Origin of the sequence: Sorangium aterium (assembly GCF_028368935.1) — a bacterium.
Lineage (GTDB): Bacteria > Myxococcota_A > Polyangia > Polyangiales > Polyangiaceae > Sorangium > Sorangium atrum.
In genome coordinates this window covers 288,358-346,028 of sequence record NZ_JAQNDK010000004.1, presented here as the reverse complement: position 1 = coordinate 346,028, position 57,671 = coordinate 288,358, and the positions used below count along the sequence as shown (strand labels likewise).

45 protein-coding genes and 1 pseudogene (1 of these 46 running past the window's edge) are annotated in these 57,671 nt (G+C 70.5%); 22 read left to right on the top strand and 24 right to left on the bottom strand.

The features are described from left to right. Window positions 1-192: 192 nt before the first annotated feature. Complete coding sequence (locus tag POL72_RS32650) at window positions 193-2,166, bottom strand: NHL repeat-containing protein (protein ID WP_272100513.1); 1,974 nt, start codon at window positions 2,164-2,166, stop codon at window positions 193-195. Window positions 2,167-2,194: 28 nt separating this feature from the next. Further along, window positions 2,195-3,121: a hypothetical protein gene (locus POL72_RS32645; protein ID WP_272100511.1), complete on the bottom strand. Its 927-nt coding sequence runs from the start codon at window positions 3,119-3,121 to the stop codon at window positions 2,195-2,197. Between the two features lie 285 nt (window positions 3,122-3,406). On the opposite strand from POL72_RS32645, the gene POL72_RS32640 reads away from it, so the two are divergent. Together POL72_RS32640 and POL72_RS32635 are read left to right on the top strand one after the other, a co-directional pair. Then, window positions 3,407-5,137 carry a DUF1592 domain-containing protein gene (locus tag POL72_RS32640; RefSeq protein WP_272100509.1) on the top strand — a complete coding sequence of 577 codons (1,731 nt, stop codon included), beginning with the start codon at window positions 3,407-3,409 and terminating at the stop codon, window positions 5,135-5,137. Then, window positions 5,137-6,516 carry a DUF1552 domain-containing protein gene (locus POL72_RS32635; RefSeq protein WP_272100508.1) on the top strand — a complete coding sequence of 460 codons (1,380 nt, stop codon included), beginning with the start codon at window positions 5,137-5,139 and terminating at the stop codon, window positions 6,514-6,516. The genes POL72_RS32640 and POL72_RS32635 overlap by 1 nt, the downstream gene beginning before the upstream one ends. Before the next feature lie 131 nt (window positions 6,517-6,647). On the opposite strand, the gene POL72_RS32630 is transcribed toward POL72_RS32635, so the two are convergent. Beyond that, window positions 6,648-7,682: a PEGA domain-containing protein gene (locus tag POL72_RS32630; protein WP_272100506.1), complete on the bottom strand. Its 1,035-nt coding sequence runs from the start codon at window positions 7,680-7,682 to the stop codon at window positions 6,648-6,650. Window positions 7,683-7,747: 65 nt separating this feature from the next. Further along, window positions 7,748-9,199 carry a serine/threonine-protein kinase gene (locus tag POL72_RS32625; protein WP_272100504.1) on the bottom strand — a complete coding sequence of 484 codons (1,452 nt, stop codon included), beginning with the start codon at window positions 9,197-9,199 and terminating at the stop codon, window positions 7,748-7,750. Between the two features lie 176 nt (window positions 9,200-9,375). On the opposite strand from POL72_RS32625, the gene POL72_RS32620 reads away from it, so the two are divergent. Continuing rightward, window positions 9,376-9,963 carry a hypothetical protein gene (locus POL72_RS32620; protein WP_272100502.1) on the top strand — a complete coding sequence of 196 codons (588 nt, stop codon included), beginning with the start codon at window positions 9,376-9,378 and terminating at the stop codon, window positions 9,961-9,963. A 527-nt stretch (window positions 9,964-10,490) separates the two neighbouring features. Here the strand turns inward: POL72_RS32620 and POL72_RS32615 are convergent. Next, a complete protein-coding gene (locus POL72_RS32615; RefSeq protein WP_272100500.1) occupies window positions 10,491-11,024 on the bottom strand; it encodes a hypothetical protein in 534 nt (177 codons plus the stop codon). A gap of 237 nt (window positions 11,025-11,261) precedes the next feature. Between POL72_RS32615 and POL72_RS32610 the strand changes: the two genes are divergently transcribed. Together POL72_RS32610 and POL72_RS32605 are read left to right on the top strand one after the other, a co-directional pair. After that, window positions 11,262-13,010, top strand: coding sequence for a hypothetical protein (locus POL72_RS32610; protein WP_272100498.1), 1,749 nt, complete (start codon window positions 11,262-11,264; stop codon window positions 13,008-13,010). 23 nt (window positions 13,011-13,033) lie between these two features. Next, complete coding sequence (locus tag POL72_RS32605) at window positions 13,034-14,596, top strand: vWA domain-containing protein (RefSeq protein ID WP_272100496.1); 1,563 nt, start codon at window positions 13,034-13,036, stop codon at window positions 14,594-14,596. A gap of 75 nt (window positions 14,597-14,671) precedes the next feature. Here the strand turns inward: POL72_RS32605 and POL72_RS32600 are convergent, their stop codons facing one another. Then, the gene (locus POL72_RS32600; RefSeq protein ID WP_272100494.1) at window positions 14,672-15,430 is read right to left on the bottom strand and encodes a type IV pili methyl-accepting chemotaxis transducer N-terminal domain-containing protein; all 759 of its coding nucleotides are present in this window, start codon (window positions 15,428-15,430) and stop codon (window positions 14,672-14,674) included. A gap of 241 nt (window positions 15,431-15,671) precedes the next feature. Between POL72_RS32600 and POL72_RS32595 the strand changes: the two genes are divergently transcribed. Further along, window positions 15,672-16,751: a serine/threonine protein kinase gene (locus tag POL72_RS32595; RefSeq protein WP_272100492.1), complete on the top strand. Its 1,080-nt coding sequence runs from the start codon at window positions 15,672-15,674 to the stop codon at window positions 16,749-16,751. Beyond that, window positions 16,748-17,470 (top strand): PEGA domain-containing protein, encoded by a 723-nt coding sequence (locus POL72_RS32590; protein WP_272100490.1) that lies wholly within the window; start codon window positions 16,748-16,750, stop codon window positions 17,468-17,470. The genes POL72_RS32595 and POL72_RS32590 overlap by 4 nt, the downstream gene beginning before the upstream one ends. A gap of 25 nt (window positions 17,471-17,495) precedes the next feature. On the opposite strand, the gene POL72_RS32585 is transcribed toward POL72_RS32590, so the two are convergent. Both POL72_RS32585 and POL72_RS32580 read right to left on the bottom strand, forming a co-directional pair. Further along, window positions 17,496-18,290, bottom strand: coding sequence for an alpha/beta fold hydrolase (locus POL72_RS32585; RefSeq protein WP_272100488.1), 795 nt, complete (start codon window positions 18,288-18,290; stop codon window positions 17,496-17,498). A gap of 200 nt (window positions 18,291-18,490) precedes the next feature. After that, on the bottom strand, window positions 18,491-19,177 hold the full coding sequence (locus POL72_RS32580) for a YqiA/YcfP family alpha/beta fold hydrolase (protein WP_272100487.1): 687 nt from the start codon (window positions 19,175-19,177) through the stop codon (window positions 18,491-18,493). 45 nt (window positions 19,178-19,222) lie between these two features. On the opposite strand from POL72_RS32580, the gene POL72_RS32575 reads away from it, so the two are divergent. Together POL72_RS32575 and POL72_RS32570 are read left to right on the top strand one after the other, a co-directional pair. Further along, window positions 19,223-19,714, top strand: a complete 492-nt coding sequence (locus tag POL72_RS32575) for a GNAT family N-acetyltransferase (protein ID WP_272100485.1) — start codon at window positions 19,223-19,225, stop codon at window positions 19,712-19,714. A 261-nt stretch (window positions 19,715-19,975) separates the two neighbouring features. Continuing rightward, a pseudogene (locus POL72_RS32570) lies at window positions 19,976-21,139 on the top strand (MFS transporter); the annotation flags it as partial. A 239-nt stretch (window positions 21,140-21,378) separates the two neighbouring features. On the opposite strand, the gene POL72_RS32565 reads toward POL72_RS32570, so the two are convergent. Then, entirely contained in the window at window positions 21,379-22,998 is a 1,620-nt protein-coding gene (locus tag POL72_RS32565) for an aspartate:alanine exchanger family transporter (RefSeq protein ID WP_272100483.1), read from the bottom strand. A gap of 588 nt (window positions 22,999-23,586) precedes the next feature. On the opposite strand from POL72_RS32565, the gene POL72_RS32560 reads away from it, so the two are divergent. Continuing rightward, on the top strand, window positions 23,587-23,982 hold the full coding sequence (locus POL72_RS32560; protein WP_272100481.1) for a PAS domain-containing protein: 396 nt from the start codon (window positions 23,587-23,589) through the stop codon (window positions 23,980-23,982). A 49-nt stretch (window positions 23,983-24,031) separates the two neighbouring features. Here the strand turns inward: POL72_RS32560 and POL72_RS50630 are convergent, their stop codons facing one another. Beyond that, window positions 24,032-24,256: an ABC transporter permease gene (locus POL72_RS50630; protein WP_276597524.1), complete on the bottom strand. Its 225-nt coding sequence runs from the start codon at window positions 24,254-24,256 to the stop codon at window positions 24,032-24,034. 812 nt (window positions 24,257-25,068) lie between these two features. Here POL72_RS50630 and POL72_RS32550 point away from each other — a divergent pair. Further along, window positions 25,069-26,634: an RICIN domain-containing protein gene (locus POL72_RS32550; RefSeq protein WP_272100479.1), complete on the top strand. Its 1,566-nt coding sequence runs from the start codon at window positions 25,069-25,071 to the stop codon at window positions 26,632-26,634. Between the two features lie 36 nt (window positions 26,635-26,670). Here the strand turns inward: POL72_RS32550 and POL72_RS32545 are convergent, their stop codons facing one another. The 5 genes from POL72_RS32545 to POL72_RS32525 form a co-directional block, all read right to left on the bottom strand. Continuing rightward, window positions 26,671-27,918, bottom strand: coding sequence for an ABC transporter permease (locus POL72_RS32545; RefSeq protein ID WP_272100477.1), 1,248 nt, complete (start codon window positions 27,916-27,918; stop codon window positions 26,671-26,673). Continuing rightward, entirely contained in the window at window positions 27,915-29,141 is a 1,227-nt protein-coding gene (locus tag POL72_RS32540) for an ABC transporter permease (RefSeq protein WP_272100475.1), read from the bottom strand. The genes POL72_RS32545 and POL72_RS32540 overlap by 4 nt, the downstream gene beginning before the upstream one ends. Next, window positions 29,138-30,259: an efflux RND transporter periplasmic adaptor subunit gene (locus POL72_RS32535; RefSeq protein WP_272100474.1), complete on the bottom strand. Its 1,122-nt coding sequence runs from the start codon at window positions 30,257-30,259 to the stop codon at window positions 29,138-29,140. The genes POL72_RS32540 and POL72_RS32535 overlap by 4 nt, the downstream gene beginning before the upstream one ends. Continuing rightward, window positions 30,256-31,050 (bottom strand): ABC transporter ATP-binding protein, encoded by a 795-nt coding sequence (locus POL72_RS32530; RefSeq protein ID WP_272100472.1) that lies wholly within the window; start codon window positions 31,048-31,050, stop codon window positions 30,256-30,258. Before POL72_RS32530 ends, POL72_RS32535 begins: the two co-directional genes overlap by 4 nt. Before the next feature lie 236 nt (window positions 31,051-31,286). Then, window positions 31,287-32,489, bottom strand: a complete 1,203-nt coding sequence (locus tag POL72_RS32525) for a glycoside hydrolase family 88/105 protein (RefSeq protein WP_272100470.1) — start codon at window positions 32,487-32,489, stop codon at window positions 31,287-31,289. A gap of 30 nt (window positions 32,490-32,519) precedes the next feature. On the opposite strand from POL72_RS32525, the gene POL72_RS32520 reads away from it, so the two are divergent. After that, on the top strand, window positions 32,520-32,843 hold the full coding sequence (locus POL72_RS32520) for a hypothetical protein (RefSeq protein WP_272100468.1): 324 nt from the start codon (window positions 32,520-32,522) through the stop codon (window positions 32,841-32,843). On the opposite strand, the gene POL72_RS32515 is transcribed toward POL72_RS32520, so the two are convergent. Then, window positions 32,803-35,058, bottom strand: a complete 2,256-nt coding sequence (locus POL72_RS32515) for a heparinase II/III domain-containing protein (RefSeq protein ID WP_272100467.1) — start codon at window positions 35,056-35,058, stop codon at window positions 32,803-32,805. The genes POL72_RS32520 and POL72_RS32515 overlap by 41 nt on opposite strands. Window positions 35,059-35,590: 532 nt before the next feature. Here POL72_RS32515 and POL72_RS32510 point away from each other — a divergent pair. Next, window positions 35,591-35,908 (top strand): hypothetical protein, encoded by a 318-nt coding sequence (locus tag POL72_RS32510; RefSeq protein WP_272100466.1) that lies wholly within the window; start codon window positions 35,591-35,593, stop codon window positions 35,906-35,908. Window positions 35,909-35,937: 29 nt separating this feature from the next. Here POL72_RS32510 and POL72_RS52345 read toward each other — a convergent pair whose 3' ends face one another. Then, window positions 35,938-37,659 (bottom strand): glucuronyl esterase domain-containing protein, encoded by a 1,722-nt coding sequence (locus tag POL72_RS52345; RefSeq protein WP_506377480.1) that lies wholly within the window; start codon window positions 37,657-37,659, stop codon window positions 35,938-35,940. 515 nt (window positions 37,660-38,174) lie between these two features. After that, window positions 38,175-39,137 (bottom strand): class I SAM-dependent methyltransferase, encoded by a 963-nt coding sequence (locus POL72_RS32495; protein WP_272100465.1) that lies wholly within the window; start codon window positions 39,135-39,137, stop codon window positions 38,175-38,177. A 296-nt stretch (window positions 39,138-39,433) separates the two neighbouring features. Between POL72_RS32495 and POL72_RS32490 the strand changes: the two genes are divergently transcribed. Next, the gene (locus POL72_RS32490; RefSeq protein ID WP_272100464.1) at window positions 39,434-41,881 is read left to right on the top strand and encodes an alpha-glucuronidase family glycosyl hydrolase; all 2,448 of its coding nucleotides are present in this window, start codon (window positions 39,434-39,436) and stop codon (window positions 41,879-41,881) included. Window positions 41,882-45,542: 3,661 nt separating this feature from the next. Here POL72_RS32490 and POL72_RS32485 read toward each other — a convergent pair. Genes POL72_RS32485 through POL72_RS32475 form a run of 3 tightly spaced genes read right to left on the bottom strand, consistent with a single transcriptional unit; the run spans window position 45,543 to window position 47,255 of the window. Continuing rightward, a complete protein-coding gene (locus POL72_RS32485; RefSeq protein ID WP_272101787.1) occupies window positions 45,543-45,677 on the bottom strand; it encodes a hypothetical protein in 135 nt (44 codons plus the stop codon). A 47-nt stretch (window positions 45,678-45,724) separates the two neighbouring features. Next, a complete protein-coding gene (locus POL72_RS32480; RefSeq protein WP_272100463.1) occupies window positions 45,725-46,363 on the bottom strand; it encodes an NADPH-dependent F420 reductase in 639 nt (212 codons plus the stop codon). Between the two features lie 28 nt (window positions 46,364-46,391). Beyond that, window positions 46,392-47,255 (bottom strand): inositol monophosphatase family protein, encoded by an 864-nt coding sequence (locus tag POL72_RS32475; RefSeq protein ID WP_272100462.1) that lies wholly within the window; start codon window positions 47,253-47,255, stop codon window positions 46,392-46,394. A 130-nt stretch (window positions 47,256-47,385) separates the two neighbouring features. Here POL72_RS32475 and POL72_RS32470 point away from each other — a divergent pair, with 130 nt between their 5' ends. Continuing rightward, window positions 47,386-48,294, top strand: a complete 909-nt coding sequence (locus POL72_RS32470; protein WP_272100460.1) for a LysR family transcriptional regulator — start codon at window positions 47,386-47,388, stop codon at window positions 48,292-48,294. A 187-nt stretch (window positions 48,295-48,481) separates the two neighbouring features. Here POL72_RS32470 and POL72_RS32465 read toward each other — a convergent pair whose 3' ends face one another. Continuing rightward, window positions 48,482-49,327 carry a LysR family transcriptional regulator gene (locus tag POL72_RS32465; RefSeq protein ID WP_272100458.1) on the bottom strand — a complete coding sequence of 282 codons (846 nt, stop codon included), beginning with the start codon at window positions 49,325-49,327 and terminating at the stop codon, window positions 48,482-48,484. Window positions 49,328-49,437: 110 nt separating this feature from the next. Between POL72_RS32465 and POL72_RS32460 the strand changes: the two genes are divergently transcribed. Both POL72_RS32460 and POL72_RS32455 read left to right on the top strand, forming a co-directional pair. Continuing rightward, window positions 49,438-50,169, top strand: a complete 732-nt coding sequence (locus POL72_RS32460; RefSeq protein ID WP_272100456.1) for an SDR family NAD(P)-dependent oxidoreductase — start codon at window positions 49,438-49,440, stop codon at window positions 50,167-50,169. After that, entirely contained in the window at window positions 50,159-50,476 is a 318-nt protein-coding gene (locus POL72_RS32455) for a DUF1330 domain-containing protein (protein ID WP_272100454.1), read from the top strand. The genes POL72_RS32460 and POL72_RS32455 overlap by 11 nt, the downstream gene beginning before the upstream one ends. A gap of 20 nt (window positions 50,477-50,496) precedes the next feature. Here the strand turns inward: POL72_RS32455 and POL72_RS32450 are convergent, their stop codons facing one another. Further along, window positions 50,497-50,964 (bottom strand): hypothetical protein, encoded by a 468-nt coding sequence (locus POL72_RS32450; protein ID WP_272100453.1) that lies wholly within the window; start codon window positions 50,962-50,964, stop codon window positions 50,497-50,499. A gap of 283 nt (window positions 50,965-51,247) precedes the next feature. Between POL72_RS32450 and POL72_RS32445 the strand changes: the two genes are divergently transcribed. Continuing rightward, window positions 51,248-51,505: a hypothetical protein gene (locus POL72_RS32445; protein ID WP_272100451.1), complete on the top strand. Its 258-nt coding sequence runs from the start codon at window positions 51,248-51,250 to the stop codon at window positions 51,503-51,505. Between the two features lie 10 nt (window positions 51,506-51,515). Beyond that, window positions 51,516-53,162, top strand: a complete 1,647-nt coding sequence (locus tag POL72_RS32440) for a DUF3556 domain-containing protein (RefSeq protein WP_272100449.1) — start codon at window positions 51,516-51,518, stop codon at window positions 53,160-53,162. Window positions 53,163-53,233: 71 nt separating this feature from the next. Here POL72_RS32440 and POL72_RS32435 read toward each other — a convergent pair whose 3' ends face one another. Next, window positions 53,234-53,869 (bottom strand): TetR/AcrR family transcriptional regulator, encoded by a 636-nt coding sequence (locus tag POL72_RS32435; protein WP_272100447.1) that lies wholly within the window; start codon window positions 53,867-53,869, stop codon window positions 53,234-53,236. A 64-nt stretch (window positions 53,870-53,933) separates the two neighbouring features. Here POL72_RS32435 and POL72_RS32430 point away from each other — a divergent pair, with 64 nt between their 5' ends. The 3 genes from POL72_RS32430 to POL72_RS32420 all read left to right on the top strand — a co-directional run. Beyond that, entirely contained in the window at window positions 53,934-54,890 is a 957-nt protein-coding gene (locus POL72_RS32430) for an NADP-dependent oxidoreductase (protein WP_272100445.1), read from the top strand. Between the two features lie 1,236 nt (window positions 54,891-56,126). Next, window positions 56,127-56,312 carry a hypothetical protein gene (locus tag POL72_RS32425; protein WP_272100443.1) on the top strand — a complete coding sequence of 62 codons (186 nt, stop codon included), beginning with the start codon at window positions 56,127-56,129 and terminating at the stop codon, window positions 56,310-56,312. A 119-nt stretch (window positions 56,313-56,431) separates the two neighbouring features. After that, window positions 56,432-57,671, top strand: partial view of a beta-L-arabinofuranosidase domain-containing protein gene (locus tag POL72_RS32420; protein WP_272100441.1) — the 5' portion only. 1,139 nt of this gene lie beyond the right edge of the window; only the first 1,240 of its 2,379 coding nucleotides appear in the window; it begins with the start codon at window positions 56,432-56,434; its stop codon lies off the right edge, out of view.

Genomic DNA, 57,671 nt, shown 5'->3' with positions numbered 1-57,671 from the left:
AGAGAACATGCCACTCCGAGAAAGCTGGAAACGGGGCAAGGAATGGGAACAACGCGCCCCTATGAGCGATGAGCGAACAGCCTTGCCGCCCCAGCGAGGCAAATTGCCACGCGCCGTGGGTGACCTCGGCAGACGAGGTGGGCAAACAGCGCGCAGCCCCGCCGAGCGCGGCATTTGCAACGAGAACGGTATTTACAAAGAGAGCTTCGCGACGAACGCGTCGCCCTGGCCTGCGCTCGAGAGCGCTCCTTGACCGAAGTTGATGGCGCCGTAGAAACGGCCGGCGATCAGCACGCTCGCGCCTGAGCCTGCCGCCACGTCGAGGCCGACCTGCGTCTGGACGTCACCGAACAGCTTGCTGAACATGTGCCCGCCGGAGGCGCCGAGCTTGACCAGATAGACATCGGTCTTTCCTCGGCTCGTCAGCGTCCCTCCGCCGAAGTCCGCCGAGCCGAACAGCGGCCCCGCGAGCAGGAGATCGCCGGCGGAGTCCACCGCGACGCTCGCGCGCGCCCCGGTCTCGAAATCGGTGAGCAGCTGGTCCTCGGCGTCGCCGAAGCGCCGGCTCATGAGGTGCGCTCCGGCGCCGGAGAACCTGGCGACGAACAGATCCCGCCCGCCGGCGCTCACCAGCGGATCGCCGCCGAGGTCGATGGTCGACGCGAACGTGCCCGTGAACGCCACGTCGCCGGTCGCCTGGTGGACCGCGACGTCGTGCGCCTCGTCCGCCTCGGCGTCGCCGAACCGGGCGCTCCAGACGTGGTCGCCGGAAGGACGGAGCTTGGCGAGGAAGATGTCGGAGAGGCCGGCGCTCTCGAGCGGCGCGCCGCCGAGATCGATGGATCCCTCGAAATAACCCGCGACGAGCAGGTTGCCGTCGGCGTCGGCCGCGATCCCATGGGCGTAGTCGTCGCCTTCGCCGCCGGCGCGCACGGCGAGGAGCGTCCGGCCGTCCTCCGAGGCGAGGCGCAGCACGAAGGCGTCGCGCTGGCCCGCGCTCGTGAGCTCGCCGGCGCCGAAGTCGACGGTGCCGTTGTAGCCGCCCGCCACGAGGACGTTGCCCGCCGCGTCGACGGCGATGCGGTCGCAGCGATCCGCGCCGGATCCGCCGAAGATCTTGCTCCAGATGTGCTCGCCGTCGCCGCCCAGCTTGGCGACGAAGACGTCGTCGACCCCGTGCGACGCGAGCTCCCCGCCGCCGAGATCGACGCGGCCGAAGGCGCGGCCCGCCACGATCACGCTGCCCGCCGCGTCGACCGCGAGCGCCATCGCGAACTGGTTGCCCTCGCCCGGGAACACCTTGCTCCAGAGGTGCGTGCCGAACCTGTCGAACTTCGCCACGAAGGCGTCCGTGCCGATGGCGGTGAGCGGGCCGCCGCCGAAATCGACGGTCCCCTCCAGCTGGCCGGCCACGATCACGTTGCCGTCCGCGTCGAACGCGACGGATCGGGCGTACTGGCCGCTCGCGTCGCCGAAGCCGCGGCTCCACACGTCCTCGCAGGCGGGCGTCGCGCCGTCGCAGTCCTCGTCGTCGGGCGTGTCGCACGCGTCGAACGCGGGCACGACCTCCCCCATGCACGGGCCCCACGACGTGCCCTCGGCGTTGCAGACGCGCGTGCCGGCCGCGCAGCGCCCGACGCCGCTCGTCCCCTCCGGGCCCGTGTAACACGCCTCCTGCGCGCTCGGCGTGCACACGCAGCCGGGACAGCCGCAGTCGAGGCCGCTGCACGAGGCCGGCGTGAGCTCCGCGATCCAGGCGGCGACACACGCGATCTCCTCGGACGAGTACGGGGCCCCGCCGAGCGGCATGCGCGCGCCGCACGAGGGCGCGTCGGTGAGCCGCACGTAGAGCGCGCTCTCCTCCGGCCGGTCCGGGTCGGCGAGCACGCCGGCGCAGCTCGTGGCCTGGCGGCCGGCGACGCGATCGCCGACGCCGAGCGTGACGAGGTCGAGGCCAGCCGCGGGCTCGCCCGGTCCGTGGCAGTTCGCGCCGCCGCACCGCTCGGCGAACACCGCGGGCACGTCGGCGCACGCGGGCTGCGGGCCGCCGTCCCGCCGGCCGAACCGCTCCTGGTCGTCGATCGTCCCCGGACACCCCGCGAGCAGCGACAAGGCCGGCGCGACGAGCGCCGCCGCCGTGAAGCGCCCGCCGCGACGGGCAGACACGGCGCGCGCCGCGCGCACCGAGCGCACCTCACTCCCCATAATAAGCCACCCCCAGGTGAACGCTGAAGAGCTGATCGAGCGCACCGCCCGCGATGTACGCGTCCTCTGGCTCGGAATCGAAGTCGTAGAAGAACCGGGCGTACGACGCGCCGGCGCGCGCCTCGAGCCCCGGCGCGAGCGGGGCGGCGACCGCGATCCGGAAATCGACGCCTCCGGCGCTCGGCGCGCGAAAATGAGACGCGAGGGCCCCCATCGAGAGGGGCGCCTGAACCCCTCCCCCGGCCTCCAGCGCGACCGGGCCGACTGGCAATCGCCCGTCCACGCCGACGCGCAAGGCGAGGTACGACACCGACGCGGCGTCGCGGGACGCGTCGCCCGTCGACTCGATATCGAAGTCGGTCCAGCGGAGTCCGCCGCCCGCGAACAGGACCGGCCCGTCCTGCCCGGCGAGGCGGTAACGGCCCCGGAGGCCGGCGTGGAGCCGGCTCCACGAGGTCGACACGCTCGCTCCCCCGGCGCCCTCCGAGTCGAGGCCGAGCGCGCGAGCGTACGAGAGCTCGACACCGAGGTCGCGGAGCACCGGGACGGCGCTTCGCGCGAACGGGTACAGCTCGCCCCGGAGGGACGGCATGGGCACGCCCAGCACCTCGTAGGTGCGGAGGTTGTCGGAGAGCAGATCGCTATAGGACAGCGTACGACCCGCGATCTCGAGATCGACACCCGCGCTGAAGAGCGCGGTCCCCGCGGCGGGCGGCCGGGCGCCCTCATCGCGCGGAGCGCGATCGGCGCTGGACGTCGCGCCGGGATCGGCGAGCGCGGAGCCTGGCGCAGACAACGCCAGGAGCGCCGACAGCGTCGAGAGCGCCGCGCCGAGCAGCGCGGCCGCAGAAGAGCGGCGCGCGCGGCGCCGCGACCCCCGAGGAGAGACAGGACAGGCGAGCGTTCGCCTTTGCATTGGGCGCGAGCATAGTCGCTCCGCACACCGCAGGTCGAGCCGCCTTCGAAGGCCGGAGTCCGCGGCAACGCCGTAAGACACGCGCGCACGGGATGATCACATCGGCCCCGTGCTCCCACTTGATTCGGCCGCTCCGAGCGCGGCTCCTATCCGGGAGCGACGGTTTGCCATACGCTGCCTCGAGGATGGCGAGTTGGCGCGCCGCGCACACGGCCGCGCCGCGCACGCTGCACGGAGGGGAGCGCACCGTCCCGTGCTCGCGCTCGCGCTCGTCGAAGAGGCACCATGGCTGAACCAAGAGCTCTCCGCTGGCCCATCGGCCTGCTCCTCCTCGCCTCCTGCACAGGGCAGTTCGGCGATCTCCCCGCGAACGACGAGGGCGGCGAGGCGACGGCCCCGCTCTGCGCCTCGATCGAGCCAGGCGAGTCGCCGCTCCGCCGCATGACACGGCTGGAGTACGACAATACGATACTTGATCTCCTCGGCGACGACAGCCGCCCTGCGAGGGCCTTCGTGCCCGAGGAGGAGTCGCTCGGCTTCAACAACCAGGCGGCGGCGCTCGTGGTGAGCCCGCTGCTCGCGGAGCAGTACATGACCGCCGCCGAGGGCATCGCGACGCGCGCGGCGGGCAAGCTGCTCGGCGAGGCGCCCGCGTGCCGCGAGGCCGCGGCGGGCGCCGCGTGCCGCGGCGAGATCGCGGCGCTCATCGCGTCGCTCGGCAAGCGGGCGTTCCGCCGGCCCCTCGCCGAGGACGAGATCGCCGAGCTCGCGGCGCTCTTCGACCGCGGGCTCGGCCTCGGGGACACGCCCGACGACGCGTCGACCGGCCTCTCGCTCGTCGTCCAGGCGATGCTCCAGTCGCCGCACTTCCTCTACCGCGTCGAGCTCGGCATGCCGGATCCGGTGGAGAGCGACGTCGTGCCGCTGACCTCGTACGAGATCGCCTCGCGGCTCTCGTACCTGCTCTGGGGCACGATGCCCGACGACGCGCTCTTCGCGGCCGCCGAGAAGGGGACTCTCGGCACCGCCGCGGAGATCGAGGCGCAGGCGCGGCGCATGCTGGACGATCCGCGGGCGCGCGAGGCCGTGAAGAACTTCCACCGCCAGTGGCTCGGGCTCTCGAAGATCGACGAGATCGCCGCGGGCGGGAGGGACCCGGAGCTCTACCCCGAGTACCGGGACGAGCTCCTGCCGCTGTTCCAGGCCGAGACCGAGGCGTTCCTGGATCACGCGATCTTCGAGGAGGACGCGAGCGTGAGCACGCTGTTCACGGCGTCGTATTCTATGATGAACCGGGAGCTCGCCGAGCTCTACGGCATCAAGGGAGGCCCGAAGGGCGAGGCGTTCGAGCGGGTGGAGCTCGATCCGTCGCAGCGGGCCGGCTTCCTGACGCACGCCGGGCTGCTCTCGCTCTACGCGAAGCCGAACCGGTCCTCGCCGGTCCACCGCGGCCGGTTCGTGCGCCAGAGCCTGCTCTGCCAGATCCCGCCGCCGCCGCCGGACGTGGTCCCGGAGCCGCCGATGGTCGACCGGACGAAGACGACGCGCGAGCAGTTCTCGCAGCACGTGTCCGACCCGGGCTGCAGGAGCTGCCACACGCTGCTCGACCCGATCGGGTTCGGCTTCGAGCACTACGACGCGCTCGGCCGCTGGCGGGACGCCGAGAACGGCATCCCTGTCGACGCCAGCGGCGAGCTCACGCAGACCGACACCGACGGGCCGTTCGACGGCGCGGTCGAGCTCGCGCACCGGCTCGCGGAGAGCGAGCAGGTGCGCGCGTGCGTCGTGAAGCAGTGGTTCCGCTTCGGCTACGGCCGCGCCGAGCAGCGCGAGGACGCGTGCAGCCTCTCGCAGGCGACGGAGGCGTTCGAGGCGTCCCGCTACAACATCAGGGCGCTTCTCGTGGCGCTCACCCAGACCGACGCGTTCCGCTACCGGCGCGAGATCGATGTGGGAGGCGACGTGGGAGACGACGCAAGGGGCGCCTCGGAGAGCGCCCCGGAAGGAGAGCCGTGATGAAGCCGTTCCGACTCAGCCGCCGCGCCGTGCTCAGGGGCCTCGGCGGCGCGGCGCTCACGCTGCCGTTCCTCGAGGCGATGGGCTGCTCGAAGCGGCTCGCGCCGGCGTCGGAGCAGACGGGGCGGGCCGCGTTCGGGGTCGAGTTCCCGAAGCGGTTCATCGTGCTCTACACGCCGAACGGCACCGTCCCGCCGGACTTCTGGCCGTCGTCCTCGACGTTCCAGAACGGCGAGGAGCTGTCGCCCATCCTCGCGCCGCTCAAGGATCACAACAGGGATCTGCTGGTGCTCGGCAACGTGAGCGCGCTGTCGGCGCTGACGGGGCCGGGCGACGCGCACCAGAAGGGCACGGGGCAGTGCCTGACGGCGCGCGCGATGCAGGAGGGCGACTTCCCGGGCGACGCCGGGCTGTCGTGCGGCTGGGCCGACGGCATCTCGGTCGACCAGGAGATCGCGAACCACATCGGCACGAAGACCAAGTTCCTCTCGCTCGAGCTCGGCGTGCTCGTCTACGGGGCGACCGTGGGCGCGCGCCTCGCGTACCGCGGGCCGGCGCAGCCGCTGCCACCGGAGAACAGCCCGTACGCCGCGTTCGACAGGCTCTTCTCCGACCTGTCGGTCGCGCCCGCGGACGCGATGCGGAAGACCGAGCAGCGCAGGGCGGTGCTCGGCAAGGTGGCCTCGGACTACGACCGGCTGCGCAAGCGGCTGGGCGCCGCGGATCGGCTGAAGCTCGACGGGCACCTCGCGTCGGTGGAGGACATCGCGTCGCGCCTCGATCGCGGTTCGGCGCCGGCCTCCCCGGCGTGCGCCGCGCCGACGCTGACGCCGGATCTCGACGTCGACAAGGTCGCCAGCATGCCGGAGCTCTGCCGGCTCCAGCTGGATCTCATCGCGATGTCCCTCGCCTGCGATCTGACGCGGGTCGCGAGCCTGCACTTCACGAACTCCGCGACGACCAAGGTGCTGAGCTTCCTCGGGCCGGACATCACCGAGGGCCACCACCCGATGGCGCACAACGGCTACGCCGATCAGGTGAACCGCGGGCGGCTCACCAGGATCAGCCGCTTCTACGCCGAGCAGCTCGCGTACCTGATCGCCAAGCTGAAGAGCATGCCGGAGGGCGACGGTACGGTCTTCGACAACACGGTGATCTTCTGGACCAACGAGCACGCGGACGGCAATCACCTGCGCAAGAACATCCCTTATGTCGTCGCCGGGAGCGCGGGAGGCCACTTCAAGACGGGCCGATACGTCGTCCAGAAGAAGGAGGTCGCGCACAACGATCTGCTCCTGTCGCTGCTCCATGCGATGGGCGTCGAGGCCGACACGTTCGGCGACCCGGACTACTGCACAGGACCGCTTGTGGGGGTGTGACGAGCCGAGGGGCACGACGGCTATGCCGACCCGGCGAACCGACACCGGCGCACGATGCTCAGCCGCTCCTGCGCCGAACACGAGCTCCGCCCCGCCGCCTCCAGCCCAGCGCCACGGACCACGACAGCCCCCTACCAGCGGCCTCCGAACCCGGTAGGACGGGGCGCTCCCATGGATTGCTCGGCCGTCCCCACCTGCGCGGCATCGGGATCGTGCGCGAGGAGGAGGCCGGCCGACAGGACCGCCGCGACGACCGCCCCGGCGCCGGCGATCCATACCCACGGCGGCGTCCCGCCGTGCTTCTCGGCCGGCACCAGGCCGACGCTGACGCTGCTCAGCGCCTCGTCCCGAATCAGGATCCGGGCCTGGTAGGGCACCTTCCCCGGCGCCGTCACCCTCACCACGTGGCGGCCGCTCGGCACGATGCCCTCCCACTGCCCTTCGCCCAGGAACTCGCCGTCGAGCGCAAGGCGATCGCCCGGAGAGGCAAGGATGGAGAGCCTGCCGCCGTTCATCGGCCGCGCCAGCCGGACGTCGAGCGCCAGCTGGGCGCCAGGGGCCACGCTCTCCACGCGGAGATGCTCCTTGAACCCCGGCTTGAAGACACGGATTCGCCTCGTGCCGGCGTCGACGATCACCTTGCCCGGGAGCGGCGTCTTCCCGATCGGCTGGCCGTCGATCGTCACCTCCGCGTCCCGCTCGCTCACGGCGATGTCCAGGTGACCGACGAGGGCGCGAGCGTTCCGCTCGACCTCGGCGATCGTCGCCCAGTCCTCCGGGAGCAGGACGCCGCGGTCCTCCTGCTTCAACCTCTCCACCAGCGCGAGGAGCTGGCTGTACCGGTGCATCTTCGACGTGCAGGCGATCATGTTCCAGAGGAGGCGCGCGTCCTTCGAGCTCTCGTACGCGCTCTGGAACTCGAGGAAGGCGTTGGCGAAGTCGCCGTTGCGGAAGAGCGCCTTGCCGGACTCGTAATCGGCCCTGGCCTCACCGCTCAGCCGCTCGGCGACGGGGGCAGCAGGGGCCTCGCTCGGCGCGGGGGCGGTCGGCGCAGGAGCCTCCGCCGGCGCGGGTTGGGGTGGCAGCGCGGCCGCGCCGCCGGCCGTGGTCAACACCACGATGGCGACCGCTGGCGCGAGCCCCGTCGCCGGGCGGCGCGAACGCACCGGCGCCTCGCCTGCATCCGGCTGGAATGCGAGAGGCCGCCGGTCGAAGGCCGGAGATTCCTGTCTCATTGGATAGGTAGTTCCAAGGGATTCGTCCCTCCGGGCGCCGACGGCGCCTTCGGCGTTGCCGACGCGCTCGTCGCCGGGGGCGCGCGCCGGCCCTGAAGCGCCGACCCGGAGGGCGCCGCATCGGTGGCCGGCGCGACGACCGGGGAGACAGACGGCTGCTGCGGCGGCAAAGCATCACGGACCGCCGGCGGCTCCGGCGCGATCAGCGGGTCCGCGCCCCGCGCCCCGGTGTCCTGCCGCGCGCGCCCCGACACCGGTTCGTCCCGAGAGGCCGCCGCGGCCTGCAGCGCCGTCGCCTCCGGCGCTCTGCCGGGCAACACCACCGCGCCCCAGAGGGCGAGCGCGAGCACGGCGATCACGACCGCCCCGAGCGCCACCCCGAGGACCCTGCGCGACCCAGGCTGCGCGGGCGTTCGCGTGAGCCCGCGCGTCGTGGGCAGGAGGCTCGCCATCGTGCCGGACGGGGCGCTCGGAGGGCCGCTGGCCGGCACGGCCCGCGGCGCCGGCACGGAACCGGTCGTCGGCGGCAGCGATTGCGTCCCTGCCCCGAGGATCCGCGCGGCGCGCTCCGCGCGCTCGTGCCCGCCCGCCGGCGCGAAGGGGACCAGCGCGCGCGCCAGATCGGCCACGGTCTGCGGCCGCCGGGCCGGATCCTTCTGGAGGCAGTGGAGGATCGCAGCCTCGAGCGCCGGTGGGATGTCGCTCCTGAGCGCGGTGGGCGGGATGGGCTCGGCGCTCGCGACCTGCAGCACGAGCTCGGCGAGCGCCGGGGCATCGAACGGAGGCTGCCCTACCAGGAGGCGGTAGAGGAGCGCGCCGAGCGCCCACACGTCGGAGCGGGCGTCGACCGAGCGCGACGACCGCATCTGCTCCGGGGACATGTAGATGGGCGAGCCGAGCATCTCCCGCGTCTGCGTCAACGACCCGCCGACGCCCTCGGTGCTGCCCGGCACCTCCTTCGAGACCCCGAAGTCGAGGACCTTGATGAGCGTCGCCCCGCCGGGCGTCGTCGTGAGGAAGAGGTTCGCCGGCTTGAGATCGCGGTGCACGATGCCCGCGGCGTGCGCCTCGGCCATCGCCAGGCAGGCCTGGAGGACGTAGTCGGCCGCGTCCACGACGCTGAGCGTGCCGCGGGCGCGGAGCACATCGGAGAGATCTTCGCCCTCCAGATACTCCATCACGATGTACGGGATGCCCGAGCCGAGCTCGCCGACGTCGAACACCCGCACGACGTGCTCGCCCTTGAGGCGAACCACCGCGCGCGCCTCGCGGAGAAACCGCTGCACGAGCGCCGGGCTCTCCGTGCTGAGAAGAAGCTTGATCGCGACACGCTGCGGAAGGAACAGGTGGCTGGCGGCGACCACGATGCCCATGCCGCCTCGGCCCACGACGCGATCGACCCGGTACTTGCCGGCGATCACGTCTCCTTCGACGACAGGTGGCTTCATGAGAGCTCCGCGCTTCACGCCCGGCCACGGGGCGTGCTGCCATCCGAGCCTGCTGTGGTCGATGGTAGCACAGGTGCCCCCCGGCCGGTCCATCGACGGAGGCTTGCCCTCGTCTGCGATCGCCGGCCAGAGGGCGATACGATACGACGATGAAGCGCTCACCTCGATGCATCTCAGTGGCGGTAGGCTCGCTCGCGCTGCTCGTCCAAAGCGCGTGCGGCGGCGCGGTGGTCATGGACGGCGGAGGAGGCGGGGCTGGCGGCGCGGGCAGCACGAGCGGCCAGGGCAGCACCAGCGGCCAGGGCAGCCCGGACGACCCGGAGTCGACGACGAGCTCGGTCGCGCCGTCTCCGACGACCTCGGGCGGCGGCGGGGGCCGGGTGAGCGCGATCGTCTTCGGCGACTCGACCGTGACCCTCCGGATCGCCACCCTGGCCCTGTCCTGCAGCGATCCCGACGCGAACCCCTCGTACGAGCCCTGCGGCGACTGGTGGGACCTCGAGCTCCGCATGCCCGAGTCGATGCTCGCCGTGGGCGAGGTGGACACGGCGAGCGGAGATCTCTCGATCTTCGGGACGTCCTCTCGCGCGGACTGCAGCAGCACAGGGGCTGTCACCGGCGGCGGCAACGCGGGATTCGGCAGGCTCACCATCACGGCGATCGACCCGACCTCGGTCGCCTTCGAGCTCTCCGACGTGGGCACCTTTTTCGTCGACGCGGACCCGAACGGCCGCTACGTCGCGGCGCGGTGCGCCGCGCGGTAGCGCCGCGCCGACCGAAGAAGAATTTACGGCGATTGGACGGGCTGCTCGGGCTGCCGGTGCCCCTGGAGGGGCGTACGAGCAAGCTTGAGCGCTCCGTCTCGAAAGGTCGCCTCCGCGGCCCGCGCTCGTGAAACGTCAGAGCGGACGTCGGCGACAGAGGATTGGTGTAATTTTACAGTAGCGCCCAGATCCTGACCTGGACATCGCCTCCCGAACAGGATCCTGGAGAGATCGCCACCTGGGCGCTGGTCAAAAAACGACCCTTCCGCCAGATCACCACCTCCGCGCCGCCTCCAAAACGACCCTTCCGCCAGATCGCCACCTCCGCGCCGCCTCCAAAACGACCCTTCCGCCAGGTCGCCACCTCCGCGCCGCCTCCAAAACGACCTTTCCGCCAGGTCGCCACCTCGCGCCGCCTCCAAAACGACCCTTCCGCCAGGTCGCCACCTCCGCGCCGCCTCCAAAACGACCCTTCCGCCAGATCGCCACCTTCACGCCGCCTCCAAAACGACCCTTGGCAGGGTTCTTCACTCCAGCACGATGCTCACGCTCTTCGTGCCCTCGTATCCGTCGCCGCGCACCGTCACCGCGAGCTCCAGCTCCTGACCTTCGAGGGCCTCGCGGCCCCACGCGAAAGGGTGGTAGAGCGCGCCGTCCGAGACCAGGAAAGAGCCGGTCTTGATGAACTGGATGTTGAACTGCGCGGCGGCGATCCCCTCGGGATCGTCGGCGAGCGGGCCCTCGAACTCGTTCGCGAGGCGCACCACATGGCACGTCTCCTCCGCGTCGCCGGGCAGAGCCTCCACCCGGACCCAGGGCGTGATCATCATCGAGCCCTGATTGCCTAGGATCAGCTTCACGCTAAAGCCGTCGGCGTAGGGCACGAACGTCCCGGACGACGCGTCGCCGATGTCGACGGCGCGGGTCTCGGTGAAGTCCTCGCCGAACAGCGTGGGACAATCGCTGGCTTCCGCGGGGATCGACGGCTCGACGTCGACAGGGCCACACCCGGAGAGGGACGCGAGAAAAGAGAAGGCGGACGGTAACAGGCAGGATCGCATTGCGCGCGCAGAGCTCCGAAAAAGCCGGGACGAGCCGGGCAGGAGAGACGCCGGCTCGCAGAGGCGCGAGGGCGAAGGCGAGCTGTAGCACGCCGGGTCCGGAGCAACCTCGGCGAGCAAAGCGCGTCCGAGTGGCACGCGCGCTGCTATCGGCTCGCGGCGATGCTGAACTCATCACGGCGAAACGCCGGCGGCCGCGCGGATGCTCTGACGTCGGTGTCACGGTCGCGGCGATCTGTGTCGCCTCGATTCTCGCTCCTCCGCCACCCCCTCTTCCTTGGCGCCCTGGCGCTCCTCGTGGTCAACGACCACCTCCTGAAAGGCGCCGGGCTCTTGCCAGGCGCCCTCACTGGCAAGCTCAGCGACCTCGCCGGCCTCGTGGTCGCCCCCGTCCTCGCAGCGGCAATCGTGGACGCGCGCACGTCGCGCGGGCGAGCGCTGGCGTTCGCGGCGGTGGCCGCGCCGTTCGCGGCGATCAAGCTGTCGGCCGCAGCCGCGCAGCTCCTCGTGGGGCTCGTCGGCCTCGCGGGGATCAGGTGGCGTATCTGGCAAGATCCGACGGACCTGGCCGCGCTCGTGGTCCTCGTCCCGGCATGGCGCCTCTCGGCGCGCGCTGCTTCCAGCCCGGAGCGCTCCGCCCGGAGCGCCGAGGAAGGCTCGCGCGCAGCCTGGGTGCTCGAGCGCGCGATCCTGGGGGCGTCCGCCGTCGCCTGCGTCGCGACCGGCACCCCCGCACCCGAGGGCTATTCCACGGACGCGTATCTCATCAATGTCACGCCCGGGATCGTGGACGTTCGCGTGCGCTGGGTGGACGCGTCGCTCGATTGCTCCGCCGTCACCTCCGGCGATCCGACACGCATGTTCGGGCCGAGCGCGTTCAACCTCGGGATCACGTATCGGCTCGACCCGCAGGACACGCTCCCGCTCAACCGGGCCGTGGCCCACCTCGCCGCAGGCAACTTCGAGGAGACGGCGCCGGCATCGGAAGAGCCTTGCGAGGTGGTGCTGCTCGAGACGGATGGAATGCGGCCTGTGGTGGCATGGTGGTCCGACCTGCAAACCGTCACGGTTCCGCAGAACGTGAACGACAACAGCGATTTCTGGAAGGACACGGAGATGGTGGCGGGGCGCGTCGCGCTGAAGCCGGACGCGGTCGTAGCGCCCGGACAGGTGAAGACGGGCGCGCTGCAGACGAACGTCGCTCCCTCGGTGTGCGCTGGCGCGCCTCAATCGTCCTTCCAGTGGGCCGCCCCCTGGCCGAAGCCGGTGGTCGGCGAGATCGCGAACATCGATGCACTGTCGGACGGCTGCATCGAATTGGCCATGATCTATCCGAGGCTCGGCTCAGGCGGCGCAGGCGGCGTGGGCACCGGCATGGGTGCTGGCGGAGCCGGCGCCGGTGGCGCTGACGGCGCGGGTGCTGGCGGAGCGGGTGCCGGCGGCGCTGGCGGAGCGGGTGCCGGCGGAGCCGACGTCGGTGGCGCTGGCGGAGCGGGTGCCGGCGGCACCGGCGGCGAGGGTGGAATGGGGACCGGCGGTGAGGGCGGCGGCGAGCCGGACCCGAGCTTCACCCCTCGGACTTACTATCTATGCATTCCGATCGAAGACTTCCCGTTCTCGGCGGGCGAAGCGGTGCAATGGTCCGACGAGGGCGACCACCTCGAGGTCTCGGCCGTCGACTCGACGAAGCGGCTCGAGGTCTATCACAACGTCGTCGACCTCCAGATCGCAGGCCTCGCTGCCTCGATCGAGGCAACCGGGTGCGAGGGCGACCGGCTGGGCTGCGGCGCCTACGTCACCGACGCGGTGGTGGCCGTGCAGAGCGGCGGCGCGAAGACCCTGCTGGGCCCTGGAGATGCCCTCGAAGGGCCGGATTTCCGCGTGCGGGTGGGCCGCGCCGAGCGCGTGCTCGCCGGGCGTGACGCGTGCGACGCGGGCTACCAGACGCCCAACGCGTCCGCGGACCTGTTGATTGCTTACGAATGAGGAGGAGTCACATGGTGTCGAAGATGAAGCTGGTCTCACTCGGCCTCTGCGCCGCCGCCGTCGGTTGCGGCACCGACAGCAGCGACGGCGCGGGCAGCGAAGCCCCCACAGGCTCGGTCAACGTGGCCCAGGGCGGGGCGCAGGACATCTCCCAGTTCCGCGCCATCGTGAAGGCGGGGAAGGTGCCCACGCTCGACACGCTGGACCCGGTCGGGTTCTTCGCCGAGCACGCGATCGACCTGCCCGACGCCGACTGCGGCAAGGACGTCTGCGTTCACCCGTTCCTCGCGGTGGCGCCGCGCTTCAACGGGGGCAACTGGACGATGGCCTTCGTCGCGATGAACACCGCGGTCGACCCTTCGACGCTGGAGAGGCCGCCGGTTCACCTGGCGATCGCCGTCGAGAGCAGCAGCTTCGCCGGCATCGATGAGGACGCGCTCGACGCGGGGATGGGAGGGCTGCTCGCCAGCCTGCGTCCCGAGGACCGCGTCAGCGTCATCCGCTATGGCGAGAGGGTCGAGCGCCGCGCCTTCCTCGCAGCGCCGGGGTCGGCGGAGCTCACGAGCCTCATCGCCGACGAGCGCCTCGGCGATGGCGCCGGCGAGCTCGTCGGCCTGTACGAGGGGATCGCCGCCGCCGAGAACGCGTTCGAGGAGGGCGACGCGGCCGGCTTCGAGGGCGCGCACCGCGTGCTCCTGCTCACGAGCGGGCACGCGACGAGCGGTATCACGGACCCCGACCGCATCCTCGGTCTTGGTGAGGCGCTTGTGGAGAACGGCACGGCGTTCGGCGTGATCGGCGTGGGCGAGCGCTTCCTGGTGAGGATCCCGTCGGCGCTGGGCTCGATGGGCGCGGGCACGTACGCGTACGCGCTGACCGCGGGCGACCTCGGCGGTCTGCTCTCGGAGGAGGGGAAGACCACGCTCTTCCCGCTGGCGACGGCCTTCAGCCTGGAGGTGATCCCGTCCGCCGGCTACAAGGTGGGGCGCATCTACGGGACGAAGCGGGCGACCGCCAGCTCCGCGGGCGCGACCCTGGAGATGCCGGCGCTGTTCATCGGCCAGCGCGATGGCGCGACCGACGTGGGCGGCAGCCGTCGCGGCGGCGGTGGTGGTCTGTTCGTGGAGCTCCTCGCCGACGCCTCCCTCGCCGACGACATCGGGCCGGACAAGGCGGCCTTCCAGGTGACGGCAGGCTGGACGTCGGCGAAGGACGGAGCCGGGCAGGACGTCGACACCACGCTGCTCAACGCGCTGCCTCCCGGGCAGAACCCCGACTCGAGGTGGTGGAACATCTCCGACGGCGGCTCGGGCAAGCCGTACATGATGCTCAACATGTACCTGGCGCTGCGCGGCGCGCTCGACTTCTACCAGGCGGGCGACTGCCGGCGCTCGCTCGGGGTCATCGAGATGATGAAGGCGCCGATCGCGGCGTGGCTCGGGAAGTACCCGGACACGGACATCCAGGACGACAACAACCTGATGTTGACGTTGCGACAGAACATCGAGGATGCCTGTCGTGAATCGCAGTCGTCCACGGAGCCCACGCCGCCCCTCGACTTCGACGGCGGCTGCGGCTGGTTGTGACCGCTGCATTCGCCCTCTGAACGTCGCCCGGCGGCGGCGCAGGTCGGACAGACGGTCACGGAGCGCCGACGTGCATCACGGGTGCCCGATACCAGCGATCGCCCGGAGCGCCTGGACCGTGTTGTCGAGGTGCCCCCTGGCCTGGATGAGGTGGCTGATCGTCCTTCGGATCTCGCGCACTGCCGGGCGGAAGATATAGAGCCCCTCGAGGAAGAGGACCCCCAGGGTCACACACAGCAGGATCAGCTCGACGAGCCGGAGCCGCTCGATCCGCGCCGTCGCCTCCTGGGCATACTGAGAGACGACCCGGTCCATCCCGATCAGGAAGCCCGGCTCCGCCGCCAGGATCGCCGCGACGATCGGCTGGATGGCGGCCGCTTCGACCGGCTTTTCGCCGCCGGCGCCGACCGCGGCGAGGAGATCCTTCGCGTCCCGGAGCATGCTCTGGTGCAATGGCTCTATCGCCTGAAACATACGGGTCACCTCCGGCGTGTTCTTCCCCGGCAATCCCATCCCGGGGTCGCCGTGCTGGAGCGCGCGATGCGACCGCTCCCAGAGCGCCATCGCCTGCGCCAGCTCGTCGGCGCGGCCCTTGCGCTCGGCGGGGTCGGTCGTCACCTGGAACGTGAGCGCGGCCTTGCTGAGCCGCTGGCTGAGCATTCGCTGGCGTCCGGCCACGTTGACGATGTGCGCATCGCTCGTCTGCTGGTTCAACGCGTGCTGCACGAGGAGCTGCGCCACGACCGACAAGAGCGCCACGGCGCCGAGCGCGCTGACGTACAGGCGCGTCAACCGGCGGGTCGGTGCCAGGAGCTCGGAGGAAACCTGCGCCATTGTTCTCCCTCCATGGGCGAGGAGGGAGACATTAGCCGAGCGTCGGAACGAACATGTATCGCTCATGTTTCCGGAGATTGCTTTGCGCGCGCTGCTCCGCGCTCCGCCATTTCAGGCGGACGCATTCAAAAAAGCTGAGATCTCATGACCGCTCCATGGTAAGACTCGCACGAGAGCGCTCCTCGCGAGGCCCCTTTGCGCTGGCCTTACAGTGGCGTCCATGGAACCAGGAGAATGTCTCATGCAAGAGCGTACCGCGTCGGCCGCGGGCGGCGCGCCGCCGAGCACGGCCGGAAACGCACCTGAGCTCTTGCCGAAACAGTTCGGCAAATACACGCTCCTGTCGAAGCTCTCGTCAGGGGGCATGGCGGAGATCTTCCTCGCGCTGCATCGCTCGTCTTTCGGCTTCGAGAAGCTCGTCGTGATCAAGCGCATCCTGCCCTCGATGAACCAGGATCCGTCGTTGATCGACATGCTGCTCCACGAGGCGCGCGTCGCGGCGACGCTCTCGCATCCCAACGTCGTTCAGACGTTCGACGCCGGGCAGGTGGACAGGACGTATTTCATCGCGATGGAGCACATCCACGGCGAGGACGTCGGCTCGATCGTGCGCGAGGCGGCGGAGCGCGACCCGGGAGGGATCCCGCTCGAGCACGCGCTCAGCGTCATCCTCGGCGTCTGCGCGGGGCTCGCGTACATCCATGACAAACGCGGCCTCGACGGTACGCCGCTCGGCATCGTCCACAGGGACATCTCGCCGCGCAATGTGGTCGTGAGCTACACGGGCGACGTGAAGATCGTCGACTTCGGCATCGCGCGGAGCGGGCTCGGCGACGTCGAGGAGCAGAAAGAGAACGTGCTGATGGGCAAGTTCGCCTACATGGCCCCGGAGCACGTGGCGGGGGATCGCATCGACCATCGCGCGGACATCTTCGCCGCCGGCGTGGTCCTGTTCGAGATGACGACGGGCAAACGGCTGTTCAAGGGCGGTACCCAGATGCGGACGCTCCTCCAGATCCACGGGTCGGAGTATCCCCTCCCGAGCTCCATCAAGCCCGGCTACCCGAAGGGGCTGGAGAAGATCGTCCTGCGCGCGCTCGAGAAGCGGCGCGAGGATCGCTACCAGTCTGCCCGCGAGATGCACGCGGCGATCGAGGAGCTCATCCGCGACGAGCGCATCCCCGTCTCGCCGATGGGCCTCACGGCATGGATGGAGTCGCTCTTCCGGGACAAGCTCGCTCGCCACAAGGAGGCGCTCCTCGGCGTCAGGCAGCTCATCGACGTGATCGCGGCGCGCAGCAGCGCTGGTCGCTGGAGATGAGCGGCGGCGCGACCGTCTCGCAGAGCGGCGTCCCGACGAGCACGAGCCCGACGACCTTGAGCAGCCCGCCGCCGCTCGCGGGCAAGGGAGGTGTTGCGGCGCTCATCCCGGCCGCCAGCGCGCTCGCGCTCGTGCCTGGGTTCCTCTACATGCAGGGCCAGCTCTCGGAGCGGCACGCCGAGTTCATGACGATGGTCCACGACGCCCAGGCGAGCCGTCAGGAGCCGCCCGCGCCGGTCGAGGCGAAGGGCTCGCTGGAGATCACGAGCAAGCCCGAGGGCTGCGCCATCTGGGTGAACGGCGAGCGTCACCCCGTCGCCACGCCGGCCAAGCTCCGCGAGCTTCCGCTCGGGCGTGAGCTCCACATCAAGCTCACCAAAGACGGATACAAGCCGTACCGCACGGCCGTGAAGCTGAGCGATGAGGTGCGCTTCAAGGAGGTCGTGGCCGATCTCGACAGGCTCACGGCGACGGTGGTGCTCTGGGTCGATCCGCCGGCCAGCGTCTTCGTCGACGGGAAGCTCTGGAAGGGCAATCGCACGAGGATCGAGGGGCTCACGGTGGGTGAGGGACACCGATTCGTGCTGTCCGCCCCTGGGCATGCGCCCAAGACGCTGATGGTCAACGTGGAGCCGGGAGAGATGAAGACGCTGAGCGTCCGGCTGCCGAAGCTCGGCGCGCAGTCACCGGCGGAGGAGCGCGCCGAGGGCGCGCAGTGACGCCGCGCGCCGCGCGTCTCCCTCGTCAGGCCGGGGTCACGGCCTGCTCGCCCGGATCAGCGCGCAGGAACGCCAGCGCCGCGCGGGCGAACGGCTCCTTCCACTCCCCGAAGATGGGGCCGTGTCCGCCGTTCGGCAGGAGCCACAGGCAGGAGCGCGGGATGGCGCGGTACATCTCCAGGGCGATCTCGGCCGGGTAGAGGGGATCGCGGTCGCCGCTCACGATCATCGTGCGCGCCGTGATGGTCGACAGGTGGGGGGGCGTGAAGCTCATGTCGTCGTGGCTGGCCGCGAAGCGGCGCGGCTGATTCCACAGCGCTCGGATCTGCGCGTCGCCGAGCGCGTGGCGGCTCCTCATGTCCCGCCATTCCTCCTCCGAGCGGCCCTCGTCGGAGACGAGGCGCATGATCGCCCTGGCCTGCTCGGGGAAGTACGGTGTCGCGGACACGAGGACCATCGACTCCACGCGGTCCGGCTGCTGCGTGGCCAGGTGCAGGAGGCACTTGGCGCCGAAGCTGAGGCCGATGGCCCGGAACGCCTTCACCCCGAGGTGATCGAGGAGGGCGAAGACGTCGGAGGCGCACTGACGGATGGTCAGGGAGCCCGCCGGGTTGGTCGAGCGGCCGTGGCCGCGCAGATCGGGGGCGATGACCGTGTGTCCACTCCCGAGCTCCGCGAGGTCGAACACGTGAGCCCAGTCGCCGCTCGCCCCGGTGAAGCCGTGGAGCAGCACGAGCGGCGGCCCTTCGCCGCGAAGCTCGTAGTACATCTCGATGTCGTTGATGGGCGCGGTGCGCCCGGTGGCCGTCGCTGTCGCCATTCGCTCCTCCGATCGCTCGACCGCGGCCGATCCGCGGCCGATCACACGCGATCTGTAAGCGACGCTCTTCGCTCTTGATAGCTGTGCCCTTCTCGCATAGAATGCCAGTCGGTCGGTGAGGGGACGGTCCGACCGGCGTATCGGGCAGAGTGTACTGAACACACGCTCAGCGTTCGCGGTCCTGGTGAAACGCGTGTTCGTCAGCCGCCGACGAAATGGCGCAGGAACTCGTCCGCCTCGCGGAGGATGCGCGGGATCGAGGCGACGAGCTCGTGGCCGTCGTCCACCTCGATGAGCCGGACATGCCGCTTCCCCGCGGCGAACGTCCGCGAGAGCTCGATGTCCACCACGTCATCGCTCCGGCCGTGGACGATCAGCGTCGGTACGCGCACGTCCGGCCAGCCGCCCGAGCGGTCGTCGACCTCAGCCGCGTCGACGGCGAAGCCGAAGTCCACCCGGGCTCGCCGCTTCTCGGCGTAATCGTCGACCTCGAGCCACCCCCGCTCCTTCCACGCCTGAAAGCCCTCCTCGCCGAGCCGCTGCCGCCATCGCTCCATGATCCGGAACGCCGGCGCGAGCAGCACCAGCGCGCACACCCGCGCGTCCTCCTCGGCGACGCGGCACGCGGTGAGGCCACCGAGGCTCGATCCCATCACCACGGCCCGCTCGCGCTCTCCGCCGAGCGCTTGCTTCACGGCGTCGATCATCGCGCTGAGGCGCAGACGCTCGAGCGAGGGTATCCGCAGGTTGAGCCGCTCGACGGCGACCCCGCGCCGCCCGAAGTGCGCGGCGACCTGGACGCCCTTGGTCGAGCTCGGGCCCGAGGCGAAGCCGTGCAGGTAGAGCCAGCGCGGACCGGCGGCGGAGGGCGGCGTCTTCATGGTCATGCAGGCGGGGAGCCTACTCCCTCCACCGCTGCGCGACGATGCGGTATGACGCGCCGGAGAGACGCCATGATCCGCCCCGCCACCGCCGCCGACATTCCCACCATCGCCCGCCTCATCCGGATGCTCGCCGAGTACGAGCGGCTCGCGCACGAGGTCACCTTCGAGGAGAGAGAGCTCGAAGCGCACCTCTTCGGCCCGAGGCCGGCAGCCGAGGTCGTCCTTGCCGAAGCGGAGGGGACCCCGGTGGGATTCGCGCTCTTCTTCCAGAGCTTCTCCACCTTCCTCGGCAAGCCCGGGATCTACCTCGAGGACCTCTTCGTGCTCCCCGAGCACCGCGGGGCGGGCCACGGCAAGGCCTTGCTCGTGCACCTCGCGAAGCTCGCGGTGGAGCGCGGCTGCGGGCGCTTCGAGTGGTCCGTGCTCGACTGGAACGAGCCGGCGCTCGGCTTTTACCGGAAGCTCGGCGCCAAGCCCATGGACGAGTGGACCGTCCACCGCGTCACCGGCGAGGCGCTCGCCCGGCTCGCGCAGGGCTGACGCGCTCGCGGCCTGCGTTGCTCGTGGCGGCGCAGCGGAGCACCACCGGCTGCTGCTGGAGCAGCAGCGACCGCGATCCCTCCGCGCGCTTGCGGCCTGATCGCGCCTGGCACGCCCCGCTCCGGCGGCCGCCGCGCGCGCGGGGACCTTGGTACGGATGTTGCGGTTCATGGCGAATCGCCCGTCGCACACGCCGGGTGTGCTGGCAACGGCGGCGCGACTCCTGGACTCGGTCGCGACATGCCCTAGTGCTCATCGTACATGAGCGAGAGTCCACACCGCCCCTCCAGGGCCGCCGCAGGCGCCGAGATGTCTTCCAACAACCTCACCGGGCTCGGCGTGCTGCGCCACCGGAGCTTCGCGTTCTACCTCGCGGCGAGGCTGCTCTCCGCGGTCGCGGTGCAGATGCAGAGCGTCGCGATCGGCTGGCAGGTCTACGCGCTGACCGGCGATGTCTTCGATCTGGGCCTCATCGGCCTCGCCCAGTTCGCGCCCTTCTTCGCGCTGATCCTCTTCGCCGGCCAGGCGGCGGATCGGTTCGACCGGCGCCGCATCATCACGGTCGGCCTCGGCGTGGAGCTGGTCTGCTCCCTCCTGCTGCTCGCGTTCACGGTGTCTGGCCTGACCGTGGTGTGGCCCGTGTTCGCGGTGCTCGTGCTGTTCGGCAGCGCGCGCGCCTTCATGATGCCGGCGCAGCAGGCGATCCTGATGAACCTGGTGCCGCAGGAGAGCTTCAGCAAGGCGGTCGCGCTCAGCTCATCGAGCTTCCATGTCGCGGTCATCGTCGGGCCGACGCTCGGCGGGCTCCTCTACCTCGCCGGGTCGAAGGTCGTGTACTCGATTGTCGGGGCGCTGCTCCTCGTCTCTCTCGCGCTCATGAGCCTCGTGCGCGCGGCCCAGCAGGCGAGGCGCGCCGAGCCGACGTCGTGGAGCGCGGTGCTGGAGGGGCTGCGCTTCGTCTGGTCGAAGCCGGCGGTGCTCGGCGCGATCTCGCTCGACCTGTTCGCGGTGCTGTTCGGCGGCGCGGTCGCGCTCCTGCCCGCGTATGCGCGCGACGTGCTCCACGCCGGCCCGACCGGCCTCGGCCTGCTCCGCACGGCGCCGGCCGCGGGCGCCGCGATCACCGCCGGCGTCCTCGCCTTCCGGCCGATCACGCGCCAGGTGGGCCGCTGGATGTTCGGCGGCGTCGCCGTGTTCGGGCTCGCCACCATCGGCCTCGGGCAGACCCGGAGCTTCACCGTCGCGCTCATCGCCCTGTTCCTCGTCGGCGCAGGCGACATGGTGAGCGTCTATATCCGTCACATCCTCGTGCAGTTCGAGACGCCGGACTCCATCCGAGGGCGGGTGAGCGCCGTCAACGCGGTGTTCATCGGCGCCTCCAACGAGCTCGGCGAGTTCGAGTCCGGCCTCACCGCCAGCTGGCTCGGCCTGCTCCCCGCCATCCTCCTCGGCGGCAGCGCCACCGTCGTGGTCGCCGCGCTGTGGGCCCTCGTTCCCCGTGCTCAGCCGCATGGACCGCTTCCCGCACGCGAAGCGAGATCCCGAGGAGAGCGCGGACGGCGGCGGAACGGCCGAGGCCGCCGCGACGACGTGAGGAGCTGCCCGGCGCCTCGCCGCGCGACGCCGTCCTCGGGAGCCGCGCTGCTCGTCGTCGAGGGACGGCCTCAGGCCAACACGGCGAGCAGCTGCGCAATGAGGATCTTGCCGATCATCGCCAGCGGATACACAAGCGCGTACGCGACGTACGTCTCCTCGGAGCGCTGGGACAGCTCGAAGGCCGCCGCCAGCGTGGCCGGCTGGGTCTGCAGGCCGCTCGCGCCTCCGAGCGCCGCCACGACGCCCGCCCCGCCCCAGCGCCGCATCAGGACCAACGCCAGCGCGCCGGTCGTCACGGTGACGCAGGCGCCGATCGCGATGATGGCCAGGCCCTCCCGGTTCATCAACCCCGCGAGCTTGCCCCCCGCGTTCACGCCGACCCCCGCCAGGAACAGGAGCAGTCCTATCTCTCGCAAGCTCAGGTTCGCCTCGTAAGGCAGCAGCCACATCAGCTTGCCGGTCCGCCCCAGGCGACCGAAGATCAGCGCGGCCACGAGCGGCCCTCCGGCGGTCCCCAGCGTAACGGACGTCCCGAAGAGAGGGATGGGCACCCGCGCCAACAGCAGGCCGACGCAGAGGCCCACCGCCAACGCGACGTAATCGACATCGATCTCGCGCTCCGAGTCGCCGAGGAAACTGCTGAGCTCGCCCAGGCGCTCGACGGGCGCCACGACGCGAAGGCGGTCCCCCAGCTCCAGGCGGAGCTCGTCGGAGGGGATCAAGTCGAGGTCGGCCCGGCGCAGGCGCGTCACCTGGGCGTTGAAACGGCGCGCGAGGTCGAGCTCCCCCAGCGTGAGCCCGACGAGCTCGCGCTTCGAGACCAGGACCCGGCGCATGTCGACCCTGTCGCGGCGCAGCTCCAGACGCTCGCTCGAGACCCTCCCGAAGAACTCGATGGCGGATTGAATCGACGACAGGGTGCCGACCACCGTGATCACGTCACCCGCGTGAAGCACCGTATACTTGTTCGGGACCGAGTCGACCTCACCACGCCGAAGGCGGGAGACAACGACGCCGAACTCGTCGCGCACGCGCAGCTCCCCGATCGAATGTCCCAGCACGCGGGGGTTCGTGACCTCGACGCTCCTCGACTCGATCGCGACGCGCGACGCGGCTTGCCGCGCGACCTCGCCGGCGAGCTCGTCGCGGCGCCGCCTCGCGAAGCCACGTCCGAGCAGGAGCGCCCCCAGCACGCCCGCCGGGTAGGTCAGCGAATAGGCGAGCGCGGGGATCGCCTCGAGCGCGGTGCCGGAGAGCCGGCTGCTGACGGCGCCGAGCGCGGGTGTATTGGTCAGGGCCCCACAGAACAGGCCGGCGATCTGCGCGCGGTTCAACCCGAAGAGCCAGCCTGCGACACACGCGAGCAGCGCCCCCCAGGCGAGCGCCGCGGCGCACGCCAGGTTCATCCCCAAACCGCGGCTGCGCCACGCGGCGAAGAAGCCGGGGCCGCTGGTGAGGCCGACACAGTACACGAACAGCAGCAGGCCGAGCTCCTTGATCTGCGGCGCCAGCACCAGCTCTCCCAGAGGGTGCAGCCAGGCGCTGAGCCCCAAACCCGCGAACAGGACGCCGGCCGTCCCGAGCCGCAAGCCGCGATATTCCAGCCGCCCAAGCATCAGCCCGAGCAGGATGACGGCGAAGAGCAGGAGCAGCTCTTCTCTCGCAAGAAGCTCGTACAGGCCGGTCATGGTGTTCCTCTACATGTCGAACAGCTCGTCATGCAGGCGGACCTCCTCCGCCGCCGCGTCGCGCGAGATGCCCATCAGATCGGAGAACGCATCGATCGAACTCCCTCTGCGACCTAACTCGACACAGACCAGTACTCAAGAATTCAATGCCGCCAGGCTAGACATTCGAGACGTCACGCTCCAACCAGATGCATCACGCGTACCGGAGAGCCGATGCCCCGCGTCGCCTCCCCCGCGCTCGCGCGAGCGGTGCTTTTGCTGCGCTGAGCGCGCAGAATCCGCGCCGGTTCATTCGACCCACGCAGCGCGCGCGATCGCCCAGGAACGCCCACTCCACCGACGCCGCCGCGACCCCCTTGGTCCTACCGGCGCGAAGGACGGCGAGCCGAGGTCCACGCGGGCACGCCCGCGCCGCGCCGCGCGCGAGGCGAGATCGCGGCGAGCGCGCGGGCCGGGCCGCTCGACCCAGGGCGGCCCCCCCTCCCCTGCCCGACGCCACGATGAGGTCGCGCCGGATTGTCGCGCTCCGCGGCGTCCCCTACCCTGGCGAGCGTCTGTCGGGGGCAGCGCACGTCGGGAGGTTTTCGGATGGATTCGGAGGAGCAGTCCTCAGCCGGTGAGTTCGAGTTCGATATCGGGGTGTTCAACCTGGATGAACGCGGCCTGGACGCGCAGCCCTTCGGGATCATCCGGCTGGATCGCGAGGGCACGGTGCTCTCCTACAACCTCTACGAGGAACGTCAGGCGCGCCGGAATCGTCAGGACGTCATAGGAAAGAACTTCTTCACCGACATCGCCCCCTGCAGCCGGGTGAAGAAGTTCCACGGGCGCTTCCTGGACGGGGTCGAGCGGCGCGAGCTCAAAGCCACCTTCGGCTTCGTGTTCCACTTCCCTCACAAGACACGGCACGTCGACGTCTCGCTGTTCTACAGGGCGGCCCCGCGACAGCAGGACGATGCGGTCTGGGTGTTCATCCGCGGTTGACCGGCGTTGACCGGCGTGGACCGAGCCGGCGTCGCGCCGCCGGCTGGCGCTACTCCGAGCGGAGGGCCTCGATCGGGTCGAGCCGCGCGGCGCGCCAGGCAGGGTAGGAGCCGAAGACCACGCCGATCGTGACCGAGAGGCCGAGGCCGAGGAAGAGCGACCAGGGCTCGACCTGGAACGCCCAGAGGCCGACCACCTGCGCGAGCAGCGCGCTGGCGAGCCAGGAGGAGCCGAGGATCGGCCGGTCCTGGAGCACGCCGACGACCGTCCACACGTGCCCGTCGGCCGTCGAACGCCGAGCCCACGAGCAGACCGCGCCGCCTCAGCTCCTCACGCTGCGGTCCGTGACTTGTCACGGTGCAACCCGTGACTTGTCACGGTGCAACCCGTGACTTGTCACGGTGCAACCCGTGACAGGTAGCGGCGCATCGGTCCGCATTTCCAGCTCGGCCGTGCCTTTTCCGCACGGAGCGTGATGGCCGGACGACCCAGGCCATTGCTGAACCTGGCACGAGGCGTGCGAGAACCTCCGGGCAGCGGCCGAGGAGGACCGTCGTTCACGACGACCGCGAGGCATCGGGCATCGGGCCTCCGGACGACGAGCGCCCCTGCAGACCTGGCAGCCAGCGCGCAGGCGACACGGCTGCCACGAGCCCGAGCCGCGCCGATCGTTTGGCTCACGGGCATCGGCAACAGAACCCGTGTGTCGATCTGCGTGCCACGAGCACCGGAGCGGAGCCCAAACACATTGACCGAAGCGATATCACCAATGACGAATATCAGATGGCTTTTCCGACGAAGCGCTCGGGACTGACGCGCAAGAAATCCGCTTCGGAGCCGCAGAAGAGGCTTTCGCCATCGATTGGAAGCCGTGATGTGCCCGGCCGGAGTACTGTACGCGCCTCCGGAGGCGCCGTTCAGGTCGAGCTGCTTGATCAGGGTAAGAGACCAGGAAGAGTAAACGCCGTCCCGCGCACCGAGGCGTGAGCGGCCGCCGTTAACCGCGCCTCCGCACCATGCGAGGCTTCCGATCCCGCGGACGCCACGAACACCGCATTAACATAAGGGAAAATCTTCCAAGGAGTTATGATCATGCTGCATTCTATGACCTTAGCCGGGCGCCGCGGGATCCGCATCGCCCTTTCCGCCCTCTCCGGCTCGTTGCTGGCCGGCGGGCTGCTGACCGGATGCGCGGTCACCGAGGAAAACGGCTCCCCCGCCGGACCCGAGGACACCCTCGTCACCGCGGCCCCCATTACGAACACGGACTTCACCGACGGCAGCGGAAGAATCCGCATCCGGGTGAAGACCTGCGATCCCACCGCGGCTGCGACGACCAATTGCGCCTATTGCACCGCCGACGATGGCTGGGTCCGCATCGGGGGCGGCGCGCAGATCCTGGGGGAGAACAACCCCGGCGCCATGCTGCAGGCATCCTTTCCCAGCCCGAACTTCTTCACGGCAGCCAACGACTTCGGCTGCACGGGCCCGGCGGGCCATTCGCCCCCGCGCCTTGGGATCGATGACAAATCGACCTGGGTGGTGAGGGCCTCCGGCGCGACCCATCAATTGCAGGCCTATGTCATCCAAATGCAGCTCGTCGATGCCGCCGGTACCGCCTTCACGCCCGGCGTCACCCAAGGCTTGGACTACGTGACAAGCGCCGTCAATCCCCCGTCCAATTACACCGTCGAGACCCCGGAGTCCTGGTTTTCCGACGACGGTTACTTCCTGATCGGCGGAGGCGCGCACGTCCTCAGCACCAACCCGGCCGACAGCATCACCGCCGCCACCGATGCGTACCTGGTGGAATCGCGGCCGGTGGACGGCCCGAACGGAAGGGCCTGGCGCGCCAGCGCCCGGGCCCGAAGCTCTCCGGCCCATGACAATCCGCTCAAGTCGTACGCGATCGGGGTGAAAGCCTGCCCTCCCCAGTGGGACAGCTGCTTCACCTATCCCATGATCAAGGAAATCACCGCGGCGGCGACCTCCGGCTACGGCACCGCGACCTACACCATCAGCCCCTCCTGGGTGGGCTCGAGCGTGGGCGGCTATGCCCCCACCACGAGTTCGGGCGCGCGCTTCCTCGCCGATCTCATCCCCTTCGACGGAACCGCGAAAGGGTTCACCGTGCGCAGCAGGGATGACGGCACGGGGGGTTTGGGGCAAACCTTTGGCTCCACCTTGGTGTTCGGCCATATCCAAGGCCTGTATACATACAATGCGGTGTTCTTTTCGCGCGGCGGGAATCCCGCCATCCTGAGGCGCCCCGCCGGAACGGACCCCCAATTGCAAGCCGCCTATTCCACCGCCGATCAACCGGCGACCCGCTGGCACCTCGAAGCCTTCGGCACGGGCATGTTCCGGCTGCGGAACGGGAACCCCGATGGGGGCACGGAATGCGCCTACCGCGACGGCACGACTTCCAACGTGCGGGTCAAGGCCTGCGGGACCGGCAACGAATTCATGTGGACCCTCGTCGGCGCCGCCACCGGCTCGAGCACGTTCAAACTGCAGAACGCGACCAATGGCCAATGCCTCGACGTCAACGGGAGCGCTACCCCGACCAATGTGATCCTCAAGCCATGCGTCACCACGGGCGATCCCACCTACCAATTGTTGTACGTAGACGATTACAATTGGCCCAATTGATCCCCTTGGTGGCGCGCCGAGAGCGGTAGGAGAGCGCTACTCCGAGCGGAGGGCCTCGATCGGGTCGAGCCGCGAGGCGCGCCAGGCCGGGTAGAAGCCGAAGACCACGCCGATCGTGACCGAGAGGCCGAGGCCGAGGAAGAGCGACCAGGGCTCGACCTGGAACGCCCAGCGGCCGACCACCTGCGCGAGCAGCGCGCCGGCGAGCCAGGAGAGGGCCAGCCCCGAGAGCACGCCGAGCACGCCGCCGAGCAGCGAGACGGCCGCCGCCTCGCACAGGAACTGCAGCAGGATCGCGCGCGGCGAGGCCCCGACCGCGCGGCGGATGCCGATCTCCCGCGTCCGCTCGGTCACGGTCACCAGCATGATGTTCATGATGTTGATGCCCCCCACGATCAGCGCAACCACGCCGGTGCTGAGCAGCAGCATCTTGATGATGTCGATGACGAGCTGCTCCTGGCCGTGGCTGTCCTTGTCCTCGATCCTGAAGTTCTTGACCCCGTGGTGGCGGCGCTGGAGCGTCGCGTCGATGACGCCGCGGAGCGCGGCGAGCGGCGTCCGGACGGTGACGAGCGGATCCTGCCGGACGTACAGGCGGTCGGTCTTGTGCGACGGCGCGTAGAGCGCGTCGTAGGTGGTCTGCGGGACGAGGACCTTGCGGTTCCAGATGTTCGTGTCGTCCGTGGAGCCGAGGATCGGCCGGTCCTGGAGCACGCCGACGACCGTCCACACGTGGCCGTCGGCCGTCATGTGGAGGGGCTCGGCCTGCGCGGCCCGCGCCGGAGGGCCGCCGAAGAGCTCGGCCCAGACCTCGTGGCCGACGACGCACACGCGCCGCCGGGCCGTGAGATCCGCCTCGACGAGGAAGCGGCCCGCCGCGAGCTCCAGGTCGTAGAGGGCCGGTGCCGCCGGCACGGCGCTGACGAGGGAGATCCGCTTCTTCTTGCCGCCGGCGCGGGCCTCGGTCGGGCGCACCGACTCGCTCAGGGCGGAGGCGCCGCCGAGGGCGCGCGACGCGGCGAGCGCGCTGGCGTCGTCCCGCGAGAGATCGCGCCGGGTGCGGCGCCGGTCGCCGACGCTCACCTCCGCGGGGTGGACCTGGATGAGGTCGGCCTCCACGGCCTGCTGGCCTGCCCGGAGGAGCGCCTCCTCGCCGCCCGCGAGGAGCGAGGCGAGCAGCACGATCGAGCCGGTGCCGATGATGATGCCCAGCAGCGTGAGCGCGGCGCGGGTCCGGTCGGCGACCACGGCGCGCGTCGAGTGGAGGAGATCGTCGAGCCTCATCGCCGCATCGCCGCCACGGGGTCGAGCCGGCCCGCGCGCTGGGCCGGCAGCCACCCGAAGACAACGCCCACGCCGGAGGAGACGAGCAGCGCCGCGACGACGGCCGGCGTGGAGACCGCGCCGACCCAGCTCGGCGTGAAGCGGAGGATGATCGACGAGGCGAGCTCGGCCGCGGCGGCGCCGCCGACGACCCCGAGCAGGCCGCCGAAGCCCGAGAGCAGCGCCGCCTCGGCCAGGAACTGCGCGCTGATGTCGCGCGGCGACGCGCCGAGCGCCTTGCGGATGCCGATCTCGCGCACGCGCTCGGACACGCTCACGAGCATCATGTTCATCACGCCCACGCCGCCGATGAGCAGCGCGACGCCCGCGATGAGGCCGACGATCGCCTTCATCGTGGCGAACACGGCCTCGAATTTCTGCATGATGCTGCTGAAATCGAGGAGGGTGAAGTCGTCGACGCCGTGGTGGCGGTCGACGAGGAGCGCGTTGATGATGCGCTTCACCGGGTCGTTGTTGCGGACGTCGTCGGTCTTGATGACGAGCAGCGCCGAGGTGCCCACCGCCTTCTCGACGTCCGCCGCCGTGTCGAACGGAGCGACGAGCAGGTCGACCCAGCTGAAGCCGAAGTTCACGCCCATCCGATCGGCGTCGGCGAGCACGCCGATGACCCGGCAGCGCAGGGTCCCGACCGTCACCCACCGGCCGATCGGGTCGCCGCGCCAGAGCCGCGCCGCGAGCTTCGGGCCGGCGACGCAGACCCGGGCCCGGCGGCGATCCTCCTCGTCGGAGAACGTCCGGCCGCGCGCGACGTGCATCCGGAAGGCGTCGAGGAAGCCGCTGTCGGCCGCGACGAAGTCGGTGCGATCCTCCTTGCCCTCGTCGGAGGTGACGTCGCGCGAGCCGAGCATGGCGTACATGGTGTGCTCGGCGACGTGGGGGACGCCGCGCGCGAGCCGATCGCGATCCCGGCGGGTGAAGCCGGTGACGTACATGGTCTTCTTCCGCTCGGCGCGCTCCGGCGCCTTCGGGGCGACGAGGATGAGCCGCGCCCCGCCGAGCTGCTCGATGCCGCGACCCAGCGTGAGCAGGCCGCCCTCCGCGAGCGAGGTCATGAGCACGATGGCGAAGGCGCCCAGGGTGATGCTGAGCACGGTCAGGAGCGACCGCAGCTTGTGCGCCGAGAGGGCCTTCGCGGCGATCGCGAGGTAGGCGGACCACCTCACATCTTCGTCTCGTTCGCGGCCGCCGAGGGCGGGTTGATGAGCACGCGGGCCCCCTCCGGGACGCCGTTCACGATCTCGACGTCGCGATCGTTGCGCGCGCCGAGCGCGACCTCGACCTTCTCGGTCGTCTGCTTGCCGTCGGGGCCGTCGACCACGCGCGTGACGAGCTGCTTGCCCCCCTCGTCGGCGACGGCCTCGATGGGCAGCGAGACAACGCCCGGCCTGCTGTCGAGCCGGATGCGCACGTCAGCGGTCATGCCGGGCTTGATGAGGCCGTCGATCTGGGTGAGCTCGGCCTCGACCGGGAAGACGTCGACCTCGCGGCCCTCGAGCTTCACCGAGGCGGGCGCGATCTTGGTGACCCTGGCCGCGTACGTCTTGCCGGGGAGCGCGTCGAGCGTCAGCGTCGCCGTCTGGCCGAGCGCGACCTTGGCCACGTCGATCTGGTTGAGGTCGACCTTCACCACGAGCGTCGAGAGATCGGCCACGGTGAGCAACGCCTTTCCGTTGAAGGTCGACTGCACCCCCGGCGTGACGACCTCGCCGGGCTCGATGTTGCGCTGGATGACGGTGCCGTCGAGGGGCGAGGAGATCTTCGTGTACCGGAGCTGGTCCCTGGCGGCGCTGAGCGCGACCTCGGCGAGCCGGATGGCGACGGTCTTCTCGGTGAGGTCGTGCTTGGCCACGTCGAGCTCCTGCGCGGGGACGACGCTGGCCTCGACGCCGGCGGTCCGCTGCGCGACGACGCGCTTGGCGAAGCCCGCGGCGGCCCTGGCCCGGGCGAGCTCGGCCTCGGCGCGGGCGACCTCGCGCTCGTAGTCGGTCGGGTCGAGCACGAGCAGCAGCTGGTCCTTCTGGACCCGGGCGCCCTCGTCCGCGAGCACCTGGGCGACCTGGCCCGCGACCTTCGACTTGAGCTCGACCTGCTCGCGGGCCTCGATGCGCCCGGTCTCGAGGATCTCGACGGCGAGGTCGCCGCGCTTCGCGGTCACGACGAGCGCGGGGTCGATGGGCGCGGGGCCGGAGCCGGCCTTCGCGAGGACGACGGCCCCGCCCCCGGCGAGCGCCAGCGCCCCCACGAGCCACGGCCAGAGGCGCCGCCGACGCCGGGCGCTCACGAGAGGCCTCCGGGAGGCGACGATGCCGGTCCAGGAACCGATGATGTTGGTCCAGGAACCGACGACGTTGGTCCAGGAACAGGCGACGAGACGTCCACGCGACGGCCGCGAGGGCCGGTGTCCTCGACGATGGCGCCGTCCCTGAAGGTGACGACGCGGGTGGCGTAGTCGGCGATCGAGCGGTCGTGGGTGACGACGACGACCGTCATCCCCTGCGCGTGCAGCGCGCAGAAGAGCTCCATGACCTGCCGGGTGGTGGCGGAGTCGAGCGCGCCGGTCGGCTCGTCCGCAAGGAGGAGCGGCGGCTCGTTGACGATCGCGCGGGCGATCGCCACGCGCTGCTGCTGGCCGCCGGACAGCTGGTTCGGCAGGTGGTGCGCCCGGTCGTCGAGGCCGACGCGCGCGAGCGCCCGCGCGGCCCGCGCCCGCCGGTCGGTCGGTCGGACGCCGGCGTAGACCATGGGCAGCTCGACGTTCGCGAGGGCGGTGTCGCGCGGAAGGAGGTTGAACGACTGGAAGACGAACCCGATCTTGCGGTTGCGGAGCTGCGCCAGCTCGACCTCGTCGAGCTCCTCGACCGGCTCGTCGTCGAGGAGGTAACGGCCGCCGGTGGGGCGGTCGAGCGTGCCGATGACGTTCAGGGTCGTCGATTTGCCCGACCCCGAGGCGCCCATGATGGCGACCATCTCGCCCCGCGAGAGCTCCAGCGACACGCCGCGGAGCGCCTGCACCTCCACCTCGCCCATCCAGTAGACCTTGGTGATCGCGTCGAGCTTCACGAGTGCAGACATGAGGGTCCTCGGCGGTGGCCTGCGCGCCGTCCACGGGGACGGCCGCGGCGCGCGAGCCCGGTTCACCTGACCCACGCGTGACGCACCAGGGTGCGCCGCGCTCGTCGCTCCGGCCATCACGCTGCGAAGGCCGGCGAGCGCGCTGAGGCGTAGGCGAAGCGCAGCAACAAGGCAACCGCAGCGCAGGAGCGCGGCGGTCGCGCGCCGAGGCCACGACGAGCGCGGTGTTGGCTGCGCTACAGCCCGGACGTTTCGACGAGCGCCAGGATCACGGCCCCGACGCCGTACGAGAGGTCGTCGCGGAGCTCGACCGCCGCGTAATCCTCGAGCTTTCCCACCGTCGTGGGCCCCGAGGTTCCGGTCACGACCGGCCGCCCGGAGCCGTCCTCCTCGATGCGCGAGCGCACGCCCGCCATGGCGCGGTCGATGGCGGGGCGCACCGAGGCGTCGAGGAAGCCGTGGCGCAGCCCGCGCGCGAGCCCGACGGCGAAGAGGGCCGTCGCGCTCGTCTCCAGGTAGATCTCCCCCGGGCGGTTCATGACGGTCCACCACAGGCCGCTGTCCTGGTCCTGCGCGCCCAGGACCGCCGCGACCTGCCGCTCGAGCGCCCCGGCCACGGCGTCGTCGCGCTCCCCGCGCCCCGCGCGCACGCGGAGGTACTCGTAGCCGGCCGCCGTGACCCAGGCGTTGCCGCGCGCCCAGTACACGTCCGGATCCTGCGGCGCCGGCCAGTCGTACGCGTGCCGGAAGAGCCCGGGCTCGTCCTGGAGGAGCGACGCGAAGATCTGGAATTGATTCGAGAATTCGTCGAGCGGGCGCGCCTCGCCCGATCGCTCTCCGGCGCGGACGAGCACGTTGCCGAACATGAACAGCGAGTCGATCCAGAGGGTGGGCTCGAACAGCGGCGACACGCCGAGGTGGCTGATGCCGCCCTGCTCCGTCCGGCGGGCTTCCTCGTAGAGGTAGCGGAGCACGTCGTCGACCACCTTCGCATAGGGGGCCGCGCACGTTTCCTCGTGGAGCTCGAGCGCGGCGATCGCCGGCGGGCAGCGATCGCTCGTCGTGATCTCGTAGCCGTACTCGAGGTGGTGGTCGATGTAGCGCCGGTAGTAGTCCCGGTAGGGGGAGTGCTGCGTGACGCGGTACAGCTCGACCAGCGAGAGCATGACCGTGCCCTCGCCCCAGTCCCACGGGAGCGCCTCCGCCGGGTGCTCGGCGATCCATCGGTCGGCGATGGCGCGCGCCAGCGCGATGCTCTCGGAGTCGGGCGCGCGCTCGCGCGCGAACGCGTCGTCCGCCGACGGTGACGTCGGCGTGCACTCCGCGCCGGAGCTGGCCGGCTGCCCGGCGTCCGGCTCCCCCGTGCACCCTCCGACCGCGGCGGCGCTCGCCGCGACGGCGACGAGCACCGCGCGGAGGCGCGACGACCAGCGCGACATGGGAGTGCGCGCGCTCGGGGGCATCTGGTCGTGGCCGTGGTCGTGAACGTGGCCGTGGTCGTGAACGTGGTCGTGGTCGTGAACGTGGTCGTGAACGTGGTCGTGGTCGTGAACGTGGTCGTGGACGTGAACGTGGTCGTGGTCGTGGTCGTGGTCGTGGTCGTGGTCGTGGTCGTGGTCGTGGACGTGAACGCCAACGGATGTGTCGGCAGAACGGTCACGTCCACGATCTTGTCGTCGACGACCACGACCACGACCACGACCACGACCACGTTCACGTCCACGTTTAGGTCCACGTTCGCGACGGGGCATCTCACTCCTCCACGGCGAGGCCGCGCGCATCAGGCGAGGTGACCCGGGGTTTCCCATCGAGGACCACCCTCGTGCCCCGAGCCATCAGCGCGAACGGCCGCTCCCCCTCGATCCGCAGCACGACGAGCTCCGCGTCGGTCTCGAGGACCTGCCCCCCGGGCAGCTCCAGCGCCTCCGGGGCTCCCTTGCTCCGCAGCACCGCCACGTCGGTCCCGCCGTCGCTCTCGATCTGCCACGCGACGACGCCGGGCTCCGCCGCGATCGGCGCCGCCTGGAGCGGCGCGTCGGGGCCCGCGTCCACGCCGACCTTGTAGGGCAGGAGCACCGCCAGGAACCCCGGCGCCTCGGCCTCCACCGTCGCGTCGATGACGGCGTGGTCGGCGGCCTTGCGGTCCTCCTCGAACTCGTGGACGTGGGGCACCGTCAGCGGAGTGTACGGCGGCTCCACGACCGCGAGCCCCGGCGACGTCGACTGCACGCGCGCCTCGACGCCCGCCCGCGCCCGCTCCCATCGGCCGCCGTCGGGGAGCAGCTCGAAGGTGCCGCCGGACGTGAGCCCCGCGTACCCGTGCAGCCGCCACGCGTGCTTGCGGGCCGCCGGGTGCGACGTCGAGAGGCGGTCGCCGACCACGAAGTAGCGGCCGTCGATGAAGGCCACGGATCGCTCGACGTGCGTGTCCTGGTAGTCCTGGTGCGCCTCCGCATAATCGACGGCGTCGCCGTCGTGGGTGTTCCGGAGGAAGGCGTCCGCGTCGCCGAAGTCGTCGAAGAGCCCCTTGTCGGGCGCGGATCGGCCGTCGATGAGGATCACGTTGTGCGACGGCGACTGGCTGGTCTTGGCGTTGTCGAGCGAATCGGGCTTGTAGTAGCCCGCGTCGATCAACAGGTACTCTCCGTAGGCCGCGAGGGAGAACGACGTGCCGTCCACGTGGTCGTGGATCGCCTTGCGCGCCGAGCCGTGCTCCGCGAGGAGCAGGAGCCAGCGCGCTTCGTCGCCCCAGTCCGAGCGGAACACCGCGTTGCCGGCGTCGGGGAAGAAGCGCGTGAGGAAGCGCGGCGCCTCGGAGGCCACGGCGTCGTCGAGGTAGAGCAGATGATGGGCGATGAGGTCGCTGCCGAACTCCATGGCCTGGGGGTCGCCGCGGTTCTGCTCCCAGTCCCAGAGGTACTCCCCACCTCCGCCGAAGGAGGTGAGCAGCGGGCCCCCGTTGAACGGGGTGAAGACGCCGTCGTCGACCGGGGGCCGGGTGCCCCAGGGGAGGCGCAGCGAGAGCGACCAGTCGACGGCCTTCGTGAAGAGCCCGCCGCGCAGCGGGACCTCCAGCGCGCCCTGCTCGCCCTCGACGCAGTCATGTCCGGCCCACGGGTCCTGGTCGGAGCGGGTGCGGCAGTCGCGCGTGAAGGCGACTTCGCCCTCGAGCGCGTTGTCGAGGGCGATGAAGAACGCCGCCGTGGGCCCCCAGGCGAAGCCGGAGTAATACGGGCCTTCGGACGCCCCGCCGTCGGGCTGCACGTACTGGCCCTCCGGGCCCCAGAGGTAGTCGAGCTCCGAGATCGACCAGTTCCACCAGGTCGAGGCCGCCGGGTGCTCGGGGAACGCGAGCGCCACATAACCGATCGCGTCGGCGGTCCGGATCGGATGGTTGTTCTGCGCCGGGCGCAGCAGGAGATCTCGATAGAAATCCTGCTCCAGGTATTTGGCGAAAAACTGACCGGTGATGTCGGTGATCTTACTCTCGGCCTGGGCGGACTCCTCGGCGGGGAACCACGGCGTGGCGCTCAGGAGATCCCACGCGTTCGTGTACCCCATGAGGACCTTCGCCATCCGGATGTTCATGTCGAGGACCGTGTTCGTGTCCCAGTTGGTCTCCAGGCGGCGCAGGAACTCGCGCGCCTTGTCGGCCGCCGCCCGGTCCTCGAACGCCCAGGCGAGGAGGGCATTGGCCTGCGCCGTCGAGGCGTTGTTGCCGTTCGTCTTGTAGTCCCATGAAGCGGGGTCCGGCTCCTCCTCGTAGGGGCGGTCGGCGCGGCGCTTCAGGGTGGCGAGGATCGAGGCGTAGGGCTCGCGATCGACCCGCGAGCGCAGGAGATCGCGGTGCTCCGGGCGCGCGAGGAGCCGAGGATGGACGCCGGTGTCCCGCGGCTCGCTCGGCCCGGGGGTGTCCGTGCCGCACGCCGCGACGGCGAGCGCGACGCACGCGAGCGCCGGAGCGAGGGTGTGAAGAGAGAGAGGAAAGCCGCGAGAACGTGATTTCATGGAAGGATGGGGGCGAGGGCTCGGAGGGACGAGCTGGTGCTTGAGGCGCAGCGTATCAGCTCATCACGGCCTCGAGCCGCCCGAGTTCTTGCTGCCGTGGGGGCGATCACCACGTGCCCGCGATGGGCAGTCTCGGCAGCCGACGACACACCGGAGGATCCGACCACAGCGGAGAGAACAACCCTGGCGACAAGCGATCGCGACAACAATGCGGGAGAGGAGGAGCCTTCTGTGAGGCCGCCTGGTCAGCGCCGCAGGCGCCACAGGGAGCGTGTCCTGCGAGCTGAGCAGCGCCTGTTGCGGTGGCCTGGCGCGGGCTGCGTCGAGCGCGCCCGCGGCCATCTCCGCGTGAGGGGGTGCGCGCGCAGGGTGGTGCGATCCTGCGCGAACGTCTGGCTGCTGTCGCGGAACGCGACGGGCGGGGCGGAGCGACCGCGCCGCTCGCGCAGAGCCCTCGACACGAAGGCTTCCCGCTGCGCGGTCTCCCGCTTGCATTGCCCGGCCCCGGTGGGGGGAGTCGAGGAGGTTCGATATGGCGACCGAGCAGAAGCAGGGACCGGGCGCGCAGGGGCAGCAGGGCGCCGGCCTACAGGAGGGCCGCAGCGAGAGCAGCGTGGTCCCCGACAAGGACTACAACCTGGTCAGCGTGCTCTACCATGTGCTCAAGGGCGCGGAGACCCACTCACAGTACATCCAGGATGCGAAGAAGCAGGGTGATCAAGAGCTCGCCTCCTTCTTCAGCGAGGTCCGGCAGGAGGAGCTGCGGCTCGCGGAGCGCGCGAAGCAGCTCCTCGGACAGCGGCTGAGCGGCGGGCGCCAGGGCCAAGGAGGGGCCCGCGCGAGCGCGTAGTACCGACGCCGCCCCTTCGGCCTGCGCGGTTACTGGAGGGTCGGCGCGGTCCACTTCATCCACTTGGCCAGATCGGCCGTCGCCCCGTCGCCCTTGAGCAGGTTGGTGTCCGCGGTGCCGCCGCCGACGAGGAACTTCTTCACGTACGCCTCGAGGGCCGCCCTCTGCGAGGAGGGGAACGCGCAGTGGGAATGGCCGGTGGTCTGCCAGTAGCCCATCTTGTCCTGCACCCCGAGCCCCTTCCAGATCTGCTGGGCGATGGACCCCGCCGTGAAGGTGCTGTTGATGCCGAGCCAGTCGATCCTGTTGTCGATGACGAGCAGGGCGCGCGGCGCGACGAGCCCCATGACCATGTGATGATCGAACGGCAACGACGTCACCCGGTTGCCGAAGGTCGAGCCGAAGTTCGCGCGGAACCACGGCTGCTCGTTGGCCGCGTTGGACAGCGTCTGCACGTTCTCCCCGGCGCTCGCGCCCGCCTGCGAGACGCGCCAGCTCGCCGAGCCCCCGGCGCCCGACTCCTGGGGGATCGTCAGCACGATGCGCTCGTCGAACGCGCCCACCGTGAGGGCCCCCTTGCCGTTGCGCGAGCAACCCGTCACGGCGATGCGCTTCGGGTCGATGTTGGCGCCCGGGGTCTTCTCCAGAGCGTCGATGATCCGGCTCACGCCCCAGGCCCACGCGATCATCGAGCTGGCCGAGTGGTTGCTGCCGTAGAGGTTATAGAACGTACCCGTCCCGCGCGAGCCGGCGCCGCTCTGGGCGCCCATCGCGTTGTTGTCGAAGGTCGCCATCGCGACGCCGTTCTGGCTGAACACGGTGTTGTCCAGATTCGAACCGCCGATGCCGATGACGAGCGGGATCGCACCGGCAGGCGCCCCGGCAGGCCGGCTGATGTTGATGGAGAAGGAGGCGCTCTTCCCTGCGTCGTTGACGTTGACCGTCAGCTTGTTCGCCGAGAACTGCCCCGTGACATTGTCCTTGGACACCACGGGCTTCGATCCGGACTCATACGTCTCGACCTGCGACTTGATCTCCGCGCGCCGGCACGCCCACTCCGACTTCTTCGTGATGCGTGAGCCGCTCAAGCTCAGGAACGGATCGTGATGCGTGTCGAACACCGGGAGAGACGAGGCGGCAGGCAACGTCGGCTTGGGGCAGCTCGCGCCGCTGTCTTCGACCGCGCCGGTGCTCCCTCCGGCACCGCCTGAGCCGCCCGAGCCGCCGGAGCCGCCCGCACCGGAGCCGCCCGCACCGCCGGAGCCCCCTGCCCCGCCCGAGCCGCCTGCCCCCGAGCTGCTGCTCGACGACGAGCTGCTGCTCGACGACGAGCTGCTGCTCGACGACGAGCTGCTGCTCGACGACGAGCTCGCGCTGCTGCTCGACGACGAGCTACTGCTCGACGACGCGCTCGCGCTGCTGCTCGACGAGGAGGACGCGCCCGTACCGACGACCGTGCCTCCGCTGCCGGTGACCGACGCGACAGCGGGCCGCCCGCTGCCGTTTGCGCAGAACCCCCACGCCGTCGAGCCGTTCTGCGCGATCGCTCCGTTGTGGCTCACGTTCGTGGCGGTGAACTGCCCGCTCGACTGCGTGACGTTCACATTCCACGAATTGGCCAGGGTCGCGCCGTTGAGCCTGACGCCCACGTTCCAGCCGGTGGTGGCCGGGGAGCGGGACTTGTTCTTCACCGTCACGTTCGCGCAGTAGCCGCTCCCCCAGTCCGACTGAATCGCGATATCCGCCGACATCGAGCCGTCGGCGCTGTCCAGTGCGCCGTCCAGCGTGTCGAGCTCCTCTTCGTCGATGGGCTCGACGGCACACGCAAGCAGACCGAACGCGAACGCAGCCGAGATGTAGCCAAGCAAGTGAGTGGTACGCATAAGGTTCTCCGTGATCGAAAAAGCTGAGTCGCGGGCTTCTGCTCAAGGTGGATACATGCACCGGCGAGACGCCTGCGAACCCTCGTTCTATTGGTAGAGCTCAATATTCCCGGCCAGCGTGCGCCTGATCATGAACGCCTAGCGGACCTTGCCGATCCCATGCATGGCAACCACGGTGTTCGTCGGACAGCTACTCACATGCGGATACCCCGCGGTGGGGCGGGGCACCATGAGAAAGCAAGAGCGACTCGGAAACGCAGCTGCAAGGAGCGAGCGCTCCGGGCAGCGATCTCCCCCCGAGGCGGTCCTCCGGATCGTGCCGTCGTCGCTCAGGCTGCCTGGGCGCGCGCCATCGTCGAACTAGGCCGTTGCGAGGCCGGGCGTCACGCCGGCTTGCGCCCCGACACCAGATAGAACGTCACCCCGCGCGCCCCGTCGAGCGTGCGCGCGAGCGCGGCCTGCTTCCCCGCGCGCGCCTCCTGCATGGCGATCGCCCACAGCCGCTCGAACTGCGCCGGATCGCCGCCGCCGGCCAGATACCAGGCGTGGGTTTGATCGCGGGTGCCGCCCGTTCCGAGCCAGATGCCGCCGTCGATCCACGCCAGCACCTGGCGCAGCTCCTCGCGCTCCGCGGGCGTATCGTACGGCGGGATCAGCGCGGCGCACTTGTCCGACTGGCACACGTGGAGATCGCCGAGCCCTGCCTCGCGGAGCAGCCCTGGCAGCCGCTCGCCCACGGAGCTGTCCCCCTGTCCCAGCGCGCGCTTGCCGTCCTGGCAGATGGCCTCGAGCTCGAGCAGCGCGAGCCGGTCGGCGCGCGACAGGCCGGGCGCGGTGACCAGGGCGGTGGCCTTCTCGGCGAAGTTGTTCGGCTCGACCGCCAGCAGGAGGCCGCCGGGGCGCAGGACGCGGCGCATCTCGCGCAGCACCCGCAGCGGGTCGGCGACGTGCATCAGGACGGTCTGGCACGTGGCGAGGTCGACGCTCGCGTCGGGCAGCGGGAGGGCCTCGGCGAGGCCCTCCCGGTACGACGTGCGCGCCGCGACCCCGCACGCCTCGGCCTCGGCGGCGGCGCGCGCGACGAACGACGGTTCACGATCGACGCCCACCAGGGTGGCATCGCCGTGCAGCACGGGCAGGAGGGTTCGACCCCAGTGCCCGACGCCGCAGCCGACGTCGACCGCCGCGCGCACCTCGTCGAGCCGGAGCCGGCGGGCGATGAGCTCGACGAAATCGCGGTTCCACCAGGTGTCGCGCCAGTCGCCCTCGAAGCCGACGAGCCAGCTGTAGTCGCTGGCCTCGAAGGCCGGCGGCGGAGGAGCCGAGGGATCAGCGGCGCTGGACACCACCACGGCATAACACGGCCACCGCGCGGCCCCGGCGCCGATCCACGATGCGGCGCCACGCCGGCCCTCTGGAGGCGAGCCCGGCGCGTTTAGCGCCGGGCCTCTGGAGGCGAGCCCGGCGCGTTTAGCCCTTGACGGGCGTCGAGATTCACCCTCGAGATCGGTGAACCGGTTTGCTCACTCTATTTCCCAAGCCACCTTCCATGGAAAGGCTGATTCAGATGGCGCCTCCTTCGGAAAACAAGATGTCACGTTGCGCGGGTCGACCGCCCACCAGACGGCCGCATTCGATGAAGATGCTGAGGGTACCGCTCCTCGTCGTCGGGCTCTTGAGCGCGGCGCTCGCGGGCGCCTGCTCCTCGAGCGGCACCGATGAGCCGAACGAGGTGACCGGCAGCGGCGGCTCCAGCTCGTCGGGGAGCCCCAGCGGGGCCACCGGCACGGGCGGCGCAAGCAGCGGCGCGAACGGCAGCGCGAACAGCGGTACGGGCGGCGGCGCCTCGGTCGGCCAGGGTGGCGTGGACACGGGCGCATCGACCGGGAGCACGGGCGGAATGCCGGGCTCCGACGAGGAGTACCCCGTGCCGAACGCCCTTCCGGACGAGACGGGCGCAGACCTCTGGCTCAGGTACCCGAAGGTGCCGATTCCGGGGCGCCTCGCGGAGTATCAGGCGGCCTTCAAGCGCGTGGTCAAGTCGGGGACCGGCGCGAGCCTCGACGTCGCCCAGGCCGAGCTCGTCAAAGGGCTGAGCGGATTGACGGGCGGAGCCGTCGAGACCGGCGCGGCCGTCGAGGGACCGGGCGCCGTGGTGATCGGGACGGCCACCTCGGACGCCATCAAGGGCCTGCCGCTCGCATCGCGCCTCGGAGCCCTGGGCCCCGAGGGCTACCTCGTCGAGGCCGCCGACGTCGGGGGCCAGCCGGTGATCGCCGTGGCAGGCAACACCGAGGTGGGCGTGCTCTATGGCACCTTCGCGCTCCTCCGGCACGTCCAGAGCCACAGCTCCCTCGACAAGCTGTCGCTCACCGGCTCTCCGAAGATCGGCCACCGCATCCTGAACCACTGGGACAACCTTGATCGCAGCGTGGAGCGCGGCTACGCGGGCCGATCCATCTGGGACTGGAGCGCGCTGCCCGGCACGATCTCCCCCCGTTACAAGGACTACGCGAGGGCCAACGCCTCCATCGGCATCAACGGGACGGTGCTGACGAACGTGAACGCCAACGCGCAGGTCCTGACGCCCTCGTACCTCACGAAGGTCAAGGCGCTCGCCGACGTCTTCCGCCCTTATGGCATCAAGGTCTACCTCACGGCCCGCTTCAGCGCGCCGGTCGAGATCGGCAACCTGAGCACGGCCGATCCGACCAACTCCAGCGTCAAGCAATGGTGGACGAACAAGGTCAACGAGATCTACCAGCAGATCCCCGACTTCGGGGGTTTCCTTGTGAAGGCCAACTCCGAGGGGCAGCCGGGGCCGCAAGATTACGGTCGGACCCACGCCGACGGCGCCAACATGCTCGCCGACGCCCTCGCGCCGCATGACGGCATCGTGATATGGCGCGCCTTCGTCTACTCGGACACCAGCCCTCCGGACCGCATCAAGCAGGCCTACGAGGAGTTCAAGCCTCTGGACGGCAAATTCAAGAGCAACGTCCTCGTGCAGGCCAAGAACGGCCCGCTCGATTTCCAGCCCCGGGAGCCGTTCCATCCGCTGTTCGGGGCCATGCCGAAGACGCCCCTCGCCCTCGAGCTCCAGATCACGAAGGAGTACCTCGGCGAGGACACGCACCTCGCCTACCTCGGTCCGCTCTACGAGGAGGTCCTCAAGGCGGACACCTACGCGGCGGGCGAGGGCTCGACCGTGGCGCGGGTCATCGACGGCACCCTCCACAAGTATACGACCACCGCGATCTCGGGCGTCGCCAACGTGGGTGACGACGCGAACTGGACTGGATCGCAGATGAACCAGGCGAACTGGTACGTGTTCGGGCGCCTGGCGTGGAACCCGGACCTCTCCTCGGAGGCCATCGCAGAGGAGTGGGTCCGGCAGACCTTCTCGAACGACCCCGTCGTCGTCGAGCCGGTCGTTCAGATCATGATGGAGTCCCGCAAGGCGCTCGTCGACTACATGACGCCCCTCGGCCTCGTCCACATCATGGGCAACGACCATCACTACGGGCCGGGGCCGTGGCTGAACAGCCTGAGCCGCGCCGAGTGGAACCCGGTCTACTATCACAAGGCGGACGCGAACAGCATCGGCTTCAACCGCACCTCGTCGGGCAGCAACGCTGTCGCCCAGTACGCTGCGCAGGTAGGACAGAAGTTCGGGAGCCGGGACACGGTGCCGGACGATCTCCTGCTCTTCTTCCACCGCGTCGGCTGGCAAGACAAGGCGAAGTCGGGGAGGACGGTCTGGGAGGAGCTCGTCCATCGTTACAGCCAGGGCGTCGATGAGGTGGGGGTGATGCGAGAGACATGGAAGTCCGTCGAGGGCCGTATCGATGGCAAGCGCTTCGGTGACGTGAGCGACTTCCTCCAGATCCAGCACTACGAGGCGCGCTGGTGGCGCGACGCGTGCCTCGCCTACTTCGGCTCGGTGTCGAAGCTCCAGGTCCCGAGCGGCTACGCTCCCCTGGCGAACACGCTGAGCTTCTACCAGGGGCTCCGCTGCCCCTCCGACGTCAAGAAGCCCCGCTGCTCGCAGGTCTATACCGGGAATCCGTCCCCGGCCATTCTCCAGTGAGAGCGCAGTGAGCGCGGCGGGCCGGCTCGATCTGGCCCGCCGCCTGCCAGCGATCTTCACGCCCCTGCCCCTGTCGAGCGCACAGCATCCTCCGGATCTCGCTGGCTCCGCGATCGGAAGCGGGGTGCAGGTTCGTGTGATAAGGGCTCAGACGCCAGGCAGGCGAGTGAGGCGTACGACGGTACGCCGCAGCGAGCCGAACGACGCGGCTGAGCCCTTAGCGCACGAACCTGCACCCCGCTGTAGTCCGGTCGTAATATCGGAGTCATCGCATGACCTCGTCGTGGTCGGCGATCGACGTGAGCGCACGCGCGCTGTTACCGTCCCGCTGGCTCATCCATCAGAGAACGGCGCGATGCGCGTTGGCTGCCAAGGCTGTCAGGAGGTGCCTTATGACGCTGGCTTCGAGTCGAGCATTGTTGTTGTTGATGGCGGGGTGCGCCTCGGCCTGCAGCGCGCCTGGACCGCAGGCGGCGGGGAATGGTCGTGCCGAGCGGCCCGCGGCGCGCGCGCTCCGGCCGAGCGGCGCGGCGCCGGTCGAGCTGGAGCGGATCGTGAGCAGGGCGCGGGCGAGGTTTCGATCCACGCGACGAGGGCTCTCCGCCGAGGGCGCCGCCCATCGGATCGACGTCGAGGGCGGCGCGGCGCGGATCCGCGCGAAGCCCTCGGCGAGGGCGGCACGCAGGGGGCGAGCGAGGCAGCTCCAGGCGCTCGTCGAGGCGCGCTCCGCCGCCGAGCTTTCGGCGCGCCGCCGCGCGCTCCGCGGGCCTCCCCTCGAGGGCGCGCCCGGCGAGCTCCGGCCAGGAGGCGCGCTCACGCTGACGACGCGATCGATCGCCCGCGCCGGCTACGAGTGCGTGGACGGCGAGGGCCGCGCGCGCATCGCGGCGGACGGCGGCGCGGAGCGCGCGTTCGCGACCTGCAGCGAGCTATGGAAGAACCACGAGGCGAACGCCGAGCAGGCGTTCCGGTTCCCCGAGCGGCCCGGGGGGCGCGGCGATCTCGTCGTGCGCGTGAGCGCCCGGCTCGGCGCCGCGGACGCCGCGCCGTCGGTCGCGAGCGACGCCCGCGGCCTCGTCCTCGGCGACGCGCCGGGGCAGCGGTTCGTGTACGGCCACGGCGCGTGGATCGACGCGTCGGGCCGCCGCGCGCCGGTGCCCGCCCGCTGGGCGGACGGCCACATCGAGCTGCGCGTGCCCGCCTCGGTCGTCGAGGAGAGCGGCTATCCGGCGCTGCTCGATCCAGAGGTGGGCCCGGAGATCGGGACGGAGCCGCCCGTGTCCGTCCAGCAAGACGTCGGGGTCAATCCGGAGATCGCGACCGACGGGACGAGCTACGTCGTCGTCTTCGAGGATCTGTCGCGCATCCGCGCGGTCCGCGTCGGCGCGCACGGGGACGTGCTCGATCTCGACTGGCTGGATCTGGGCGAGGCGTCCGCCGGGCAGTACCTGCCCAGCGTGGCGTACGGAGGAGGCCGCTACCTCGTCACCTGGAGCCAGTACGGCGACGACGACCGGATCACCATCCGCGGCCGCGTGATGCGACCCGACGGCGCGCTCGAAGGGTCGGCGAGCTTCGCGATCTCGACGGCGGACGAGGGCGTGTATCCCTCGGTCGAATGGAACGGGGAGCGCTTCGTGGCCGCCTGGCTCAGCCTCGCCGACGATGGGGCCGACGACGTCCGCGCGACCCTGATCGACCCGAGCGGCAGCGCCGTTCCCGGCGCCGAGCGCGTCCTCTCCACGAGCGGCCGCGCATCGCGCCCGGCGGTCGGCGCCGGCGCGGACGTCTCCGTCGTGGCCTGGGACGAGGACGTCGCCGGCGGCGGCGCGCGCGCCATCCGCGCGGCGCGGGTGGCCAGCGACGGGACGGCGCTCGACGCCGGCGGCGTTCCGATCTCGGAGGGCCCGAACAACGCGCGGCTGGTCGCGCTCGCGTCCGGCGGGACGAGCTTCCTGGCCACGTGGGTCCGGGACGATCCCACGAGCACGATCCGGGGCGCGGTGCTGCGCGCAGACGGCACGATCACGGCAAGGGACTTCCCGGTCTCGCGGCCGAGCCCGGGCACCGGGGCCCCCGCCGCGGCGTTCGACGGCAGCAGCTATCTCGTGGCGTGGGCCGACGAGCGGGACGGTCGCGCGATGTACGGGGCCCGCGTCTCGGCCGACGGCGTCGTGCAGGGGACCGACGACGTGAGGCTCGCGGACGGGTCGCCTGGCTCCGTCTGGGATTCCGACCGGAGCTCGCTCGCGTGGAACGGCTCGCGCTTCCTGCTCGCGTTCCACGGCCAGGGCATCGAGGGCAGCCTGATCGGCCCGGATCTCGCGCTGGCCGCGGGCCGGCTCGGGCTCAGCCCCCTACCGAGCAGGCAAGGCACCCCGCGCGTGGTCTGGACCGGCGAGAGCTACCTCGTCGCCTGGACCGACGAGCCGGACCTGGACGGGGAGCGGACGACCGCGCGCGCGGTGCGCGTGAGCGCGGCGGGCGAGGTTGTCACCCCGATCGGGATCGAGCTCGCGAGCAGCGCCTTCGCGATCGACCTGGCCTCGAACGGCGAGGGCGCGTCGGAGCTCACCTGGAGCGCGATCGGCGCCGGCGGGGATCACCTGCGGCGGGTGTCGGGCGACGGCGCGCTCGGGGAGAGCATCGATATCTCGTCGCTCCACCTGTCGGCGACACCGTCGGTCGCCGGCAACGGCGACGGTTATCTGGTGACCTTCGTGGAGAGGACCGCGGAGGAGCCCTTCGTGTACACCGCGTCGGGCCGTCTGCTCGACGCTTCGGGGAGCGCTGGCCCGGTGTTCCCCATCGTGCCCTCGGTCGGGGCGGAGTCACGCGCGATGCCGCTCCACGCCGGGCAGGACTACCTGGTGGCCTGCTGGAATGCGGGCCTGCGCCTCGTCCCCGTGAGCCGCAAGGGAGACGTCGGGGAGAGCTTCCTGCTGTCGAGCGCATCGGCCGCCATCGCCGGGGCGACGGACGGCACGGACACGCTCGTTGTCTGGACGGAGTCCGCCGATGGCTGGCCGGAGGGCGGTGACGGGCCGGTGCACGGTCGAATCTACGGCACGGGCGGCTGGCGGGGCGAAGCGTTCCTGATCTCGCCGACCAGCGCTGGTGACGCGGCGGCCGTGGCCTGGGACGGCGCGAGCTACGAGGTGGTGTGGGAAGAGGCGGAGACGCACCGGCTCCGGATCCGCGCCGTGGCCCCCGATGGGACGCTCGGCGTGGAGGCGCTGCTCGTCGATGACGATTGCAATGCGCCGATGCTGGCCCGCGGCGAGGATGGCCGGTTCCTCCTGAGCTATTACAAGCTCGGCCCTGCTGCGCGCACGCGGCGCGTCGTCTCGCGGCTGCTCAGCTGGGAGCCCTCGCCCGGACCCGGCGCAGGCGGCGGCGGCGCGGGTGGAAGCGGCGGCGCCGGGCTCGGTACGGGCGGAGGCGGCAGTGTGGAGCCGGGCGCGGGCGGAAATGGCGGTATGGATCCGGGGGTGGACGCAAACGGCGGCCCGGAGCCGGGCGCGGGCGGAAACGGCGGCGCAGAGCCGGGCGCGGGTGGCCGAGCAGCGAACGGCGGGGGCGGCGGCACCTCCAGCGTTGCCGCCGACAGCAGCAGAAATGACGGGACCGACGACACAAGCAGCGACGCACAATGCAGCTTTCACCGCGCTGGCGGCAGGTCCGCGTACCTCGAGCTCATCGTCGCCCTGCTCGGCCTCGCCCTCATCACGCGACGCCGCGGCGCCAGGTGGTCCTCCCCCGCCTGCGCGGCCGCGCGCAGCTGCTCGTCGGGCATCGTGCCCCAGAACAGGTACGAGAGCCGCATTGCCATCCCGTCGCCCTTTACCGGGCGAGCGCGATGGCGAACGGCGCGAGCCCTCGCCTTCGCAGCACGGAGGGGACGAGCAAGGCGACCGCCTCGGGGCCGCGAGCGGTCTCGATGTCTCCGAGATCTTCGATCCAGTCGGACGGCCAGCCCAGATCGCCGAGCAACCGTCCGACGACCGCCTTCGCGCCCTCGTCGTTGCCGGAGAGGAACGCGGTCGGGGCGGCGCGCAGGCTCGTGGGATCCGCCATGACGGTGAACAGCATGGTGTTCAGCGTCTTGACCACGGCCGTCTCGGGCAGCGCAGCCTGCAGGCGCTCGGCGACGCTGCCGTTCGGGTAAAGCAGGCTGCCCGGAAGGCCGTCTCGGCCGCGCAGCGTCGCGTTGGAGACGTCGACGAGGATCTTTCCCTTCAGCGCGTCACGGAGGGCGCCGAGCCGCTCCACGCTCGTGTCCCCCGGGGTGGCGTTGATGACGATCGAGGCCAGGCGCGCGGTCTCCGCGTGATCCCTGAGCTCGACGCGCGCCCCCGACCATTTCACAGCGGCTTGCGCCGGGTCTCTGGCGCCGATCGTGACGGCGTGCCCGGCGCCAGCGAGCTTGTTCGCGAGGACGGTGGCGACGCGGCCCGAGCCGAGGATTCCAATGTTTCCCATGACGTGATCCATGTTCAGCCCCCTCCCCTCATCGGATGGTCGACAGGACGAAGGCCGCGCCGGCGTGGAGCCCGGGCGCCGCGGCCAGGAAGTCCTCGCTGGCCAGGCTCCAGCGCTCCCCGCGTGTGTCCGTGACCACGCCCCCGGCCTCCTCGACGAGCAGCGCCCCCGCGAGGAGCCCGGAGCGGATCTGGCTGTACTGCCAGAAGACGTCCATCCGGCCGGCCGCGACCTGAATGAGCTGGAGGGTGGCCGGGACCGAGACGCGCAGGACGAGCGCGCTCCGGAGCATCGCGGTGACGGACATGCCCATCCGCCGGTACGTCTCCTCGTCCTCGCCCGGCCTCGCCTGGCCGGTCCCGACGAAGGCAGCGCCGAGCTCCGTCTTCGCCGACGCTCGAATTCTCCTGGTCCCCAGGGTCGCGCCGGCGCCCTTCCGGGCGGTGTACGTGTCGCCGGTCAAGGGCAGGTGCACCGCTGTCAGGACCGGCTCGTTGTCGCGGACGAGGGTCGCCGTGACACACCAGTCCGCCATCCCGTGAACGTGGTTGATGTTCCCCTCGACGGTGTCGGTGACCCACCACTCCCCTGGCGGGAGGGGCCCGCACTCGAGCTCGTCCTCGACCCACCGGGCCTCCGGGCGAGCGCGCGACAACGGCTCGCGAAGCGCATCGAGGGAGACCGCATCGTTGGCGCCGAGCGCGGCGAAGATGTCCTCTCGGCTCCTCGGGCGCGGCTCTGTCGAGAAGCGACCGACGAGCCGCTCGCCTGCCGCGGAGAGCGCCGCGACGACCGCGGGCAGCAGGGACTCGTCCTCCGCGCGGCCCGCGCCTCGGCCTCGCGACATCGCATCGTTGTTCCTCTGCTCGGAATGATCCGAATGAATCGACATGAATCCTCCTCGGGCGAGCGGCTCGCGCGTGCTCGTGAGCCGCTGAACCGCTGAACCACCGCGCGGAGGAATAAACCCTGGACGACTCATGCCGTCCAATGCATAGTTGATATGAGGAAGAATTACCTCCATGCATATCGACCTGAACCTGTTGCCGGCGCTGGACGCGTTGCTCGAGGAGAGGAGCGTCAGCGCCGCGGCGGCCCGCTTGCATCTGTCCCAGCCCGCGATGAGCCGGACGCTGGGGCGCATCCGGGACGCCACGGGGGACCCGATCCTGGTGCGCGCCGGCCGGACGATGGCGCTCACGCCCCGCGCGCTGGCCCTGCGACAGGAGGTCCAGGCCATCGTCCAGCGAGCGCACGCGGTGTTCGCGCCCGAGCGGGAGCTCGACCTGGCGAGGCTCGAGCGGACCTTCACCGTCCGCTGCCACGACGCCCTCACGACGGCGCTCGGCGCGCGGCTCTTGCGAGCGGCGCAGGAGCAGGCCCCTCTCGTGAAGGTCCGGCTCCTGGCCGAGCCCGCGGGAGATACGGACGACCTGCGCCAAGGGCGCGTGGATCTCGAGATCGGCTCGACGGAGCCCGCGCTCCCCGAGATCCGCGGGGAGCTCGTCGGCGAAGATCGCGTCGTCGTCGCCCTCCGCCGGGCTCACCCGCTCGCGCGCGGCCGGCTCACCGCCAGGCGCTACGCCGAGGCGCTCCACGTCACCGTCTCGCGCCGTGGCCGCCTGCGCGATCCGATCGACGACGCGCTCGAGGCCCTGGGGCTGCGGCGGCGCGTCGTCGCGGCGGCTCCCACGTGCGCGGCGGCCATCCATTTCGCCCACGAGAGCGATCTCGTCGTCGCGCTGCCGGCGCGCGTCTGCGGTCCCATCGTGCGAGCGCTGGGCCTCGGCACCCGTCCGCTGCCGCTCGACGCGCCGGAGCTCAGGATCGTTCAGCTGTGGCACCAGCGCTGCGAGGGCGACAAGGCGCATGCATGGCTGCGCGGACACACGCGCGAGATCCTCCGAGCGATCTGTCGTGGAGAGGCGTGATCGAGGAGAAGCGTGCCAGTCGGCCGGCGCTCACGGGCATGGCGCCGACCAGCCTGGCGAGCGCGCTCCGCCGCCGCAGCTCCGGCCGGCGCGGCCCTCAACCCCTCCTCCGGCGGCGCGGGGCCTTCCCGGCCGCCGCCGGCGCCCCGGCGCCGTGGCCGCAGCGCCCGAGCTCCTCCCAGAGCGCCTACGCGACGACGCCGTGCGGCCGATCACGGCGGCGGATCACGAAGAGCTCCATGGTGTCGGCCACGAACTCGGGGACCTGCAGCGCCACGAGCTCACCCGCCGCCAGCGCGCCGGCGGCCACGTGCTCGGGCAGCCCGCCCCAGCCCATGCCCGCGAGGATGACCTCCTTCTTCGCCCCGACGTCGGTGACCGTCCAGCGCAGGCCGCCCTCCAGCACGTTCAGGGACGGCGAGGCGCTCCCCCGCGCGCTGTCGCGCAGGATGATCTGCGCGTGCGCCCGCAGCAGCGCGGGCGGGATCGGCGCGCCGCAGGTGGCCAACGGGTGATCGAAGCGCGCCACAGGGATCACCCGCACATCGCAGAAGCGCGCCGTCTCCACCGCTGAGCCGTCGATCCCGAGCTTCGTGGCGACCGCGAGATCGGCGCGGTCCTCGCGCAGCGCGTCGGCGGTGCCCGCCAGCCGCTCGGTGCCGAGCTCGATGCGCACCAGGGGATAACGCGCTTGCAGCCCCCGGAAGATGTCCATGATGGGGCCGAGCGGCGTCACCGCTTCGACGGCGAGCCGCACGATCGGCTCCGCCTTGCCCGAGAGGCGCATGCCGAAGCTGCGCAGCGCCTCGGTGCCCTCGATGACGGCCGCGGCGCGCTCATGGAACAGGCGGCCGGCGTCGGTGAGCGTGGCGCGGTACTCCCGGCGATCGAACAGCTCGACCCCCAGCTCGCGCTCGAGGTTGCGCACCAGCTTGCTCACGGCCGGCTGAGACTTGTGCAGCCGCGCGGACGCGGCGCTGAACGTGCCCTCGCCCGCGACGGCGAGGAAGGCGACGAGCTGATCGTAGGTCATGGCGGTGCCCCGCAGGATCAGAACCTGGAGTTATGGAGTTGATAGAAACATACCACTTTCTCGGTTCGAGGGGTGGTCCTAGGTTGTCGGTGCGAAAGGAGCGACACTCCATGTCCACCAGAATCGATCGCGTCATCATCACGGGCGCCAGCAGCGGTATCGGTCTCGACCTCGCAAGGCGCTTCCTGGCCGAGGGATCGAGCGTCGTCATGAACGGCCGCGACCCGGAGAAGCTCGAGCAGGCGCGGCGGAGCCTCGACGGCGGCGCGCGCGTCGTCGCCGTGCCGGGCCACGTCGGTGACCGCGCCACGGCGCGGGCCGTCGCCGCGGCCGCGCTCGAGCGGTTCGGCGGCGTCGACGTGCTGATCAACAACGCCGGGATCTTCGGCGTGAAGCCGTTCCTCGAGAGCACGGAGGAGGACCTGGAGCGGTTCTTCACCACCAACGTGAAAGGGACGTTCCTGATGACGCAGGCGGCGGTGCCGCTGATGATCGAGGGCGGCGGGGGCTCGATCATCAATGTCGGCACGGTGCTGGTGCAGCAGGCCATGGCGCGGATGCCGGCCGCGGCCGCCATGGCCAGCAAGGGCGGCGTCCACGCGCTCACCGTCTCGCTGGCCGCCGAGCTCGCCGCCCACAACATCCGCGTGAACACGCTGGCGCCCGGCGTCATCCGCACGCCGCTCATCGGCGAAGGCGCGGACTCGCTGGCCTCGATCCACCCGCTGCAGCGCGTCGGCGAGGTGCGGGATACGACGGAAGCGGCGCTGTTCCTGGCCAGGGCCGGCTTCGTGACAGGCACGACGCTCGACGTCGATGGAGGCTATTCCCATGGGCGCTGACGGCCGGCAGCACGTGCTCCTGATGGGGCTCCAGCTGGCGGACGAGACGTCCTACGCCCGCTACCGCGCCGGCATGATGCCGATCCTGCTGTCCCACGGCGGCGCGTTCGGCCACGATTTCGTCGTGGCGCGCGTGCTGAAGGGGGATGAGCGGATCAACCGCGTCTTCACCCTCCTGTTCCCCGACCGCGCGGCGCAGGAGCGGTTCTTCGCCGACCCGCACTACCGCGCCGTGCGCGCCGAGCTCTTCGAGCCGGCGGTCGCGGCGGTCTTCGTCCTCGGCGAGCTCGAAGCGACGGCGGGGTGATCGCTCGATCGCGGCTGGTCTCAAGGCGTGTAGACGATGTCGCCGTCGTTGAAGAAGCCGCCCGGGATCGAGACGCCGACCGCGCCGTAGTAGTTCACGTCGACGTAGTCGAGGCCCGCGCCTGGGCTGCCGTAGTCGACGAGCACGAAGCGGTTCGCCGCGGCGAACGTGCCGCCCGAGCTCCAGCACGTGCCATAACCGTCGAAGCTCCAGCTCGCGCCGCTCACGACGTTGGGGCGGAAGCGCAGGTAGCGACAGGTGACGGCGGCTTCACCGGGCTTGTGGATGACGATCGTGAAATGCCCCCTGAGCGAACCGTCGGCCTGCTGGCTGATCGAGCCCATGAAGCTGCCGTAATCGCGCACGCCCCAGCCGGAGAGCGTCGGCAGCGGACCGGCGGCCGCAGGGGACGTGAACGCGGTGACGGCCAGGCCGGCGGCCATCGTGATCGACATGACGAGGGAGCGGGTCGTGTTCGTGGGCAGCATCGTATCTCCTTGGACGTTGTGGGGAGCCTCGCGCGGCTTCCTTCGTGCCGAGACCAGGCGGACACTCGCATGAGCCGTACCAGCGCCGACGAGGCGGGTGGATCGAGCGGGAGAGGCTGCTTCAGCCGAGATCCTGGCGGCGGCGCGGAGCGAGGGGCGTGGGCTGGAGGGGCGCGCCTCCACGGCCGGCGGTGACTCGCGGCACCACCGGCGGCGCGCGAGCCGCGGTGCCTTGGTAAGAGGGCGTCACGAGCAGGCTTCGCTCTGACAAGCAGGCTTCATCATGTCCTCGCTGCACGACACGGCGGTGCGCCTCGCGGAGTGGAGAGCATCCGTGATATGCGGGTTCACCACGCCCCTCCCCGAGCACGCCCGCGTCGTCAACACCGGCGCGGCCTCGGGCCTCGGACGAGCGCTCGCTCTCGAGCTCGCGAGTCGTCGCGCGAAGCTGCTCCTCGCCGACCTCGACGACGGAGGATCCCAGGAGACTGCGCGCCCCGCCGCGCGTCGATTTCCTGAGCCGGGGGAGGCGTTCGGGTAGCATCGCGGCCGTGCCCCTGCTGCGTCCGCTCGCCCCGCCGTACGATCCGCTCGACTGGGCGAAGCGGCCGTTCCCCGAGCGCGCACGCATGGTCTGCGAGGCGTGGGCGCTGCAGGGCTCCGGCGCGCCGCTCGCCGTCTACGTGCTCCACGCGGTCAAGCTCGCCCTCTATGCCGGCGCCTGGGTCCTGTTCTGCAGCACCTCGCCGAGCCTCGGCGGCCTCTCGACGATCGGCGACTGGTGGTTGCGCCCGCTCGCGTTCCAGAAGGCGATCCTGTGGAGCATGCTGTTCGAGGGCCTGGGCCTCGGCTGCGGGTTCGGTCCGCTCAGCGGACGCTACGCCCCGCCCGTCGGCGGCGCCCTCTACTTCCTCCGCCCCGGCACCACGAAGCTCGCGCTGTTCGCGCGCGCGCCGCTCCTCGGCGGCACGCGGCGCACCCCGCTCGACGTCGCGCTCTACCTCGCGCTGCTCGCCCTGCTCGTGCGCGCGCTGCTCGCCCCCGCGCTCGGCGCCTCGCACCTCGTGCCGATCGCCGCGCTCGTGCCGGTCCTCGCCGTCGCCGATCGCACCATCTTCCTCGCGCTGCGCGCCGAACACTACTGGACCACCGTCGTCGTGTTCGCGGCCACCGCCGACTGGATCGGCGGCGCAAAGGCGGTCCAGCTCGCGCTCTGGCTCTGGGCCGGCGTCTCGAAGCTCAACCACCACTTCCCGACCGTCGTGTGCGTGATGACGAGCAATAGCCCGTTAGCCCGCTTCGCGTGGCTGCGGCGGCGCATGTACGTCCGCTATCCGGACGACCTGCGCCCGTCGCGGCTCGCGATCGCGATGAGCCACGCCGGCACCGCGCTCGAGCTCGGCGTGCCCATCGTGCTCGCGCGCTCGACCGGCCAGACGACGATCGCCGTCGGCATCGCGATGGCGCTCGCGCTCCACGCCTTCATTACGAGCAATGTGCCGATGGGCGCGCCGATCGAGTGGAACCTGATGGTGGTCTACGGCGTGTTCGCGCTGTTCTGGGCCCACCCCGGCGCGTACCCGTTCGACGTCGGCCCGCCGCTGCTCGGCGCGCTCCTCGCGATCATGCTCGTCGCTGTTCCGCTCCTCGGCAACATCGCGCCAGGGCGGATCTCGTTCCTGCTCGCGATGCGGTACTACGCCGGAAACTGGCCCTATAGCGTGTGGCTGTTCCGCGGCGACAGCTATCGCAAGCTCGACCGGCTCGTGAAGGCCGCGCCGTGGATCTACGACCAGCTCGGCCGGTTCTACGACCGCGCCACGTCGGTCGGCCTCGTCGGCAAGGTGCTCGCGTTCCGCCTCATGCACCTCCAGGGCCGCGCGCTGCCGGTCCTGCTGCCGAAGGCGATCGAGGGCCCGCTCCACGAGTACGAGTACCTCGACGGCGAGCTCGTCGGCGGCCTCGCGCTCGGCTGGAACTTCGGCGACGGCCACCTGCACCGCGATGGCTTGCTGCGCGCGATCCAGGACCAGTGCGGCTTCGCCCCAGGCGAGCTGCGCTGCATATTCGTCGAAAGCCAGCCGCTCGGCGGCGCGAAGATGGCGTATCAGATCCACGACGCTGCCTCCGGCCTGCTCGACGCCGGCGAGCTCGACGCGCGCGAGCTGCGTGGGCGCCAGCCGTGGGCGGGCCCGTGACCGACGTGGACGCCGTCGTCGTCGGTCCGCGCAGCTGATTGCGATCCTACGGGCTCGACTAGCTTTCACCCCTATCTGGCCAAGAGGCTGCGACTGATCACTGGAGGCCGCAGTCCATCCATGAGGAGGTCCAACAGGCGACTGGCAAGAGCTCCTCGCTGGGGCTTGGGGGCCACCGTGAAGATGCCGATGAGACTCGCGGCGATGTCTTCGGCGGTGACGTCTCGGCGGAGGTCACCCACCGCGCGGCCGGCGTCGAGCATTGTGGTGATGGCCGCGAGCAGCTCGATTCGGGTCTGGTCGTGGGCGATCTCGCCTGTCTCGATCATCGCCAGCAGCGTGTCGAGCATGCCGTTCTTGGTCGCGATCCAGTCGCCGAACAGGTCCATCCAGCGCCGCATCGCCGCGGCCGGCGGCAGTCGGTCGAGCAGCTCGCGGGCGCCGGTCGTCAGCCGCACGACCTGGCTCCGGTAGACCGCATCGACCAGCGACTCTCTGGTGGGGAAGTGCCGGTAGAGCGTGGCGATGCCGACCCCGGCCTCGCGGGCGATCGCACGCATCGACGGCTCGGTGTCAGCCGACGCGAACACGCGGGTCGCCACCGCGAGCAACTGATCGCGGTTACGGGTTGCGTCCGCCCGTGGTGCGCGGCTCTCCGCCTCAGTCAAAACGGAGCGCGCTCCGTTTTTTGTGTTGCGGTCATCCATGGAAACGGAGCATAGTCCGTTTCAGTGCGTTCCGTCGTTCCAAGGGGACAGGGGACAGGAGAGCATGCAGAAACTGAGCGATCAGCTGTCGACGAGCGGGAGCCGGGCGGTCCGGCTCGATTCCTTCGGCGGCCCCGAAGTCCTGGAGATCTGTGAGGTTCCAGCTCCGCAGGCCGGACCGGGACAGGTCCGTGTTCGGGTCACCGCGGCCGGGCTGAACCCGATGGACTGGTTCATGACCGCTGATGCGGACACCGCCGTCCGGTTCGGCTTGAGCCTGCCGGCCGGGTTCGGGACCGACTACGCGGGAGTCGTCGACCAGGTCGGTGACGGGGTGACCGGCTTCGCACCTGGCGACCGGGTGTTCGGCGGCGCCCTGTCCCGCGCGGTCGCCGACTTCGTGGTGGTCGACCCGACCGGGGGCATCGCGGCGAACGAGGCCCATCACACCCCCGACGGCGTCGACGACCGCACCGCCGCCACCCTCACGATCGCCGGACGCACGGCGTCCGCCGCCCTGGCCGTTGTCGAGCTTGGGCCGGACGACACCGTGTTGATCGGCGGCGCGGCGGGCGGAGTCGGGGTATTCGTCGTCCAGATGGCCCGGATCGCAGGGGCGCGCGTGATCGGGACGGGATCGGCGACATCGGCCGATTTCCTGCGCGCTCTCGGAGCCGAGCCGGTCGCCTACGGCGACGGCCTGGCGGACCGGGTCCGTGCCCTCGCTCCCCGCGGTATCACCGCTGCGATCGACCTTCATGGAATGGAGACGGCGCACGCCGCAAGGGCACTCGGCGTCCCTGACACGCGCATCACGACCATCGCCGCCCAGGTCGACGGGATCACACCAACCAACGGCGCCAACGCCGCCCCCGGCGCCCTGGAAAAGCTCGCTCGCCTGATTGCGACCGGCCGACTCCGGGTACCCATCGCCGCAAGCTTCCCGGTCGAGCAAATCCGCGCCGCGGTCGAGCTCCAGGCCGGCCGGCACGTGAAGGGCAAGGTCGTCATCGACCTCTAGGAAAACGGCCTGCTCCTCTCACCCGTCGCCTCAGCCGCGCTGCGTCGCCATTGCGCGCTCGCAGCGGCCCCAGGCGCTCGCCGCGGCCCCAGGCGCTCGCAGCGGCCCCAGGCGCGCTCGCAGCGGCCCCAGGCGGCACCGGGGCTGCGCAGAAGCGGATCGTCTTGGCGAAATCATCGCCGGGCCCGATCGCTCTGTTCCAGCATTCGTGGAGCGGCGGGGCGGCGATGCCCCGCTGGCCCTCGACGCGCCCGGTCCCCGCGCAATCATCGAAGCCGAGGAACTTGATGCGGGAACTCTCGGTCTCGTCCGCGTTCGCGGTTCTGGGGTACCCGGCCATGTTCGATCGCCCGAGGAGGAAGACGTGAAACACGGGCTCGGCCGGGCCTCCGCCGCTGCTCCTGCCTCAGCATGACGACCTGGTCCTGGACAGCGCCGAAGCAGCGCCTCGGAGACAAATGTGAACGTTCACAAATCGACCGTCAATTCGAAACGACCGCCCTCGCGCTCCGAGGGCTACAGGTCTCCTCCCGGAGCGCCGCGTCGAGAAGGACGGGCATCGGGCCGCGGTCACGCAGGCGCCGCAGCGCCGCAACACCGGCGCGCGGCGGCGCGACCTCGAGCTGGCGATGCGGTCGCCACGCGCCGCGCCGCGCGCCAGCCGCCGATGCGCCGATCGGCTTCGAGCTCGTCGATGGGGCCGGCGATGATCTCGGTAAGGCGCCCGCCCCTCTAGCCGCAATACCGGTCAGTCAAGGCGGCCGCTGGCGGCCGGCGCCCGCGCAAGTGCGCGAAATTACTCGGCGCCACCGGTCCGCGAAGCGCTCAACTGACCGGCATTGCCTCTAGCCGCGGCGCTCCGGAGGAGCCCGCCAGCCTCCTGATCCCTCGGGATCGAGGCACTTACAGACCCGTCGTTTGGCATTGACGGTAGCCATGTGATCGTTCACATTCCCGCCGAAGGGTATCCCTGTTGCTGCGACTTGCTCGGGTCGCCATGCGTACCGAGGCATTCGTCGTCTGAACGATTTTTTGCACCAGCTCTGTTCGCTCGGTCGTCGCGGAAGCGATCGCTGAACGATGGGGATTGGCATCGGGCCGAGGGGGCTCCACCAGAGAACACGGCATACCGCGCTTGTTCGGCGGCTGTCGTGACATCTCGAGTGCTGTTCACCGGAGATGATTCTTCAAAGATCCGGCTGTGCTGGCGACGTGGCCGGATCACGACGCCTCGCGGTGTCTGTCTCGTTCTGCGCGATGACGGGGCACCTGATCCATCGGTTTCCTTTGCCCCCGTTCCTGGTGACGCTCGCGGGCACGTTCTTCGCCCGCGGCGCGGCGTTCCTCGTCAGCACGCAGCCCATCGGCATCGATCACATGGTTGATTCACCAACTCCGAAGAGCGGTCTGAGCAGCGCTTGATCGCGATGGTGCGACGGCTGCTGAGTGGACAAAGAGGAGACCTCGTCGCTGTGTGGCGCGGCGCGGTCTCGTTTTGAGCTTCCTGGATACAACGCATCCGAGATCTGAAAGGATCTATCATGAGCAAGAGAATCCTGCAGTACCGGCGCTCGCTCTCGGGCGTCACCGCGTTGACTGTTTCGCTCCTGTTTGGAGCCCTCGCTCCAGGGGTGGCGTCCGCCGCGGACCCCGTCGAGAAGCTGCAGGAGTTCGAGCTGGACGAGGTGAGCGTGACCGACGCGTACTACCAGAACATCTCTTCGAAAGAGATCGCGTACATCATGAGCCTCGACCCCAACCGACTTCTGGCGGGCTTCAAGGCGGTGTCGCAAGGAAAGGACCCTGGGAATTCGCCCGGCCTCACTCTCTACGGCGGGTGGGAGGGTGGCTGGAGCCTTCTGCGCGGGCACACGATAGGCCACTACATGTCCGCCATGGCGCAAGCGTACAAACAGCTGAACGGCTCCGACGCGGAGCGAAGCGCCGCCATCGCGCAGAAGATCGACTACACGATCAGCCAGTTGAAATCATTTCAAGACGCGAGTCCCAAAGGATACCTGTTCGCGTCGCCGGAGACGCACTTCGACGTCGTCGAGGGGAAGGCCAGCGGCTCCAGCTGGGCGCCATGGTACACGATGCACAAGATCATCGCGGGCCTCATCGACGTCTACAAGTTCGAAGGAAATGCGACAGCCCTCGAAATCGCGAGCAAGCTGGGGGACTGGACGTACAATCGCAGCTCAACCTGGAACGCGGACCTTCGAAGGAAGGTCCTGGGCGTCGAGTACGGCGGCATGAACGACTGCCTGTACGATCTGTACAGGCTGACGAACAAAGCCAATCACCTGGCGGCAGCCCACATCTTCGACGAGGACTCGCTCTTCACTCCGATTTCTCAAGGCAACAACATCCTGCCAGGCAAGCACGCCAATACGCAGATCCCCAAGTTCATCGGCGCCCTGAACCGCTATCGGACGCTGGGCGAAGCGGAGAACTTCTACTACTCCGCGGCAGAAAAGTTCTGGACCATCGTGCTGAGGGATCACACCTATGTCACCGGTGGGAATAGCCAGCTCGAGCACTTTCACGAGCCCGGGAAGCTGGACGCGCAACGGGACAATGTCAACAACGAGACGTGCAACGCGTACAACATGCTGAAGCTCTCGAGAGGGCTCTTCAAAGCCACGGGGGACGTCAAGTACGCCGACTACTACGAGCAGACCCATCTCAACGAAATCATGTCTGCCGTCAATCCGACGAACGGAATGACGACCTACTTCAAGCCGATGGGAACAGGGTACTTCAAGGTGTTCGGCAAAC

Bases quoted from the DNA above. Each gene is read 5' to 3' on its own strand.
- POL72_RS32580 (WP_272100487.1), bottom strand. From the start codon at position 19,177: ATGACCATGAAGACGCCGCCCTCCGCCGCCGGTCCGCGCTGGCTCTAC.
- POL72_RS32565 (WP_272100483.1), bottom strand. From the start codon at position 22,998: ATGACCGGCCTGTACGAGCTTCTTGCGAGAGAAGAGCTGCTCCTGCTC.
- POL72_RS32445 (WP_272100451.1), top strand. From the start codon at position 51,248: ATGTCCTCGCTGCACGACACGGCGGTGCGCCTCGCGGAGTGGAGAGCA.
- POL72_RS32460 (WP_272100456.1), top strand. From the start codon at position 49,438: ATGTCCACCAGAATCGATCGCGTCATCATCACGGGCGCCAGCAGCGGT.
- POL72_RS32430 (WP_272100445.1), top strand. From the start codon at position 53,934: ATGCAGAAACTGAGCGATCAGCTGTCGACGAGCGGGAGCCGGGCGGTC.
- POL72_RS32575 (WP_272100485.1), top strand. From the start codon at position 19,223: ATGACGCGCCGGAGAGACGCCATGATCCGCCCCGCCACCGCCGCCGAC.
- POL72_RS32635 (WP_272100508.1), top strand. From the start codon at position 5,137: ATGAAGCCGTTCCGACTCAGCCGCCGCGCCGTGCTCAGGGGCCTCGGC.
- POL72_RS32525 (WP_272100470.1), bottom strand. From the start codon at position 32,489: ATGTCGCGCTGGTCGTCGCGCCTCCGCGCGGTGCTCGTCGCCGTCGCG.
- POL72_RS32545 (WP_272100477.1), bottom strand. From the start codon at position 27,918: ATGAGGCTCGACGATCTCCTCCACTCGACGCGCGCCGTGGTCGCCGAC.
- POL72_RS32605 (WP_272100496.1), top strand. From the start codon at position 13,034: ATGAAGCTGGTCTCACTCGGCCTCTGCGCCGCCGCCGTCGGTTGCGGC.
- POL72_RS32510 (WP_272100466.1), top strand. From the start codon at position 35,591: ATGGCGACCGAGCAGAAGCAGGGACCGGGCGCGCAGGGGCAGCAGGGC.
- POL72_RS32625 (WP_272100504.1), bottom strand. From the start codon at position 9,199: ATGAAGCCACCTGTCGTCGAAGGAGACGTGATCGCCGGCAAGTACCGG.
- POL72_RS32475 (WP_272100462.1), bottom strand. From the start codon at position 47,255: ATGTCGATTCATTCGGATCATTCCGAGCAGAGGAACAACGATGCGATG.
- POL72_RS32470 (WP_272100460.1), top strand. From the start codon at position 47,386: ATGCATATCGACCTGAACCTGTTGCCGGCGCTGGACGCGTTGCTCGAG.
- POL72_RS32645 (WP_272100511.1), bottom strand. From the start codon at position 3,121: ATGCAAAGGCGAACGCTCGCCTGTCCTGTCTCTCCTCGGGGGTCGCGG.
- POL72_RS32560 (WP_272100481.1), top strand. From the start codon at position 23,587: ATGGATTCGGAGGAGCAGTCCTCAGCCGGTGAGTTCGAGTTCGATATC.
- POL72_RS32530 (WP_272100472.1), bottom strand. From the start codon at position 31,050: ATGTCTGCACTCGTGAAGCTCGACGCGATCACCAAGGTCTACTGGATG.
- POL72_RS32515 (WP_272100467.1), bottom strand. From the start codon at position 35,058: ATGAAATCACGTTCTCGCGGCTTTCCTCTCTCTCTTCACACCCTCGCT.
- POL72_RS32640 (WP_272100509.1), top strand. From the start codon at position 3,407: ATGGCTGAACCAAGAGCTCTCCGCTGGCCCATCGGCCTGCTCCTCCTC.
- POL72_RS32435 (WP_272100447.1), bottom strand. From the start codon at position 53,869: ATGGATGACCGCAACACAAAAAACGGAGCGCGCTCCGTTTTGACTGAG.
- POL72_RS32455 (WP_272100454.1), top strand. From the start codon at position 50,159: ATGGGCGCTGACGGCCGGCAGCACGTGCTCCTGATGGGGCTCCAGCTG.
- POL72_RS32595 (WP_272100492.1), top strand. From the start codon at position 15,672: ATGCAAGAGCGTACCGCGTCGGCCGCGGGCGGCGCGCCGCCGAGCACG.
- POL72_RS32600 (WP_272100494.1), bottom strand. From the start codon at position 15,430: ATGGCGCAGGTTTCCTCCGAGCTCCTGGCACCGACCCGCCGGTTGACG.
- POL72_RS32465 (WP_272100458.1), bottom strand. From the start codon at position 49,327: ATGACCTACGATCAGCTCGTCGCCTTCCTCGCCGTCGCGGGCGAGGGC.
- POL72_RS32550 (WP_272100479.1), top strand. From the start codon at position 25,069: ATGATCATGCTGCATTCTATGACCTTAGCCGGGCGCCGCGGGATCCGC.
- POL72_RS32450 (WP_272100453.1), bottom strand. From the start codon at position 50,964: ATGCTGCCCACGAACACGACCCGCTCCCTCGTCATGTCGATCACGATG.
- POL72_RS52345 (WP_506377480.1), bottom strand. From the start codon at position 37,659: ATGTCGGCGGATATCGCGATTCAGTCGGACTGGGGGAGCGGCTACTGC.
- POL72_RS32615 (WP_272100500.1), bottom strand. From the start codon at position 11,024: ATGCGATCCTGCCTGTTACCGTCCGCCTTCTCTTTTCTCGCGTCCCTC.
- POL72_RS32590 (WP_272100490.1), top strand. From the start codon at position 16,748: ATGAGCGGCGGCGCGACCGTCTCGCAGAGCGGCGTCCCGACGAGCACG.
- POL72_RS32485 (WP_272101787.1), bottom strand. From the start codon at position 45,677: ATGCCCGACGAGCAGCTGCGCGCGGCCGCGCAGGCGGGGGAGGACCAC.
- POL72_RS32490 (WP_272100464.1), top strand. From the start codon at position 39,434: ATGCTGAGGGTACCGCTCCTCGTCGTCGGGCTCTTGAGCGCGGCGCTC.
- POL72_RS32480 (WP_272100463.1), bottom strand. From the start codon at position 46,363: ATGGGAAACATTGGAATCCTCGGCTCGGGCCGCGTCGCCACCGTCCTC.
- POL72_RS32585 (WP_272100488.1), bottom strand. From the start codon at position 18,290: ATGGCGACAGCGACGGCCACCGGGCGCACCGCGCCCATCAACGACATC.